Here is a 57,146-nt window from a genome sequence, read left to right as displayed (position 1 = left end):
CCGGGTTGGCCACCTCGCGGGAGGACAGGGCGACCTTCCCCAGCTCCGCGGCCGCGTCCAGACGGGCCTTCACGTCGGGGTTGACCAGGGCGCCGAGCAGCGCGTTCGCCCGGGAGTCGTCGCCCAGCAGTCCGCTGACCGCGGCCGCGATGTCGTCGACGACCTCGTCGTACGTCTTGTCGCCGGCATCGGTGGTGATGCCGTCCCGGGGGATCAGCAGATTCTGTGGGGTCGTACACATCTGGCCGCTGTACAGAGAGAGGGAGAACGCCAGGTTGGCGAGCATCCCCCGGTAGTTGTCGGTGGAGTCGAGGACGATCATGTTGACTCCGGCCTTCTCCGTGTAGACCTGGGCCTGGCGGGCGTTGGCCTCCAGCCAGTCGCCGAAGGCGGTGGATCCGGTGTAGTCGATGATCTTGATCTCGGGGCGGACCGCCAGGGTCTTCGCGATGCCCTCCCCCGGTCGTTCGGTGGCCAGAGCGACCAGGTTGGCGTCGAAGCCTGCCTCGGCGAGCACCTCGCGGGCCAGCTGCACCGTGAGCGCCAGCGGGAGCACGGCGCGCGGATGCGGCTTGACCAGGACGGGATTGCCGGTGGCCAGGGAGGCGAAGAACCCGGGATAGCCGTTCCACGTGGGGAACGTGTTGCAGCCGATCAGGAGCGAGATGCCACGGGGTGCCGCGACGAACGACTTGTGCAGCCGGAGCGGATCGCGCTTGCCCTGGGGCTTGGACCAGTCGGCGCTCCGCGGGGTGCGGATCTGCTCCTCGTACGCGTACGCCACCGCTTCCAGGCCGCGGTCCTGGGCGTGCGGGCCGCCGGCCTGGAACGCCATCATGAAGGCCTGGCCGCTGGTGTGCATCACCGCGTGGCCGAACTCATGGGTCCGGGCGCTGATGCGCGCGAGGATCTCCAGGCAGACCAGGGCCCTGGTCTCGGGGCCCGCCGCGCGCCAGGCGGCCATGCCCGTACGCATCGCGGGAAGCAGGACGTCCAGGTCGGCGTGCGGGTACTCGACGCCCAGCTCGGGCCCGTACGGAGAGATCTCTCCGCCCGTCCAGCCGTCGGTGCCCGGCTGGCCGAGGTCGAGCCGGGTGTGCAGCACGGCGTCGAAGGCGGCCTTGCCCTCGGCGGCGCCCAGGCTGCCGGCGGCACCGCCCTCGCCGTACGCCTTCGGATGCTCGGGGTGCGGGGACCAGTAGGCGCGCGTACGGATCGCGTCGAGGGCCTGGTCGAGCGTGGGGCGGTGCTTCTCGGACAGCAGGTGCGGGGAGAGCTCGGCGGCCATGACGGACCAACTCCTCATCGAGCTGGGCAGGGACGGGCGGACAGAGTTAGAGTAACCGAACGATCGGTCGGGACAAGGGGGCCCGCCAAACCTGTGGACAACTCGTAGGGGAGGATCGCGGACATGACCACGGCCAAGCGGGACACGTACACCCCGGAGACTCTGCTCACCGTCGCCGTCCGTGTCTTCAACGAGCGCGGCTACGACGGCACGTCCATGGAGCATCTCTCCAAGGCGGCGGGCATCTCCAAGTCGTCCATCTACCACCATGTCGCGGGCAAGGAGGAACTGCTCCGCCGTGCGGTGAGCCGGGCGCTGGACGGGCTCTTCGGGATTCTCGACGAGCCGGGGGCGACGCAGGGACGTGCGATCGAGCAGGTCGAGTACGTCACCCGGCGTACCGTCGACGTGCTCATAGCCGAACTGCCCTATGTCACGCTGCTGCTGCGCGTACGGGGAAACACGAAGACCGAGCGCTGGGCCATGGAGCGCCGCCGCGAGTTCGACCACCGGGTGACCGATCTGCTGAGAGCGGCGGTCGCGGACGGCGATCTCCGCTCCGACGTGGACATACGGCTGGTGACACGGCTGCTCTTCGGCATGGTCAACTCGCTGGTGGAGTGGTATCGCCCGCAACCGGACGGTGGTGCCGACGGGGAGCGGCTGGCCGACACGCTCGTCCGGGTCGCCTTCGACGGGATGCGGTCCAGCCGCTGAACCGTTGTCGCCGGGAGAGGGCCGGGGCACCGTTCCTGGAGCGCGACCGCTTTGTTGCGTTCGCCCGGGTTCCTGTCCGGCGGCACGGTTCTTGAAGGGATTCCGTGCGTGAGCGGGTTGCGCGCGTGAACGAGCCCCGTGGCGGAGCGAGTTGTGTTCCTGGTTCGGATTCCGGATTCCGTCACGTGAGCTCGGTCGGCCGGTCCGGGCCCGGGGCGAGGTCCGTCTCCTCGAACACCAGAAGTGTGCGGGTGGAGAGGACCTCCGGGATGGCCTGGATCCTGGTCAGGACCAACTCGCGCAGTGACCGGTTGTCCGGGGTGTGCACCAGCAGCAGGACGTCGAAGTCGCCGCTGACGAGCGCGATGTGAGTGGCCCCCGGCAGCGCTTGGAGCTGCTCGCGAACAGTGCGCCAGGAATTCTGGACGATCTTGAGCGTGATGTACGCGGAGGCGCCCTGCCCCGCCCGTTCATGGTTCACCCGCGCGCTGAAACCGCGGATCACGCCGTCCTCGACGAGCCGGTTGATCCGGGCGTACGCGTTGGCCCGGGACACGTGGACGCGATCGGCCACCGAGCGTATCGAGGCGCGGCCGTCCGTCTGGAGCAGTCGCAGGATGTCGCGGTCGATGGCATCGAGCGGGCGCGCGGGCGCAATCTGGCCGGAGCCCTCGCCCCCATCGGCCATTTGTTCAGCTGACATGTGCCCGCGCCTCCCTGTGCTGGACGACCTGCCCCTATCCCAGGCTGTGGAGAACCGTTTGTCCACAGGCTGAAGGCGCCTGTAGCCAAAATGCGCTCGCGACCGAACAATCGGTAGGTGAGGCACACCACATCCGTGCCTCGGACAGCGCTCGACATTTCGATGCATTTCGACACCCTCGACATCGGACGACCCTCGATGTCGCCAGACGCCGCTCGAAACCCTCGATGCCAGGAGGTGCTTGTCATGACGGTCCAAGAGCTGCCCGGCGCGGCTGCTTACCGGCCCACGCCGCCCCCGGCCTGGAAGCCGCTCACGGATCCCGCGCCGCTGCTCCCGGACCCCGAGCCGTACCGCGTGCTCGGCACGGACGCCGCGGCCGATGCCGACCCCGAGCTGCTGCTGCGTCTCTACGCGGAGCTGGTCCGCGGCCGGCGGTACAACGCACAGGCGACCGCTCTCACGAAGCAGGGCCGACTCGCCGTCTACCCGTCGAGCACGGGGCAGGAGGCCTGCGAGATAGCGGCCGCCCTGGTGCTGGAGGAGCGGGACTGGCTCTTTCCCAGCTACCGCGACACGCTGGCGGCCGTGGCGCGCGGCCTGGACCCGGTCGAGGCCCTGACCCTGCTGCGCGGTGACCGGCACACCGGTTACGACCCGCGCGAGCACCGCATCGCACCACTGTGCACGCCCCTCGCCACCCAGTTGCCGCACGCCGTGGGCCTGGCACACGCGGCGCGTCTGAAGGGCGACGACGTGGTGGCGCTGGCCATGGTCGGTGACGGCGGGACCAGTGAGGGCGATTTCCACGAGGCGCTCAATTTCGCGTCTGTCTGGCGGGCCCCGGTCGTCTTCCTCGTACAGAACAACGGTTTCGCGATCTCCGTACCGCTGGCGAAGCAGACCGCCGCGCCGTCCCTCGCGCACAAGGCCGTGGGCTATGGGATGCCGGGCCGGCTGGTGGACGGCAACGACGCGGCCGCCGTGCACCAGGTCCTCGGCGAGGCGGTCGCGCGGGCCCGGAGCGGTGGCGGTCCGACGCTCGTCGAGGCGGTGACGTACCGCATGGACGCCCATACGAACGCCGACGACGCCACTCGGTACCGCGTCGAGAGCGAAGTGGAGGCATGGCGGGCGCACGATCCGATCCAGCTCCTTGAGCGGGAGCTGACCGGGCGGGGGCTGCTCGGCGACGACGGGATCGAGGAGGCGCGCGTGGCCGCGGAGCGGATGGCGGCGGATCTGCGCGAGCGGATGAACGCCGATCCGGTGCTCGACCCGATGGATCTCTTCGCCCATGTCTACGCGGAACAGACCACGCAACTCCGTGAGCAGGCAGCGCGGTTGCGTGTGGAGCTGGACGCCGAGCAGGACCAGCACGGCCACAACGACGTGGAGGAAGGGCGATGACCACCGCAGCGGCGCCGGCCGGAGGGCGTACGGCGAAGGCAAAACCCGCCACCATGGCGCAGGCGCTCGGGCGAGCGCTGCGCGACTCGATGGCCGAGGATCCGACGGTGCACGTCCTCGGTGAGGATGTCGGCACACTCGGTGGCGTCTTCCGGATCACCGACGGCCTGGCGAAGGAATTCGGCGAGGACCGTTGCACGGACACCCCGCTGGCCGAGGCGGGCATTCTCGGCACGGCTGTCGGCATGGCGATGTACGGGCTGAGGCCCGTGGTGGAGATGCAGTTCGACGCCTTCGCCTATCCCGCGTTCGAGCAGCTCATGAGCCATGTGGCCAAGATGCGGAACCGGACGGCCGGTGCCATGCCGTTGCCGATCACGGTGCGGGTGCCGTACGGCGGCGGGATCGGCGGCGTCGAGCACCACAGCGACTCCTCGGAGGCGTACTACATGGCGACGCCCGGCCTCCAGGTCGTCACGCCCGCCACCGTCGAGGACGCGTACGGGCTGCTGAGGGCCTCGATCGCCTCCGACGACCCGGTGGTCTTCCTGGAGCCGAAACGGCTCTACTGGTCGAAGGCCGACTGGTCGCCCGAGGCTCCGGTGATGGTGGAACCGATCGGACGCGCCGTCGTTCGTCGACCCGGGCGCAGCGCGACGCTGATCACATACGGGCCGTCGCTGCCGGTCTGTATGGAGGCCGCGGAAGCGGCCGTCGAAGAGGGCTGGGATCTCGAAGTCGTCGATCTGCGTTCGCTGGTGCCGTTCGACGACGAGACCGTGGCCGCTTCCGTGCGGCGTACAGGGCGCGCGGTGGTCGTCCATGAGTCCTCCGGTTTCGGCGGTCCGGGCGGCGAGATCGCGGCCCGGATCACCGAGCGTTGCTTCCACCATCTGGAGGCGCCGGTGCTGCGGGTCACCGGGTTCGACATTCCGTATCCGCCGCCGATGCAGGAGCGGCACCATCTGCCGGGCGTGGACCGGGTGCTCGACGCGGTTGCCCGCTTGCAGTGGGAGGCGGAGAGCTGATGCCTCAGGTACTCGAATTCAAGCTGCCGGACCTCGGCGAGGGGCTGACCGAGGCGGAGATCGTGCGCTGGCTGGTGGAGGTCGGCGATGTCGTTGCCATCGACCAGCCGGTCGTCGAGGTGGAGACGGCCAAGGCGATGGTGGAGGTGCCGTGCCCGTACGGGGGCGTGGTGACCGCGCGGTTCGGCGAGGAGGGCGTGGAGCTTCCGGTCGGGGCGCCGCTGCTGACGGTGGCGGTGGGGACCGAGGGAGCCGTGGGGTCTGAGGGAGCCTCGGGGTCCGGGGGATCGGCGGGCGCGGGGACGGGCGCGGGTTCGGGCTCGGGTTCAGGCTCGGGCTCGGCCGCGGGGGCCGGGGCCGCAGTGGTGGCGTCGGCTGCGGGGCCGGGATTCGGCTCGGGTCGGTCGGAGTCGTCCGGGAATGTGCTGGTCGGGTACGGGACGAGCGCACCGTTGGCGCGCCGTCGGCGGGTTCGTCCCGAGGCGATGGGGGCGCCTGCTGCCCCACATGCGACGGCTGAGGCCGCGAGTTCCGCATCTGTGCCGGACCCGGTGCGGGGGCCGGTGGCCGTGGTCTCCCCGCTGGTACGGAAGCTGGCGCGGCAGCACGACCTCGATCTGCGGCAACTGGTGGGGTCCGGGCCCGACGGGCTGATCCTGCGGGCGGATGTCGAGTCCGCGATCAGGGCAAAGGACGAACAGAGGACGGCTCCTCTGCCGACCACGGTCCCGGTCCCGGTTCCGGTGCCGGAGCCGGGAACGGTGCCGGGGGCGGTTTCGGAACCGTCGTTGCGGCCCCCGGTGGCGCGGGGGGTGGCCGGCCCGGCCGTGGAGCGGATCCCGTTGCGTGGTGTACGCGGCGCGGTGGCCGACAAGTTGGCGCGCAGCCGGCGGGAGATCCCCGATGCCACGTGCTGGGTCGACGCCGATGCCACCGAGCTGATGGCCGCCAGATCCGCGATGAACAGCGCCGGTGGTCCGGCCGCCGGACCCAAGGTGTCGGTGCTCGCTCTGCTGGCGCGTATCTGCGTCGCCGCGCTGGCCCGCTTCCCCGAGCTCAACTCCACGGTGGACGCGCAGGCGCGGGAGGTCGTACGGCTGCCCGAGGTCCATCTCGGGTTCGCGGCCCAGACCGAGAGGGGCCTGGTCGTCCCGGTCGTCCGGGATGCGCACGCCGGGAACGTCGACTCGATCGGTTCCGAGATCGCCCGGCTCACCGAGGCGGCCCGGAACGGCAGGCTGACCCCGGCGGAGCTGACCGGCGGCACGTTCACGCTGAACAACTACGGGGTGTTCGGGGTCGACGGTTCGACCCCGATCATCAACCACCCGGAGGCGGCCATGCTGGGCGTCGGCCGGATCGTTCCCAAGCCGTGGGTGCACGGGGGCGAGCTGGCCGTACGCCAGGTCGTCCAGCTCTCGCTGACCTTCGACCATCGGGTCTGCGACGGTGGGACGGCGGGCGGTTTCCTGCGCTACGTGGCCGACTGCGTGGAGCAACCGGCCTTGCTGCTGCGCACGTTGTAGGCGAGATCGGCTGCGGGCTCTCGTTCTCCCCCTCGTCGATCCGCCGGATTGCGGACGGGGTGGATCGACGGGAGGCCGCGGCCCGCATACTCGGATGCATGACCGCGTATGACGCCATCGTTCTGGCCGGAGGAGCTGCCAAGCGGCTCGGCGGCGCCGACAAGCCGGGGATCCTGGTCGGTGGCCGTGCGCTGCTCGACCGGGTGCTGGCGTCCTGCGCCGATGCCTCGGCCACCGTGGTGGTGGGTGGGCGGCGGCCCACCGTGCGCACTGTGATCTGGACGCGCGAAGAACCGCAGGGCGGCGGCCCATTGGCTGCGCTCGACGCCGGGGTTCGGCGTACCACCGCGGAGCGGGTCCTCGTCCTCTCGGCCGATCTGCCGTTCCTGGGGAAGGGCACCGTCGGAGCTCTGCTGGCCGCCGCCGGTGAAGGACAGCGCGACGGGGCCCTGTGCACCGATCAGGACGGTCGCGATCAGCCTCTCGTCGCCGTCTACCGTGCCGAGCCGCTGCGCCGCGAGCTCGCCCTGCTCGCCGCCGAGCACGGCAGTCTGTCCGGGCTTCCCCTGCGGTTGCTGACGAATGAGCTCGGCCTCGCCCGGGTGGAGGCCGGTCCTCTCGCCTCCTTCGACTGCGACACCTGGGAGGACATTGCGTCGGCCCGTGCCCGCATCAGAGAGCATGGAACCGTGCTGGATGAATGGATCACCGCAGTCAAGAGCGAACTGGGCATCGAACTCGACGTCGACACCGACGTCCTGCTCGATCTGGCCCGTGACGCCGCTCACGGCGTCGCCCGGCCCGCCGCGCCCCTGACGACCTTCCTGGTCGGCTACGCGGCGGCGAAAGCGAGCAGCGACGGTGACGGCCCGGCGGCGGTTGCCGAGGCCGCTCGCAGGGCCGCCGCGCTCGCCCTTCGGTGGGCGGACGAGAACGAGACGCAATGACGGCCGACGGCAGCAGATTCGACCTGCCTCCCGCCGCCGACACCGCGTCGATGGGTGCAGGTCCCTCGGCGAGCGCCGGTTCCTCGGCGGGGGCCGGGGCTTCGGCGGGGGGCGGGCACTCTGTCCGCGAACGTCCGGCTTCGGCCGATCGTGGATCGGAGCCCGGCGACAGTTCTCTGGCGGCCGATCCGTACTCGGCGGTCGGGGTGTCTCCGGCGGGTGGGGCGTCTCCGGAGGGCGACCGGTTTCTGGCCGCGGGTACGTCTTCGGCGGGCGGTTCGTCCTCGGTGGTCGGCTCACCCTCTGGGGGCGGACGTTCTCTGTCGGCGGATCGGGGACCGACCCCGGAGGAACTGCGGGCTGCCGAGGAGGAACGGGCCGTTGAACAGGCGCTCGCTCTGGTCGGGCGCCGGTCGCCGGGCGAGCCCTGGTCCACAGGGCGATCTCACTCTGCGGACCGGTCCCACCTCGCCGGCCGGCCTCGGCCGGCGGACGAGCCCCACCGCGCGGACTCCCGGTCGTCGGAGCAGCCGTGTTCCCCGGATCGATCCCGCGCAGCGGGGCGGCCGCATTCCATGGACCCGCCTCGGCCCGCGGAGGAGGGTGCGGACGCAGCTGCGGTCCCGACCTCGGGCCAGAGCGCCGACGGGCCCCGCGGACGTGAGCGGCACAGCCGGGCGACGCCCTGGCGAACGGCCCGCGCCCTGGCCGCACGTTCGGGCCGCGACGTCCCCGTCCGCGCCCGGCGGATCCCCCTCGATCAGGCAGTCGGACGCGTACTGGCCGAGCCACTCGTGGCACTCACCGACCTGCCGTCCTTCGACACCTCCGCCATGGACGGCTGGGTCGTCACCGGGCCGGGGCCGTGGACCATCCGCGAGTTCGACGAGCCCGGGGGCAAAGGGGGAGCCGGAAACAGGGAGGGAGTCGGAAACAGGGAGGGAGTCGGCGACAGGGCGGAAGTCCGGGGCAAGGAGGGCGCCCGGGATGCGAGTGCCGACTCGCGCCCCGGCCAGGGTCTCGGCATCCTCGCCGGACACGGCGCCCCCGCCGTGCTCCCTGACGGGGATGCCGTACGGATCGCCACCGGCGCGCGCATCCCGGCGGACGCCAACGCCGTGATCCGCAGCGAACACGCTCACGTGGACGAGGCCAAAGGACTGCTTCACGCGAAACACCAGGTGCTTCCCGGGCAGGACATCAGGTCTCGTGGCCAGGAGTGCCGTTCCGGAGATCAACTCCTGCCCGCCGGAACCCTGGTGACGCCCGCCGTCCTCGGTCTGGCCGCCGCTGCCGGGTACGACGAGTTGCTCGCTGTCCCCCGCCCGCGTGTCGAGGTCCTCGTCCTCGGTGACGAACTGCTGACCAGCGGCCTGCCGCACGAGGGGCTGATCCGTGACGCGCTCGGCCCGATGATCGGCCCCTGGCTGTCCGCGCTGGGCGCCGAGGTGTCCGCGCCGCAGCGACTCGGCGATGACGTGAACGCCCTCCGGCGGGCTCTCACCACGTCCGGCGCCGATCTGGTCATCACCACCGGCGGCACGGCATCGGGACCCGTCGACCACGTCCACCCGGTCCTTGCCGAGATCGGAGCCGAGTTGCTGGTCGACGGAGTTGCCGTCCGCCCCGGCCATCCGATGCTGCTGGCCCGGCTCAGGACGAAGGACTCCGACGCGGGCCCGTATCTCGTCGGGCTGCCCGGCAACCCCCTGGCCGCCGTATCCGGGCTTCTCACGCTTGCCGAACCGCTGCTTCGTGGGCTGACCGGACGGGCACTGGAGACATCGCACCGGGTCGTCGTGCGCGACGAGGTGCACGGGCACCCGCACGACACCCGTCTGGTGCCCGTCGTCCACCGAGCGGGCAGGGCGGGTGTCGGCGCCGGCGGCTTCGGCAGCATGGGAAGCGGCAGCGGCGCCGAGCATGTCGTACCGCTGCATTACAACGGTCCGGCGATGCTCCGGGGGGTTGCTGCGGCGGACGGGCTGGCCGTCGTGCCACCTGGCGGGGTACGGTCCGGCACCGAGGTGGAGATCCTCGACCTACCGTGGGCCTCGGCGACGCCGTGGACGGAAGGGTGTTTCACGTGAAACTTCCCGGTCACGATGCGATGGCCAGGCGTGCCGACGAGTATGTCGCGCCCACGCGGGTGCAGCTCCCGCGCAGGGTCGTCCAGGGACCGGCGCGTCAGGTGGCCAAGCGACTGTTGATGGCCTTGATGGTGCTTGCCGTCACCGTGCTGATCGTCTGGCTCGACCGCGGCGGATATCACGACGCCGCAGACGGCAACGTCGACCTGCTGGACGCGGTGTACTACGCGACGGTCACCCTCTCCACCACCGGCTACGGCGACATCACCCCGTACGGGGACGTCGCCAGGCTCACCAATGTGGTGCTCATTACACCGCTGCGGGTGCTCTTCCTGATCATCCTGGTCGGCACCACTCTTGAGGTCCTTACGGAACGGACCCGCGAGGACTTTCGGCTGAAGCGTTGGAGAACCAACTTGCGTGACCACACCGTCGTCGTCGGCTTCGGCACGAAGGGACGTTCGGCCATCCAGACCCTGCGCGCCACCGGCCTGAAGAAGGAACAGATCGTCATCGTCGACCCGGCGACCAAGGTGATCGAGATCGCCAATGCCGAGGGGTTCGTGGGAGTGGTCGGCGATGCGACCCGCAGCGAGGTGCTGTTGCGGGCCGAGCTCCAGAAGGCGCGGCAGATCATCATCGCCACTCAGCGCGATGACACGGCGGTGCTGGTGGCTCTGACGGCGCGACAGCTCAACCGCGGGGCGAAGATCGTCGCGGCGGTGCGCGAGGAGGAGAACGCTCCATTGCTGCGGCAGTCCGGCGCGGACGCCGTGATCACCAGCGCCAGCGCGGCGGGCCGACTGCTCGGCCTCTCCGTTCTCAGCCCCAGCGCGGGCACGGTGATGGAGGACCTGATCCAGCAGGGCAGCGGTCTCGATCTCGTCGAGCGGCCGGTGATAAAGGCCGAGGTGGGCAAGAGCGTCCGGGAGACCGACGATCTCGTGGTCAGCGTGCTGCGGGGACATCGGTTGATCGGCTACGACGACCCGGCGGCCAGCCCACTGCAGTTGACGGACCGTTTGATCACCATCGTGCGTGCCTCGAACGAGCCGCCGGTGAGCAACCCGGTCACGGGGGGCCCGCTCCCGTAGCGGTGTCGCTCCGGCGCGGTTCGCCTCCGTCGCCGCGGCCCTTCGCTCCATGAAGCGGGCTCACGGCGGCCCGGCGTCCCGACGCCCCGGTCATGGCCGTTCCGGCACCACGGCCGCCCGGCCCGCCGCTGCCTCCCGGCCCGCCGCCTGGCCCGCCACGGCCGCCCGGCCCGCCGCTGCCTCCCGGCCCGCCGTCGTGACACCGTCGTCCGGCTCGCGTCACGGAGTAGCCTCGCCGCCATGTATGCGATCACGATCCCCGAACCCGGTGGCCCCGAGGCGCTCGTATGGGCCGAGGTGCCCGATCCGGTAGCCGGCGAGGGCGAGGTCCTCATCGATGTCGTGTCCAGCGCGGTCAATCGCGCCGACGTGCTGCAGCGACAGGGGTTCTACAACCCGCCGCCCGGCGCGTCCCCGTACCCGGGCATGGAGTGCGCGGGCCACGTCTCGGCGGTCGGGCCCGGTGTCACCGGCTGGTCGGTCGGCGACGAGGTGTGTGCACTGCTCGCCGGCGGCGGTTACGCGGAGAAGGTCGCCGTACCCGCCGGACAGCTGTTGCCCGTACCCGCCGGTGTCGACCTGGCCTCGGCCGCCGCACTGCCCGAGGTGACGGCCACCGTCTGGTCGAACGTGTTCATGGTGGCTCACCTTCGCCCCGGCGAGACGCTGTTGGTGCACGGCGGGTCCAGCGGCATCGGCACCATGGCGATCCAGCTCGCCAAGGCCGTGGGCGCACAGGTCGCGGTGACCGCCGGTGGCCCGACGAAGCTGGAGCGCTGCGCGGAACTCGGCGCCGACATCCTGATCGACTACCGGGAACAGGACTTCGTCGAGGAGCTGCGCAAGGCGACGGACGGGGCCGGCGCGGATGTCATCCTCGACATCGTCGGCGCGAAGTACCTGGACCGGAACGTGAAGGCGCTCGCCGTCAACGGCCGGCTGGCCATCATCGGTCTCCAGGGTGGCGTCAAGGGCGAGCTGAATCTGAGCGCCCTGCTGAACAAGCGGGCCGCCATCACCGCGACCTCGCTGCGCGGTCGCCCGCTCGTCGAGAAGGCCGCCATCGTCGCCGCCGTACGCGAGCACGTCTGGCCATTGATCGCCGACGGCGTGGTCCGGCCGATCGTGGACCGTACGCTGCCGATGGCCGACGCCGCCGAGGCCCACCGGGTGCTGGAGTCCAGCGCGCACATCGGAAAGGTGCTTCTGCAGGCCCCCGCGGGCTGACGCGCCTCCTCCCGCGCCACACGCTCCACGCCGCACCCCGCCCGTGCCTCCCGCATCATGCGGGAAAAGGCCCGGCGCACAGGTCGTCGACCATGTGCACCGGGCCCAGGGCCTCTCGTTCGGATCACGCCGGGCTCGCGTGCCCCGGTGCCGCGCCTCGCGGCGGCACCGGAGACGCGGCACTAGAGATACGGGCCGGTCCTGATGGCCCCGTGCTGGTCCCCGCTGCCGTCCTCGTCCTCGTGACCGCTCCCCGGCGGAAGGGCGCGCCGCATCTGCTCCAGCTGTGCCCGCGCCGCCATCTGCTGGGCGAACAACGCCGTCTGGATGCCGTGGAAGAGGCCCTCCAGCCAGCCCACCAACTGGGCCTGCGCGATCCGGAGTTCCGCCTCGGACGGCACCGACTCCTCGGTGAACGGCAGGGAGAGCCGCTCCAGCTCCTCCACCAGCTCCGGCGCGAGGCCGTCCTCCAGCTCCTTCACGGAACTCGCGTGGATCTCCTTGAGCCTGACCCGACTCGCTTCGTCGAGAGGAGCCGCCCTGACCTCCTCCAGGAGCTGCTTGATCATGCTGCCGATGCGCATGACCTTCGCGGGCTGTTCGACCATCTCCGTCACCGGGACCTCACGCGATTCGTCGTCAGTGCCACCGCCGCCGATCGCCATGCCGTCCTGCCCCACCACGAGGACCTGGGGGTGCTCCTGCGACCGTTCATTCCTCGGCATCTCCATGGCGTCATTGTCTCGCACACCTGCCGTACAACACGGTGGTGCCCCCGCAAACGGTTGATCCACCGTTCGCAGGGGCACCGAATCAGCCGGTCAGGCCGTTCACCGCACCGCCCGAGCGCTCATCCGGCCCGCCGCGCCAGCACCAGGCGCGACCGTGTGAACGCCGCCGCGAGCACCCCGGCCAGCAGCGGAATGCCCACGACGAGCAGACCGATGGTCGCCCAGGGCAGCACGATCGGCGTGTACGCCGACTGTGTGGGGTCGATCCGCATCGCCCTCAGGGCCTCCCGCAGGTCGACGAAGCGCAGCGCCACCGCGGGCACCAGGCCGGCCAGGGTGCCGAGCACCACACCGGTGAGCGCCACCACCAGGCACTGGAAGCCGGACAGCTTCCGCCGTACGCCCGGAGGCGCGCCCACGGCGCTGAGGGTGTCGAGATCGGCCTCCGCGTCCGCCTTGGCGAGGCCCGTCGTGATCGCGGCCGCGCCGAGCGTCACCACGCCGGCGAACAGGGTCAGGATCAGCAGTACGGTGTTGTCCTGCCGGCCGAAGCCGTATTCGGACTGCACCCAGATTCCGCCGCCGGCCTGCGCGATGGTGCCGGAAACTCGCTGCTGCTCGGCGTTCGTCGGGGTATGGGCAACGGCATACACGCTCCCGGACAGCCTGGTGTGCAGGCCGAGCCGCTCCGCCGTCCCCTCCGGAAGGATCAGGCGGATTCCGGGGGTGGACGCGTACTTCGCCGGGGCCACGTACACCTTGAGCTTGTCCAGGGTGGTCCGCGCCTTGCCCGGGTGCAGCTTCCAGTTCTTCTTGTCCTTCTCGCTGTACCGATGGACCGACTTGACGGTGACCTCGCCGTTCTCGGCGTACACCGGGTTGAGCAGGACCGGTGTGCCCGCGGCGAGTGCCTTGGCGGCCGAGGGGTCGTGGAGCTTCACGTAGGTGTCGAGCAGGGCCGCGTCCGCGACGACGATGTCGCTCCCGCCGCTGTTGAAGACTCCCGATGACATCTGGTCGCTGAGGCAGGCGGGGGAACGCATCAGCTTCTTGTGCTCGTCGGCGGAGAGCCTCGCGGCGAGTTCCTTGGCGCCTGCGCGGTTGAGCGGGCACGTGTGGGACTTTCCGCCTGGCCTGACCAGTTCCAGCGAGCCGCACTGGTTCTCCTCGTAGCCGTAGCAGTCGCTTCCTGCCCAGACCCGTCGGAAGTCCGCGTGTCCGCTGGTGACGGCCATGCTCCGCTCCACGGCCGTCCGCGCACGCGGGAGCTCTTCGGCCGACTTCTCGTCGGAGGTCGAGACGATGATGGTCCCCGGGGTGAGCGAGGGAACGTAGTTGTACTCGGCCTGGGCCGCACTGCTGGCCATGTACGTGGCGATGCCCACCGAACCCGCGACGGCCGCCATCACCGCGGCGACGGCGGGAGCGGTACGGCCGCGGTTGCGGGCCGCGTCGCGCAGCGCCATCCGGGGCGCGAGAGGCAGCCTCCTGCCGAGCCGCCCGAGAAGGCCGACGATCACCGGGATGCAGCCGAGCAGCCCGAGTTCGGCGACCATCGAGCCCCCGGCGACGAGTGCCGGGCTCCCGCTGGTGCCGCCGTAGAGGGCGGTCGCGGCGCCCAACGCCAGCACGCAGGCGCCCAGGACGGGCAGCACGCGCGAGGAGCGGCGTACGCCCCGGCGGCCGGTCAGCGACTCCAGCACGGACTGCCGGCTCGCCACGATCGCCGGGGCGGACGCCGCCAACAAGCCGGTGATCAGGCCGATCGCGGCGATGACCAGCAACTCCAGCGGCGCGATCGTCAGAGAGCCGAAGCGGTGTCCGGCCCAGTTCTCGATCAGGGGCTGGAAAGCCGCGGTGAGCCCGAGGCCGAGCACGACACCCGTCACCGCTCCGATGCCACCGAGCACCAGGCCGCCACCGAGCACCACGGCCCTGACATGGCGTTTGTCTCCGCCGCAGGTGCCGAGGAGGCCGAGCTGACGGCGGGAACGGCGTGCGCCGACGGCGAAGGCCGGCCCGGCGAGCAGCACGATCTCCAGGACCGCCATGGCGATCACGGTGACGAGTGCCGTGCTGAGCTCTCCGGAGCCCCCGTCGGCCATCTGCGGGTTCCTGGCCATCAGCGGGACCTCGGAGTCCGGCGGCGGGTCGAGGGCGACCTGCCGGGACGTGACGAGCACGCCCGACTTGTTGGCCTCCATGACGTCCGGCCAGGTCACACCCACCCCTGCGGGGCCTTTGACCAGCCAGTCCGTGGACCCGGCGTTCGGCGGAAGCACCTTCTTGTCGTGGTCGGCCCTGTCCTGCCACGGCGCGATGACCGCACCGGGGTCGGCGTAGAGCGCCTCGGCCCTCAGATCGCTGGGCAACTCGACCGCGCCGGTGATGGTGTACGTCCGGCCGGTGTTGCGCACGGTGGTGGTCGAGCCGACGTGCAGCCCGGTCGCCTCCAGGAACGGCTCGGTGGCGGCCATCTCGGCCTCGCCGTGCGGGTAGGCGCCGCGCACGAGGTCGATCTTGCCGCGCGCCATCGCGTCCGACGTCCGGAACTCGACGATGTCGGTGTTCGTGACGCCGTACCGGGTGGTGACACTCGCCGGGACGGACTGGATGCTGATCGCCCGCGAACCCTTGGGGAATGTCGTCCCGATGTCGAGCGGGTCCCCGTTCTCCAGGGGCGGTGCGTCGTCCACGCCCATGTAGATGTGGCTCACCGCCCCATCGGGGAGTTGCTCGATGGGCCCCATCATCTCGTCGCTGAACAGCGCGTCGGCGGAGCCCATTTCGCTGGTCAGCGTCTCGGCGATGGACGGATTCTCGCTGCGGTACGTCACATCGAGGGCTGTGACGCCGAGTACCGGTATCGCGATCATCGCGACCACCAGTGCGCTGCGGCCCTTGGCGCGCATCGCGTCGCGCCTGGCCATGCGGAGGGAGGCGCGCCAGCCCGTGAAGACGCTCACTCGGCGCCCTCGGCGGCCAGCAGCGAGTCGGCGTCGGCGGTGAGCGTCTGGTCGACGAGCGATCCGTCCCGGAGGAACACGACCCGGTCCGCCCAGGCCGCGTACCGCGGCTCGTGCGTCACCATGACGCCGGCCGCGCCCTGGTCACAGCGCTTGCGCAGCAGCGCGAGCACGGCCTCGCCGGTCTCCGAGTCGAGCGCCCCGGTCGGTTCGTCGGCGAGCACGAGGCGCCGCTCCCCCACCAGCGCGCGGGCGATGGCGACGCGCTGCTGCTGGCCGCCGGACATCTCGTCGGGGAACCGGTCGGCGATCTCCAGGAGCCTCATCTCCTCCAGCGCCGCCCGCGCCTCCTTGCGGGCCGCGCGCACGGAGACGCCGTCGAGCTCACGCGGCAGGGCGATGTTCTCGGCGGCGGTGAGCGCCGGGATCAGGTTGTAGTCCTGGAAGACGTAGCCGATGCTGCGGCGGCGCAGGGCGGCGACGCCCTTGCGGCCGAGACCGGAGATGTCCTGGCCCTCGATGACGACCTGGCCGCTGGTCGCGGTGTCGAGACCGCCCGCGATGGTCAGCAGGGTGGACTTGCCGGAGCCGGAAGGGCCCATCACGGCGACCAGCTCACCGGTGTGCACGGAGAGGTCGATGCCGCGCAGGGCGTGCACCTCGGCGATGCCGGTGCCGTGGGTGCGGGTGAGTGCTCGGAGTTCGAGCACCGGTGTGTCCGCGGCCGGCGGTGGGCCGGACGCGGATCGGGACGGGGCGCGCGAGGACATGGTGGTGGTTCCCCCCTTGGAACGGGTTCTGGGACCGACGCCGGGGCGCCGAGGCGGTCCGACGTCGGACAGGGCGGGTACGCGGTGGTCCGTCGTGGTGACGGAAGCCGGGATGCGTACGCGCGGTGGTGTGTGGTCAGCGCCGGCCGTGCGGGCGGGCGGCGCGGGCAGGAGTGCGGGCGGCCGGGGTGCGCCCGGTGGCGCGTACCCTGGGGTCCGGCTCCGTGGCGGCGGCCTCGGCGAGGCGGATCAGCCGGGACTCGCAGTGGTCCAGCCAGCGGGCCTCGGCCTCCGCCTGGAAGATCAGCTGTTCGAGCACGAGCAGCCAGGCGACCTCGTCGCGGTTGGCCGGGGCATCGGTGAGCGCCTGCGCCTTCAGGCGGGTGTAGTCCTGCATCGCCTTCACGGTGTGGCGGCGCTGGGACTGGATGACGGCGCGGATGTCCACACCGGGTGCGCCGACCGCCATGGCGAGCTTGATGGCCAGCTCGTCGCGCGGCGGACTGCTGCGGTCGACGGGCGTCTCGAACCAGCTCTGCAATTCGGTACGGCCGTCGTCGGTGATGGCGTAGAGGGCGTGCCCCTGGTCGTCCTCGTCGTCCTGGACGACCAGGCCGTCGCGCTCCAGCCGGCTCAGTGTCGTGTACACCTGGCCGACGTTGAGCGGCCAGGTGGAGCCGGTGCGCGACTCGAATTCGGTACGGAGCTGGGAGCCGTATCTGGGGCCCCGCTCCAGCAGGGCCAGCAGCCCATGACGGATCGACATACTGAGTATGTATACCGAGTATGTTGGTGGACGCAAGTCCCGGCCGGAGTGTGTGGGCGCTGCTGGGGAGGGGTGCGGGGCAGCTCAGTTCGAGCGGCGCATACGGAGTGCCAGGAAGCCGAGCCCCAGTCCTATCAGTGCGATTCCGGCACCCAGCGACACGTGCCGGACCTGTCGCACGACGGGGCCGTCGAGGGCCTGGGGTGCGAGCCGACCGGCTGCGGGGGATGTGTTCGCCGCCGGTGTCACGCCGGGCGCCGGTCCCGGATCGCTCGCCGCGGGGCGTGTGTCGGCACCGTCGGGGGAACTGTCCGCGTGTGCGAGGTCCCACGGCGCGAGCGGCCGTCCGGGGCGCGGTCTTCCTTCCCCGGCCTCGCGCCCGGCGAGTGGGGGCTGGGCGTCGGGGGGCGCCGCCCCTTCGGCGGCCGAGGTGCCGGGGGAGGCGGAGGCGGACGGATCGGCGGAGGCGGACGGGGAAGGGGGCGGAGACGAGGGCGGGGAGGACGCCGGGGGTGCGGGGGCGGCCGAGGCGCCGTCCGTGGATATCGCCGAGGGTTCGGCCGAAGGGGTGGCAGAGGGGGCGGCCGAAGCATCGGCTGACGGTTCGACACCGGGGGGCGTGGGGCGGGCGGAAGGTGTGTCCGGCGCAGCCGGGGGCGGCGTCACCGAGGCGCCGACCGCTCCGGGCGCTCCGCCGGGTGCGCGCTGTTGGGCATGCGCCTCGACCGTGGTGGCCCCCAGTGCGGCGCCCGCCGAGAATATGAGACCGACCACGCACCTGGTGGACCGTGAAGGGAGAAGTCCTGGAGCCATGAGGGCAGCGTCACATGTGACGATATGTCCGGCATCTCGGGCGTACGGCACCCCTGTGCTCGCGACACCCTCCTCGGGCTTCGCGTCGATCCCGGTTCGTGGATCCCGGCTCGGGCCGATCCCGGCTCGGGCCGATCCCTCAGAGCCACTGCTGTGCGTACGTGGCCCGGAAAGCCGACCTCACAAGTACCGGACCGTCACTCGCGCCCGTCCCGTGCCCCGGGCACCTCTGCCCCCGGGCACCTCTGCCCCCGAGCGCCCGCGCATCCATGCCCCGCGCGTGCGCCCGCTCAGGCCGGGTCGCCCGTCGCGACGCGCAGCTCGAAGTGGGCGCCCGTCTTGTCGACGGCCGTTCCGGAGGTCGGGAACTGGTCGATGACCTGGTCCTCCGCGTACGCGTTCCCCGGCACCTTGATCTTCTTGACGGTCCAGCCCGCCGCATCCGCGCAGGCCTTCGCGGAGAGGAAGTCCTTGTACAGGAACTTCGGCGCGTCCACCTTCTCCGGGTCGTCCGAATCCTCCAAGGGGTCCGTGCAGTCCTCGGTCTTCATCGTCCGGTTCCGCTCCGGATCCTTGTGCTCGCTCGCGGCCGGCGACTCGTTCGCGGAGGAGCCGCCCGAGGGCGGGTCCTCCTTCAGCGAGAGAACCGTGATCAGGCCGCCGATCGCGATCAGCGCGACCACGATCGCGCCGACGATCACCGGCGTGTTCCGCTTGGAGCCGCCGCCGGAGCCGCCATGCGTCTGTGTCCGGGGCTGGACCGTGTACGGCGGCGGGGTCTGCTGCTGCATCGGCGACATCGGGGCCTGGCCCTGGTACGCCGGAGCCGACTGCGGATATCCGTACGACGGAGCCGGTGCGGGGGCCGGCGTCGGCGCACCGTACGGCCCCGACTGGTACGGGCCCGGCTGGTACGGCGTCTGGACGTTCTGCGGCGCCGGGGTGGACTGGTCGACCGGCGGGAAGACCGCCGAACCGACACCCGAACCGTTGTTCGACGGTGCGCCGCCACCTGCGACGATCACCGGGGCGCCGGTCTGCCCGCCCGCGCTCAGCACGCGCGCGATCTCGTCCTGCATCGCCGCGGCGCTGGGGAAGCGCTCGTTCGGGTTCTTCCTCAGCGCGCGGGCCACGAGCGCGTCCATCGCCGGGGTGATCGACCGGTTGATGGTGGAGGGCGCGACCGGCTCCTCCTGGACATGCGCGTACGCGATGGCGAGCGGCGAGTCCGCGTCGAACGGGATGCGCCCGGTCAGCAGCTGGAACAGCATGATGCCGACCGAGTACAGGTCGGAGCGCGCGTCCACCCCGCGGCCCAGGGCCTGCTCGGGGGAGAGGTACTGCGGGGTGCCGACGACCATGCCGGTCTGCGTCATCGACGTGACGCCCGACTGCATGGCGCGGGCGATGCCGAAGTCCATGACCTTCACGACACCGCGCTTGGTCACCATCACGTTGCCGGGCTTGATGTCGCGGTGGACCAGCCCCATCTCGTGGCTGGTGTCCAGCGCGGCCAGCACGTCGGCCGTCACCTTGAGCGCCTTGTCGGCCGGCATCGCGCCGTAGCTCTGGATGTCCGCCTGGAGCACCGAGCCGAGCGGCTGCCCCTCCACGTACTCCATGACGATGTACGGCATCAGCGCGCCGCCGAGCTCGTCCTCACCGGTGTCGAAGACCGAGACGATGTTGGTGTGCTGCAGTTTGGCGACGGCCTGCGCCTCGCGCCGGAACCGCTCGCGGAAGGACTGCTCGCGTCCCAGCTCCGTGTGCAGCGTCTTGATCGCGACCTGGCGGTCCAGTGCGGAGTCGTACGCCAGGTATACGGATGCCATCCCGCCTTCGCCGAGCAGGTCGCGCAGCTGGTACCGGCCGCCGGCGACCGAACCGCCGGCATAGCGCCCCTGAGCGCCGTGTGCGCCGTCCTGGCTCATGACTTGCTTCCCCCTCGGCGCGCGACTGACGCGGTGATCCCTATTACGCGCCAAGTCTGCCCGAGGGGTACGACACGTCAAGCCGGGTGCCCGTTCCGTGACCCTACGCACAAGAAGCGTCTCGGAAGCGTTACAGGAAGCCCATGGAATTTGCGTGCGCGGCACGCCGGCCGGTTGGATGGCCCGTCCCTCCCGGAAACGGTGTGTCCGGCGGAGGCTGTAGCGTGACGTGGCAATGCAGCTAGACACCGTGAGAACCCGCGGACGCGCGGACAGATACGACGGCGAGGACTGATGGCACCCGATTCCGAAGCAAACGGCGGCGGAGTTTCGGATGGCACCGACTCCTGGGGCATCGGCGGCGTCGTCGGTGACGGGCGCTACCGGATGACCCACCGGCTCGGCCGGGGCGGCATGGCGGAGGTCTTCGCGGCCGAGGACGTCAGGCTGGGACGGACGGTCGCGGTCAAGCTCCTGCGTTCCGATCTCGCCGAGGACCCGGTCTCCAAGGCCCGGTTCACGCGCGAGGCACAGTCGGTCGCCGGCCTCAACCACCACGCGATCGTCGCCGTGTACGACTCCGGCGAGGACGTCGTGGGCGGCCAGACCGTCCCCTACATCGTGATGGAGCTCGTCGAGGGCCGCACCATCCGCGATCTGCTGCTCAATGCCGAGGCCCCGCCGCCCGAGCAGGCGCTGATCATCGTCTCGGGCGTGCTGGAAGCCCTCGCGTACTCGCACCAGCACGGCATCGTGCACCGTGACATCAAGCCCGCCAACGTGATCATCACGAACTCGGGTGCGGTCAAGGTGATGGACTTCGGCATCGCCCGTGCGCTGCACGGCGCGCAGTCGACGATGACGCAGACCGGCATGGTCATGGGTACGCCGCAGTACCTCTCCCCGGAGCAGGCGCTGGGCAAGGCCGTCGACCACCGCTCCGACCTCTACGCCACCGGCTGTCTGCTGTACGAACTCCTGGCACTGCGGCCCCCGTTCACGGGTGAGACGCCGCTCTCCGTCGTGTACCAGCATGTGCAGGACATTCCGGTTCCGCCGTCCGACGTGCTGGAGGCGGCTCCGCCGGAGCTGGACGGGCTGGTCATGCGCTCCCTCGCGAAGGACCCGGACGACCGGTTCCAGAGCGCCGAGGAGATGCGCGGGCTCGTCCAGTACAGCCTGCAGATGCTTCAGGTGCAGGGTGGCCACACGGGCACGTGGAACACCGGCCCCGTGGCGATGCACGAAGGCGGACACACCCCGCCCATGGGCGTCGGCGGGGGCACGATGGCGATGGGGCACCCGCCGCACGGGGACACCTCGCAGGGCCCGATCCTGCCGCCGATGAACCCGGACGACGGTGGCTACGAGGGCGGACATCAGGGCGGCGGCGGCCGGGGCAAGCTGTGGCTCTTCGTCCTGCTCGCGCTGATCGCGATCGGGGCCGGCGTCGCGATCGCCGTCAACGCGGCGGGAAGCGACGACAGCGGGCACGAGAAGAAGCCCACGGAGACATCCAGCTCGTCGTCGTCGCCCGAGAGCTCGCCCTCGCCGAGCGACCGGGAGAGCGAGCAGAGCCGACAGCCGGAGAACTCCACCGGCGACCAGCAGAACACGCGGCCGCGGCACTCCTACTCCCCGTCGTACACCCCGAGCCAGCCGGTCGAGCCGCCGCCGACCGAGCCGTCCACCCCGACCACGGGCGGCACGTCCGACGGAGGTACCGGTGCGACCGACGGTGGCACGGGTGCGACCGACGGCGGCACGGGTGCGACCGACGGCGCCACGGGTGCGACCGACGGCGGCACCGGGACCTCCAACGGCAGCACGGGTACGGCCGACGGCGGTGCCGGTGGCGAGGCCGCCGGAACCACCACCGGCACGTCCGCGGGGACCGGCAACGTGGCGGGCACCACCCCGTAACCGGCGCTCCGTGCCCCGTGCGGTGGCCCGCACGGGGCGTGCTCACCCCGTGAACGCCTCGCACACCGCCTGGTACTCGCGCGTCCACCAGACCGCCAGGGCCGACACCGCAGGGAACTGCGGGTCGGCCCTTCGGTCGTCCAGGCAGTACCGCCAGCGCAGTATCCAGAAGTCGTTGAGCCGTTCCCACCACACCCGGTGCACCGCCGCGGCGAGTTCCGCCGCCCCCGCCCCGGCCGCCCGCCGGTAGGCCCCCGCGTACGCCCGTACCTTCTCCAGCTCCAGCTTCCCGGCCGGCTGGACGAAGAAGATCGCCGCGGCCCGTACCGCCTCCTCCGCGCGCGGCTGGACACCGAGCCGGTCCCAGTCGAGGATCGCGACCGGGTCCGTGCCCCGGTAGAGGACGTTCAGCGGGTGGAAGTCGCCGTGCACCCAGCCGGTGGCCGGTACGTCGGGGGTGGGAGGCCTGCGGTCGGCGTGCTGTTCCAGCAGGGTGCGCCGTTCCAGGAGGCGGTGTTCGGCCAGCTCGTCGAAGGAGTCCCGGGGGCGGCGCCCGCGCGCGGCCGCCAGCAGGTCCTCGATCAGCGCGAAGGTGTCGACGGGGTCGGCGCTCCGGTGTCCGCCGGGCCGCCCGGCAGGCCCCGAGCCCGTCTCCATGACCTGTTCGAGACCGGTGTGCACGGCCCCGAGCAGCGCTCCGAGCCGCTGCGACTGGGCGGTGGTGAGCTGGGCGCCGACCCGGTGCAGCCCGTCCACCCAGGGGTGCAGGGCGTAGCACCGGCCGGCGATCTCCGTGACCGTGCCGCCCTCGGTGTCCTCCAGGGGCGGGGCGACGGGCACGCCGAGTGACTGCAGCCGCTGGGTGGCGCGGTGCTGGCGGACGATCGTGGCGCGGTCGCCGGTGGAGTCGTCGAGGTGGTGCTTGAGGAAGTACGAGCCGTTGGTGGTGGAGACGCGGTAGCCGTGGTTGAGCAAACCCTGGGTCACGGGCTTGCAGGTGAGGGGCGTACCGGCGTCCGGATAGCGGCGCAGCACCTCGTCCACCGGAGGAACGGGCGGCCGGGGCACGGAGGAGCGGGGCACGGATGAGCACAGCACCTCGCCGGCCGGTGGAGCAGACGGAAGGGTTACAGATGAGCGCGGCACTCACCAGATGTTAGATCACGCTGCGTTGCCGATCGGCTGACTTGCGTGGAAGCCCAGAGTGTGCACGGAGACGAAGTGCGGGTCGACCCCGAGGAACGCGGGGGTGAAGGGCTCCCCGTTCACCCGGGCGGGGGCGAGGCCGAAGCGGTCCCGCTGTTCGGCGGTCGGGTGCACGATCTCGGCGGGGCCGGTGAACTGCACGGACCACAGCTCGTCCTCGTCCCCCGAGGGCGCGGTGTTGAAGTTGTCCGCCCCGTACGCCACGACCGTGCCGTCGCAGGCGTCGTGGTAGCCGAGGCCGCCGTGCATCCGCAGGACGACACGGCCGTCGACCACGATGTGGCGGGCCACCGCCAGTATCGGGAGGGCCCGCATGCTCGTCGCCAGCCGGCCGTAGGGCACACGGCCGAGCAGTTCGAGCGCGTGGAGTTGCTCAGAGGGCATGCCGTCCACTCTCCGTCACCGGAGAGTCCGTGGAAAGAGGCTGCGGCCCCAGGTGGTGCGGGACCAAAGTCCCGAAGATCGCTCACCGGGGAGCGCGACCGCCCCGCCCGCGTCCGGGCCGCCGTTCAGCCTCCTCGGCAGGGGGCACTCGCCCCGGGCCGCCGGGTGCGCGGTGTCGCGCCCGCACCGGTCCGCCCGTCGTGCGCGCCGCTCAGCGCTTCTCCGCCTGTAGCCTGGCGACGTACGCGGCGGCCTGCGAGCGCCGTTCCATGCCCAGCTTGGAGAGCAGGCTGGAGACGTAATTCTTGATCGTCTTCTCGGCGAGATGCAGCCGCTCGCCGATCACCCGGTTCGTCAGCCCCTCGCCGATCAGATCGAGGATCTTGCGCTCCTGATCGGTGAGGCTCGCGAGCCTGTCGTCGCCGCGGCCCTTCTTGCCGTCGCGCAGCCGCTCCAGCACCCGGGCGGTCGCGACGGGGTCCAGCAGGGACTTCCCGGCCGCCACGTCCCGTACCGCGTTCAGCAGTTCGTTGCCGCGGATGGCCTTCAGCACATATCCCGAGGCGCCCGCCATGATCGCGTCGAAGAGCGCCTCGTCATCGGCGTACGAGGTCAGCATCAGGCATTTGATGCTGTCGTCCTGGGAACGGATCTCCCGGCAGACCTCCACCCCGCTCCCGTCCGGCAGCCGTACGTCCAGCACCGCCACATCGGGCCGGGTCGCGGGAATGCGGACCAGCGCGTCGGCCGCCGTGCCTGCCTCGCCGACGACTTCGATGTCGGGCTCCACCGAGAGCAATTCATGGACCCCGCGCCGGACGACTTCGTGGTCGTCCAGCAGAAAAACAGTGATTTTTCCTTGTTCGCGCACAAAATGCAGTCTCACACACTCGCCTCTTCCCTGCCGCCGAACGGCGGGATAACGTGCCGTTGTTCCGGCGGCCTGCGAGGCTGTTCCCAGTGCTGTGACCAGCGAGAGTTCCCGACTTTTTCGATTTACTTGGAAATCCAAGCAAAATCGCAGGTCAGATAGGGTTTCGCAGTTAAGCGGCGTACTGGGTAACGTGCTTTTGGCAGGGCGCTCGCCGGGGCACCTGTCACGCCTGTTTCCGGACCGAGCGGCACCCACCCCGTGCACGGGTACGGACACAGGCGAGCCGCACTGGCTTCCCGGCAGACCCCGGGGGCCGGACCGACGGAGGAGCACGCACGTGACCGTGGAGAGCACTGCCGCGAGCAAACCGCGACGCAGCAGTAAGCGGACCAGCGCCGTTAAGACAGCCGCTAAGACGTCCGCCAAGACGCCGGCCAGGACGTCCGCGAAGACGCCCGCCAGGAAGCCACAGAGTTCCGAGCCCGAGCTCGTACAGTTGCTGACGCCCGAGGGCGAGCGCGTGGAGCACCCGGACTACCGGATCGACCTGACCGCCGAGGAGCTGCGCGGTCTGTACCGGGACATGGTCCTGACCCGCCGCTTCGATGCCGAGGCCACCGCCCTGCAGCGCCAGGGCGAGCTGGGTCTGTGGGCCTCGCTGCTCGGCCAGGAGGCCGCCCAGATCGGCTCCGGCCGGGCCCTGCGTGACGACGACTACGTCTTCCCGACGTACCGCGAGCACGGCGTCGCCTGGTGCCGCGGGGTCGATCCGACCAATCTGCTCGGAATGTTCCGCGGTGTGAACCACGGTGGATGGGACCCCAACAGCAACAACTTCCACCTGTACACGATCGTCATCGGCTCGCAGACCCTGCACGCCACCGGCTACGCCATGGGCGTCGCCAAGGACGGCGCGGACTCGGCCGTGATCGCGTACTTCGGCGACGGTGCCTCCAGCCAGGGAGATGTCGCCGAGTCCTTCACCTTCTCCGCGGTCTACAACGCCCCAGTCGTCTTCTTCTGCCAGAACAACCAGTGGGCGATCTCCGAGCCGACCGAGAAGCAGACCCGCGTCCCGCTCTACCAGCGCGCGCAGGGCTACGGCTTCCCCGGTGTCCGGGTCGACGGCAATGATGTGCTCGCCTGCCTGGCCGTCACCAGGTCGGCGCTGGAGCGGGCCCGCCGGGGGGAAGGGCCCACGCTCGTCGAGGCCTTCACCTACCGCATGGGCGCGCACACCACCTCCGACGACCCCACGAAGTACCGGGCGGACGAGGAGCGCGCAGCCTGGGAGGCCAAGGACCCGATCCTGCGGCTGCGTACGTACCTGGAGAAGCAGGGCGCCGCCGACGAGGCGTTCTTCACCGCGCTGGAGGAGGAGAGCGAAGCCCTCGGCAAGCGGGTGCGTGAGGCGGTGCGGGCGATGCCCGATCCGGACCGGATGGCGATCTTCGACCACGTCTACGCCGACGGGAACCCGCTCGTCGACGAGGAGCGCGCCCAGTTCGCCGCGTACCAGGCATCGTTCGCGGACTCCGCCGAGGAAGGCAAGTAGCCATGGCCATGGAAAAGATGTCCATCGCGAAGGCGCTCAACGAGTCGCTGCGCAAGGCCCTCGACACCGACCCCAAGGTCCTCGTCATGGGCGAGGACGTCGGCAAGCTGGGCGGCGTCTTCCGGATCACCGACGGACTCCAGAAGGACTTCGGCGAGGACCGGGTGATCGACACCCCGCTCGCCGAGTCCGGCATCGTCGGCACCGCGATCGGCCTGGCCCTGCGCGGCTACCGGCCCGTCGTGGAGATCCAGTTCGACGGCTTCGTCTTCCCCGCGTACGACCAGATCGTCACGCAGCTCGCCAAGATGCACGCGCGGGCGCTCGGCAAGATCAAGCTGCCGGTCGTCGTGCGGATTCCGTACGGCGGCGGCATCGGCGCCGTCGAGCACCACAGCGAGTCCCCCGAAGCCCTGTTCGCGCACGTCGCGGGCCTGAAGGTGGTCTCGCCCTCGAACGCGAGCGACGCCTACTGGATGATGCAGCAGGCCGTCCAGAGCGACGACCCGGTCATCTTCTTCGAGCCGAAGCGCCGCTACTGGGACAAGGGAGAGGTCGAGACCGACTCCATTCCCGGCCCGCTGCACCGGGCCACGGTGGCGCGTACCGGCTCCGACCTCACGCTCGTCGCCTACGGCCCGATGGTGAAGGTCTGCCTGGAAGCGGCCGCGGCCGCCCAGGAGGAGGGCAAGTCGATCGAGGTGCTGGACCTGCGGTCCATGTCCCCGATCGACTTCGACACCATCCAGACCTCGGTCGAGAAGACCGGCCGGCTCGTGGTGGTCCACGAGGCGCCGGTGTTCTACGGCTCCGGGGCCGAGATCGCCGCCCGGATCACCGAGCGCTGCTTCTACCACCTGGAAGCACCGGTGCTGAGGGTCGGCGGCTACCACGCCCCGTACCCGCCGGCGCGGCTGGAGGACGAGTACCTGCCGGGTCTCGACCGTGTGCTCGACGCCGTCGACCGCGCGCTGGCGTACTGAGGACTGGGGCGTGACAACGATGACCGACACTTCCAACGCTGCTCGCTTCCGTGAGTTCAAGATGCCCGACGTGGGCGAGGGACTGACCGAGGCCGAGATCCTCAAGTGGTACGTCCAGCCCGGCGACACCGTCACCGACGGTCAGGTCGTATGCGAGGTCGAGACGGCCAAGGCGGCCGTGGAGCTGCCGATTCCGTTCGACGGGGTGGTGCATGAGCTGCGCTTCCCCGAGGGCACGACCGTGGACGTCGGCCAGGTGATCATCGCGGTGGACGTGGTACCGGGCAGCGGTGACGCCGCTCCGGCTGCCGTGCCCGCGCCGGCCGCGGAACCGGCCGCGGAACCGGAACGGGAGGCTCCCAAGGGCCGTCAGCCCGTCCTGGTGGGATACGGCGTCGCCGAGACCTCCACGAAGCGGCGCGCCCGCAAGGGCACCGGGGCGGCGGTTCCCGCCGCGGCGGCGGCCATCCAGGGAGAGCTGAACGGGCACGGATCCGTGGCCGTTCAGGAGAGCCGCCCGCTGGCGAAGCCGCCGGTGCGCAAGCTGGCCAAGGACCTGGGCATCGACCTGGCGACGGTCGTGCCGACCGGTGAGGGCGGCATCATCACCCGTGCGGACGTGCACGCGGCGGCCACGCCCGTGCCGGCCCAGGCCGAGGCCCGGGTCGAGGCGGAGGCCACCGTGTCCTCGGCCCCCGAGGCGCCGGCCCCCGTCGTCGCGGGCGTGCGGGAGACCCGTGTCCCGGTCAAGGGCGTACGGAAGGCCATCGCCCAGGCGATGGTCGACAGCGCCTTCACCGCGCCGCACGTCACGGAGTTCGTGACCGTCGATGTGACGCGCACGATGAAGCTGGTGGCGGAGCTCAAGGAGGACAAGGACATGGCGGGGGTCCGGGTCAACCCGCTCCTGATCATCGCCAAGGCGCTCCTGGTCGCGATCAGGCGCAATCCGGACGTCAACTCCGCCTGGGACGAGGCGAACCAGGAGATCGTGCGCAAGCACTACGTCAACCTGGGCATCGCCGCCGCCACCCCGCGCGGTCTGATCGTGCCGAACATCAAGGACGCGCACGACAAGACCCTGCCGGAACTCGCCGCGGCACTGGGCGAGCTGGTCTCCACGGCACGTGAGGGCAGAACGTCCCCCGCGGCCATGGCGGGTGGCACGGTGACCATCACCAACGTCGGTGTCTTCGGCGTCGACACGGGTACGCCGATCCTGAACCCGGGCGAGTCGGCGATCCTCGCGGTCGGCGCGATCAAGCTCCAGCCGTGGGTGCACAAGGGCAAGGTGAAGCCTCGTCAGGTCACCACGCTCGCCCTGTCGTTCGACCACCGCCTGGTCGACGGCGAGCTCGGCTCCAAGGTTCTGGCGGATGTCGCCGCGATCCTGGAACAGCCGAAGCGGCTGATCACTTGGGCCTGACGGCCTGACGGCCTGACGGCCTGACGGCCTGACGGCCTGACGGCCTGACGGCCTGACGGCCTGACGGCCTGACGGCCCGACCGCAATGAAGGAGGGGCCCCGCGCACCGCGGGGCCCCTCCTTCATGCCGTTGTCCGTGGCTCGGCCGGTACGGTCGGCCGTACTGCCGGACGGGACTACTTCTTGAAGCTGTAGTCCATGATCTTCTTCATGTCCGCGGTGCGGGTGGTCGCGCTCGTGGAGGAGAGCACCGTGCCGATGACCGTCTTGCCGTTGCGGGTCGCGGCGAAGACCAGGCAGTACTTGGCCGTCGGGCCGGAACCGGTCTTCACGCCGATCGCCCCGCTGTAGCTGCTGAGCATGGTGTTGGTGTTGGACCACGACATGTAGCGGTAACCGCCGGACTTCGTGGTGACCTTCTGCTTGGTCGACTTGGTCTTCACGACCGTGCGGAACGTGGAGTTCTTCATCGCGCTGCTGGCGATCTTCGTCAGGTCGCGCGGCGTCGAGTAGTTCGAGCCGTTCCCTATGCCGTCGAACGAGTCGAAGTGGGTGTTCTTCAGGCCGAGGGACTTCGCGGAGGCGTTCATCTTGCCGATGAACGACTTCACGCGGGCCGCACGGGTGGTGCCGGAGCCGTACTTGTCGGCCAGCGCGTACGCGGCGTCGCAGCCGGACGGCAGCATCAGGCCGTACAGCAGCTGACGGACCGTGACCTTGTCGCCCACGATCAGGTGGGCCGAGGAGGCGCCCTTGGAGACGATGTAGTCGCTGTACGCCTTCTGGATCGTGACCTTGGAGTCCAGGTTCAGATTCTTCTGCTCCAGGACGACCTTGGCGGTCATGATCTTGGTGGTGGAACCGGTGGAGCGACGGGTGTCCGCGGCCTTGGTGAACAGGGTCTTCGCGGTGCCGTTGTTCATCACGAAACCGCCCTTGGCGGTGATCGTGGGGGTGGGCGGCGTGGCTGCCTGCGCCGTGGAGGCGAACACGCTGCCCGCGATGACGGCACCCGCGGTGAGAGCCACGGTGGCAGTGGCGGAAACGCGGTTTATGCCCTTAATGCCGATTTTCAACTTGAACGCTCCAAATGCCCCTGGAATGCGGCCACATGAGGGTCCGCTCGGTGGTGAGACTCATGAGGCGGGCGGAAGGATGTGCTGATTCCTGGGGCAATTTCGGAGCAACGCAGGGTTCGGTTCGAGGGGCTCCTTCGGAAGCCCGGCAGGCGTCCTTGGGGGTTCGGTGCGGGTCTCCCCGGAAGTGCGGCGCGGGTCGCCCCGAAGCGCGACGCCGGTCTCCCCGGAAGCGCGACGTGGATCTTTTTCTGCGGCGGGGCCGGGTCCGTCCGGAAAACAGCCGGAAAACAGGCAGGGACCTGTCCGGATCCCGGACGGGCGCCACGATGCACGCATCTTGTATCTATGCTGTGTACATGCCTGCCGCACCCCCAGCCGTGAAGCCCCCCGTGAAGTCCGCCACGAAGCCGACGAAGCCGACCGTCAAGCAGCCCCCCGCCGCCGAGCGCGTCTATACCCACATCAAGGAAGCGGTTCTGGACCGTCGCTACGAGGGCGGCACGCTCCTCACCGAAGGTGATCTCGCGGAGGCCGTCGGTGTCTCCCGTACGCCCGTGCGGGAGGCGCTGCTGCGGCTGGAGGTCGAGGGGCTGATCAAGCTGTATCCGAAGAAGGGCGCTCTCGTGCTCGCCGTCTCCGCGCAGGAGATCGCGGACGTGGTGGAGACCCGGCTGCTGGTCGAGGAGTTCGCGGCCCGCAAGGCCGTGCCCGCCTCCGCGCAGTTGATCGGACGGCTCGAAGAACTCCTGGAGGAGCAGCGCCAGTTGGCTCAGGCCGGAGATCTGGCCGCAGTGTCCGTGAAGGACCGCTGCTTCCACGCCGAGATCGTGCGCAACGCGGGCAACGACATTCTCTCGCGCCTCTACGACCAGCTGCGCGACCGGCAGTTGCGGATGGGCGTCGCCGTGATGGAGGCGCATCCGGGAAGGATCGCCGCGAACATCACCGAGCACGGCGAGCTGCTGGAAGCCATCCGGTCCGGTGACGCCGATGGTGCCGCGCAGGTCGTGCGGCGTCATGTCAGCCGGGTCAAGGTGCTGGTCAGGGGTGAGGACCGGTGAGTTCTGCCGCCGCTCCCACCCTCTCCCTGCCCGGTGATCCACCCGGCGGCCGGCGTGCCGTGTGGGTGTGGGGCATCGGTGTCGCCGTCTACTTCGTCGCGATCATCTTCCGTACCAGCCTGGGCGTGGCCGGACTCGACGCCGCCGACCGGTTCCACGTCAACGCCTCGGCGCTCTCCACCTTCTCCATCCTTCAGCTGCTCGTCTACGCGGGCATGCAGATACCCGTCGGCCTGATGGTCGACCGGCTCGGCACCAAGAAGGTCCTCACCCTCGGGGCCGTGCTGTTCACGCTCGGGCAGCTCGGCTTCGCGCTCTCCCCCTCGTACGGCATGGCGCTGGCGTCCAGGGCGCTGCTCGGCTGCGGTGACGCGATGACGTTCATCAGCGTGCTGAGGCTCGGCGCGCGCTGGTTCCCGGCCCGGCGCGGTCCGCTGATCGGTCAGGTCGCCGCGCTCTTCGGGATGGCGGGCAACCTCGTCTCGACGCTCTTCATCGCGCGGGCCCTGCACGGATTCGGCTGGACCACCACGTTCGCCGGCAGCTCCGCCGCCGGGGTTCTCGTTCTCGTCCTGCTTCTGCTGTTCCTGAAGGATCACCCCGAGGGCCACGAGCCGCCGCCCGTCGAGCACGCGGGCGCCGCCTATGTGCGCAAGCAGATCGCCGCCTCCTGGCGGGAGCCCGGCACCCGGCTCGGCATGTGGGTGCACTTCACCACGCAGTTCCCGGCCATGGTCTTCCTGCTGCTGTGGGGTCTGCCGTTCCTGGTGGAGGCGCAGGGGCTGAGCCGGTCCGCGGCCGGTGAGCTGCTCACGCTGGTGGTGCTCTCCAACATGGCGTTCGGGCTGGTCTACGGGCAGATCATCGCCCGCCACCACGCGGCCCGCGCCCCGCTGGCCCTCGGTACGGTCACGGTGACGGCCCTGCTCTGGGCGTCGACCATCTTCTACCCGGGCGACCACGCGCCGATGTGGCTGCTGATCGTCCTGTGCGTGGTGCTCGGCGCGTGCGGTCCCGCCTCGATGATCGGCTTCGACTTCGCACGGCCCGCCAACCCGCCGGAGCGCCAGGGCACCGCGTCGGGCATCGTCAACATGGGCGGCTTCGTCGCCTCGATGACCACACTGTTCGCCGTCGGTGTGCTGCTGGACGCGACCGGGGACAACTACCGGATCGCGTTCGCCTCGGTCTTCGTGCTGGAGACGCTCGGCGTCGTACAGATCCTGCGGCTGCACTCCCGGGCCACGCACCGCGAGCGGGACCACCATGTGATCAGCCGCGTGGAAGCCGTGCACGTACCCGCGTGACGCGTCTGTCGTGCCGGATCGGCGGCGCGCCCGTCCTCGTACGACGGGCGCCGCCGACCCACGGTGGCACGGCGCCGGGGCACTACGACCTCAGGGCCTCAGGGCCTCGCAGCGTCACGGCGTCACGGCGAAGTTCTGCAGGATCGCCGCCGCCAGTTCCTGGTCGCCCTCGACCTTGACCCGGTCCGCGACCGCGCCGACGCGCACCCGCCCGCAGGCGAGGCGGAAGTACGTCTCCCAGTCCATCGCGAGCGTCACCGCGGGACCCAGCGACGGCGAGCCGTCCACCGAACCGCGTCCCTCCGCGTCGACCCTGACCGTGCGCAGGAACTCCATCGGCCCGTGCACATCGAGCACGACCGCCGAGTTGTTCGGCGCGCCCGCGTCCTTGGCGACCACCTTCGGCAGCGCGGCGAGCAGGGTGTCCCGGACGATGGAGGCGCCGGGAGAGTCCAGATTGCCGGGCTGCCCCAGCGTCGTCCGCAGATCCTGCTCATGCACCCAGACGTCGAAGGCGCGCATCCGCAGCGCGAGTTCGAGGGTCTGCTCGGCGCCCAGCGGCGCCCGGACCATGGTCTCGGGGTCGCGCGTCTCGTTGCGCAGCTGACGTGCGCGGCGAATGATCGTGTACTCCAGCTCGGAGGTCATCTCCGGCGCGGTGTGGTGACGCCGCACATCGACCTGCATCTCCATGTAGCGAGCGAAGTCGCTCTGCACATGGAAGAGGTCGCGCGGCAGCGTGTGGATCGGACGCGGATCGCCGAGCTGCTCGGACTCCATGCCGATGATGTGCGAGACGATGTCGCGCACCGACCAGTTGGGGCACGGTGTACGGGCGTTCCACTCTCCCTCGGCGAGCGGCTTCACCAGCTCGGCTATCGACTCGATGGAGTGGGTCCAGGCATCGGCGTAGGTCTGGAGGCTGGGATGGACGGTCACGGGACCCCTCGTGCGGTTCTGCGGTGCATGGGCTGGAGTGCTGGGCGCGGGCGGTGGGCTGCGTGGGAGGTTCGGTCGCTCAGGGCGTCCGGTCACCGGGGGATGGCGTCACGGGGCTCGGCACGCACATCTGCGGCGTTGTCGTCGGTCACCAACGCTCCGCGTCGACTCCCTCATCCGCCTTGCAGCTGCACGCACCCGGCCCCGCTCCTTCTTCCACCCCCAGTCGCCGGACGCTCTAAGTTACGCTGCGAGCAGGCACCCCGGCAGTGCTTTCGTGTGACGATCGTAGGCCCGTGTTGACGGCTCGAATGCCAGGACGGTGGTAGTGTGCACGCCTCCCTCATCCAGATCGCAGTAGACCCGGACGAATCCGTCAATTCCCGCAGGGGGCGTGCGGCTTCGCTGATCGCGGACCAGCGCGGTGCGGATCTGGTGATTCTTCCCGAGCTCTGGCCCGTCGGCGCCTTCGCCTACACGACCTTCGAGGACGAGGCCGAACCCTTTCAGGGGCCCACCCACGACATCATGGCGAAGGCCGCGGCCGACGCCGGGGTCTGGCTGCACGCGGGCTCCTTCGTCGAGCGCGCCGCCGACGGCACTCTCTACAACACCGCGCTCGTCTTCACGCCCGAGGGCGAGCGGGCCGCCGCGTACCGCAAGATCCATCGCTTCGGCTTCGACCAGGGCGAGGCGGTCATGATGGGTGCCGGCGAGGAATTGGTCACGGTCGCTCTGCCGGAGACCACGCTGGGCCTTGCCACCTGTTACGACCTGCGCTTCCCGGAGATGTTCCGTGGTCTGGTCGACGCGGGCGCCGAGACGCTGATCGTCGCGGCGGGCTGGCCCGAGCGCCGCCGCTCCCACTGGACACTGCTGGCCCAGGCCCGTGCCGTCGAGAACCAGTCGTACGTGCTGGCCGTCGCCACCGCGGGCACCCACGCCGGAATCCAGCAGGCCGGGCACAGCATCGTCGTCGACCCATGGGGCGAGGTGCTCGCCGAGGCGGGCGCGGACGAGGAGGTGCTGAGCGTGGAGTTCGACCCGTCGAAGGTCGCCGCCACGCGTGAGCAGTTCCCGGCGCTCAAGGACCGGCGGCTGGGGCTGGCCCCGCCCGAGACGGTCAAGTAGTCACGTTTCACGTGAAACCGGGCCCGGCGCCGTCGTCGGGCCCGCCCACCGGCAATTCCGCCCACGGCCCGCGGCCCACCGACGGTTCCGGCCTCGATCCGCGGGCCCTCGACGGTTCCGGCCTCCATGCGCGACCCCTCGGCTGCCTGACGGGCTCGGTCTCCGCGCCCGTCAGTCGTTGTCGCGTTCCTTGTCCGCGAGCACGATGACGCACACGGATACGGCGATCAGCAGCGCCGTGTCGGCGTCCTCCCGTACGACGTCGATGCCGTACGTGTCCCGGACGGTCAGCCACCGTCGCGAGATCTGGGCCAGCAGTTCCCCGTCGTAGTCGATGGCGAACTCGCGGTCCAGGATCTTGCCGCTGACATCGAGCTCGGTGCCGTCCACCAGCGTGACCCGGTAGTGGTTGCGCAGCAGCGACAGCCGTTTGCGCTTGACCTTGGCGAGCTCCTCGCCCTCGCGCTCGATGAGCATCGTGTCGCGCAGGCTGAGCAGCTTCTGCCGGATCTCGACCAGGATCCGGCCCTGCGCGTCCTTCAGCTCGAAGGTGTCGCGCACCCGCAGGGCCTTGCCGTCGACGAGGAAGACCTTGCGGCCGTCCGTGTCCTCGATCCAGTAGTCGTCACCGACGGCGAGGAGCCGTTCACGTACCAGGAATCTCATGGCTCACAGGTTCCCCCAGGACTCCCCGGAATGCGTGGACCCTCAGGAATGCGCGCGGGCCACGGTGATGTTGACTGTTCACATGGCAACACGTGCGCGCGTCAGGGCCCCCGAGCTGATCGGCAAGGGCGGCTGGCTCAATACAGGCGACCAGCAGTACACCCTCGCTGACCTGCGAGGACGCATTGTGATCCTGGATTTTTGGACCTTCTGCTGTGTGAACTGTCTGCATGTCCTCGATGAGCTGCGCGAGCTGGAGGAGAAGCACCGCGACACCGTCGTGATCATCGGTGTGCACTCGCCGAAGTTCGTGCACGAGGCCGAGCACGAGGCAGTCGTCGACGCCGTCGAGCGGTACGAGGTCCACCATCCGGTCCTCGACGACCCGGAGCTGGCGACCTGGAAGCAGTACGCCGTACGGGCCTGGCCCACGCTCGTCGTCGTCGACCCCGAGGGGTATGTCGTCGCCCAGCACGCGGGTGAGGGACATGCGCACGCCATCGAGAAGCTGGTCGAGGAGCTGGAAGCGGAGCACGAGGCGAAGGGCACACTGCGCCGCGGTGACGGCCCCTATGTCGCGCCCGAGCCGGTCGCCACGCATCTGCGCTTCCCCGGCAAGGCCCTGCTCCTGCCCGACGGCGGTTTCCTGGTCTCCGACACCACCCGGCACCGCCTGGTAGAGATCGAAAGCGACGGTGAAACGGTCCGCCGCCATGTCGGAACGGGCGACCGGGGATTCGCCGACGGCGGGCCCGACGAGGCCCGGTTCTCCGAGCCCCAGGGACTCGCCGTGCTGCCCGACGGCCGGATCGCGGTCGCCGACACCGTCAATCACGCCGTCCGCGCCTTCGACCTCACCACCGGGATCACGACGACCCTCGCCGGCACCGGCCGCCAGTGGTGGCAGGGTTCGCCGACGGCCGGCCCGGCCCGCGAGGTCGACCTCTCCTCCCCCTGGGACGTCGCCTGGTTCGCGGACCGCCTTTGGATCGCCATGGCGGGCGTGCACCAGCTGTGGACGTACGACCCCGGGACGGGGACCGTGCGCGTCGCGGCGGGCACGACCAACGAGGGCCTGGTCGACGGGCCCGCCGACGAAGCCTGGTTCGCCCAGCCGTCGGGGCTCGCCGTGTCGGCCGACGGGGAGCGGCTGTGGGTCGCCGACTCGGAGACGTCCGCCCTGCGGTACGTCGAACGCGACGGCACCGGCTTCGCCGTCCGCACGGCCGTGGGCACCGGCCTCTTCGACTTCGGACACCGCGACGGCCGAGCGGATCAGGCACTGTTCCAGCACCCGCTGGGCGTGACCGCACTGCCCGACGGGTCCGTCGCCGTCTGCGACACGTACAACCACGCGCTGCGGCGCTACGACCCCGTGAGCGGCGAGGTCACCACCCTGGCCACGGACCTGCGTGAGCCCAGCGACGCGGTGCTGGTCGACGGCGATCTCGTCGTCGTCGAGTCCGCCCGGCACCGGCTGACCCGGCTGCGGCTCCCGGAGGAGGCCGTACGCGTCGCCGGCCAGGCCCATCACACGCAGCGCGCAGCCACCGAGATCGCCCCGGGCACGCTCCGGCTCGACGTGGTCTTCCAGGCGCCCGCCGGGCAGAAGCTGGACACCCGGTACGGTCCTTCGACCCGGCTGCTGGTCTCGGCGACCCCGCCCGAGCTGCTCGCGGAGGGTTCCGGTCCCGGTACCGACCTCTTCCGCGACCTGGTCCTGGCCGACGGCGTCACCGAGGGGGTCCTGCACGTGTCCGCCATGGCGGCGTCCTGCGACGACGACCCGGCGAACGAGTACCCGGCCTGCCATGTCCACCAACAGGACTGGGGCGTCCCCGTCCGCGTGAGTGCGGAGGGAACGCCCCGGCTGCCGCTGGTGCTGGCAGGCATGGACGAGCAGGGCTGACGTCGCGCGAAGTCCCGGAAGCGTGGTGGCGCAGGGGCTTCCGTGCCGGTGCGGTGTGTGCGGCGAGAGGGATTCGGCGCACACACCGCAGGCTCGTCCGAGGCCTGGCCCAGCAGGTCAGGAGCCCGCCTGCTTCATGGAGCTCACCGCGTCGGCGACCGTGCTCCGGTACAGGCCCAGCTTCGGGGCGCGCACCTTCACATCGGGGCCGAGCTTGAAGTTCTGCGTGTCGGCGTTGGGCATGTGGTCGCCGTCGGCGAGCACGTTCATCTCGTCGATCCAGGTCAGGCCGTTCGCACCGCTCGGGTTGAGGTCGATCACCGCGATGGCGGCCGTCTTGGGCTTGACCGGGTACGCGGGTGCGCCGCCCAGGCCGCCGGGAACGGTCGGCCGGATGTCGGAGCTGTGGTCCGAGGCCTTCGCGGCGCCCAGGCTGACTCGCGGGAAGTAGCTCAGGCCGCAGGAGTTCGCGCCGACGTTGTTGACCTCGATCACCTGCTGGGTGGCCGAACCCTCGCGGGGGTACACACGCACCGACAGGTCCCCGCTCTTGCACGGGTGCTTGTAGGCGTAGCTGTCGCTGGTGTCGCCGCTCGTCGTGGTGCCGCCGCCGGACGTGCCGGACTTCGAGGTGCCCGTCTTCGTGGCTCCGGTGTTCTGCGCGGTACCGCCGGTCTTCGCGGTGTGCGTGGTCGTCGCGTCGGTGGTCGACCGGGAGGCGTCCGCCGAAGCGGCGGCCGACGCGGCTTCGTCCGCCGGACCGGCGGACTTCGTGCCGGTGTCGTTCCCGCCGCAGGCGGTGAGGGCCAGGGCGAGCACGGCGGTGGTCGCGGCGGCGAGGGCGGCGGAGCGGTTGCGGAAGGTACTCATGGAAATTCCCCCGAGTGTGACGAGTGCGATGGGAGGCGGACGCCCGGTCATCCGGCGAACGCCTCTGACCTGCTGACATCCATGAGTCTGGGACCCGCCGCTCATGTTCCGCTGTCGTCCGGCTGACGTCCCGCTGACGTCTTCGGCCGTGCTTCCGCGGGCGTCCTCACGGAGGCCGGCACGGGTGCCTTCGCGGGCGGCTTCGTGGGTGTTCTCGCGGCCTCCGCAGTCCCGCCCGCGCGGCTCGAACACCGGAATCGCTCGCCGCCCACGCCGGTCGGCACGGGGGACGCGGGGAACGCACGCGTCGGCGGCACAGGGTGGGGAACGCACGCGTCGGCGGCACAGGGTTCAGCCGTCGTCGGCGAGCCGTCGGACCGCCTCTTCGTACCGTTTGCGGTACTCCGTGTGTGCCGTGACCCGCAACAGCGCTTCGAGGGCCCGGACCGCGCCGTCGTCGTAACCCGCGTGTTCCGCCTCTCCGGCCGCCAGGTCCAGCAGCCGGATGCCCTCGTCCTCCTCGCCGAGCGCCAGCCGGGCCTCGCCGCTGACGGTCAGCAGCAGCACCCGGCGCGCGACCTCCTCGTGCTCGGGGCCGAGGTCGAGCGCCGTGCGGGCGGAGTGCAGTGCCTCCTGCGGGCGGTCGGCGGTGAGCTGCATCCGGGCGAGGTGCTGCAGGGCGAGCATCTCGGTGTGTGCGTCGGCTTCCTCGCGGGCCAGGCCGACGGCACGCTCGCAGCCTTCCAGCGCCGCGTCGAGCCCGCCCTGTTCGGCCCGCACGATGGCCAGGTTGACCAGCGCGGTCGCCTCGCCGAGCCGGTCGCCGGCCTGTCGGGCGAGGGCGGGCGAGCGCTCCAGCAGGGTGACGGCCTCGGCGGTCCTGCCCTCCTCGGCCAGCACCCAGCCCAGGAGATTGAGCACCCGTGACTCGGCGTAGGGATCGCGCCGGGTACGGGCCGAGTCCAGCGCCAGTTCCAGCAGCGGGGCCCAGCTGTCGCGCACCCGCCGCACCACCTGCGGCCACTGGAGCAGGATGATCCGCCAGGTCCGGTCGTCGAGTCCGGCGGTCCGGGCCGCGAGGGCGGCCAGGGCCAGGTCGTCGCGCTCGTCGGCCAGCCAGCGCATCGCCGCCTCCCGGTCGGTGAAGTCCCTGACGGCGGCGGGGCGGCGGAAGTCGTCCGGCAGGACGAAGCAGGGCTCACCGCCGGGTTCGGCCGTGTCGGCGGCGGCGAGCGCCGTCGCTATGTAGTGGTCGAGGACACCGATGAGGGCTTCGGACCCGGACGCGGGGTCCAGGCCGCGGGCGTAGAGGCGCACCAGGTCGTGCAGGATCCAGCGGCCCGGCGCCGTCTCGGTGACGAGGTGCGCGGTGGAGAGCCGGTCCAGTGCGGCCGCCGCGACGACCGGGTCCGTACCGGCGAGCGCGGCGGCCGTGTACGGGTCGAAGTGGCTGCCGGGGTGGTGACCGAGCCGGCTGAACTGGAGGACGGCGTCCGGCGGCAGCTGCTGCACGGTCAGCCGGAGCGCGGCGGAGACGCCGGTGTCGTCCACGTCGAGGTACGTCAGCCGGCTGCGTTCGTCGGCGAGTTCGTCGGCCAGACCGGCCAGGGTCCGCTCCGGGCGTCCGGCCAGCCGGGCCGCGGTGACGCGCAGGGCGAGCGGCAGTCCTCCGCAGAGTCCGGCGAGACGACGGGCGGCCACGGGTTCGGCGAGGACCCGTTCCTCGCCGAGCACACCGGCCAACAGGGCGGTGCCGTCCTGCGGTTCGAGTACGTCGAGCGGAACGGGACGGGCCGCGTCCGAGGCGATGAGGCCTTCCATCCGGTGCCGACTGGTCACCAGCGTGACGCAGTCCGTGCCGCCCGGAAGCAGCTGCCTGACCAGGGCCGAGTCACGGGCGTTGTCGAGGACGACGAGCAGCCGGCGCCGGTCGGTCAGGGACCGGAAGAGCGCTGCCGCGGCGGGGGCGGACTCCGGGACGCGGCGCGGCGCGACGCCGAGCGCCAGCAGGAACTCGCGCAGGACCTCGATGAGCGTCGGGTCACCGGTGGCGCTGAATCCGCGCAGATCGGCGAAGAGCCGGCCGTCCGGGAAGGCGGTGGAGTTGCGGTGCGCCCACTGGAGGGCCAGCGCGGTCTTTCCCACGCCGGCCGGTCCGGTGACCAGGCAGATGGGTGCCTCGCCCGCCGCGGCCCGGCTGAGCGCGGCCAGTTCGGCGCCTCGGCCGTGGAAGCCGCGGGGCGCGCGGGGCAGCAGGTCGGTGGGGTGCGGTTCGCCGACGAGGGGCTGCGGGGCCGGGGAGCGGGGAAGCGGCGGGCCGGGGGCGCTGTCCGTCCCGGCCTCCGTGCCACCGGTCGGGTCGGCCGACGCAGCCGGTCCGGGGTCGCCGCGCAGGATCAGCGCGTACGCGTCGGCGAGTTCGTGTCCCGGGTCGATCCCGAGCTCGTCGGCGAGCAGCCGCCTCGTGCGGTGGAACCAGTCCAGGGCCTCCGACTGACGCCCCGCCCGGTACAGCGCCGTCATCAGCGCCGCCGCCAGCGACTCCCGCATCGGATGCGCGACCGCTTCCGCCCGCAGCACCGCCGCGGCCCGGCTGTGTTCCCCCAGCGCCGTGTAGGAGTAGGCCAGTTGCTCGACCGCCGCCAGCCGGGACTCCTCCAGCGAGTGCGCGGCGGCCTGCAGCGGCGGGCCGGCGAACGCGCCGGTGAGCGCCGGGCCCTGCCACAGGGACAGGGCCTCCTTGAGCATCAGTACGGAGTCGGCGGGGCTGCGCTGCTCCCGCGCCAGCACCAGCAGTTCCTCGAACCGCTGCGAGTCCAGCAGGGTCTCCGGCACCCGCAGCACGTACGCGTCGCCGAGCGTGATCAGTTCCACCCCGTACGCCCCCGCGTCCGCGCCCACCAGGAGGGCGCGGAGCCGGGAGACGTGGCCCTGGATGACACTGCGGGCGTGCAGCGGCGGTTCGTCGTCCCACAGGGAGTCCGTCAGCCGGGCGATGGACACAGGTGTGTTGGCGGACAGCAGCAACGCGGCCAGCAGGCTGCGGCGTTTGGCGGGGCCGAGGGGCAGCGGCCCGGTGCGGGTGTCGACGGAGACGGTGCCGAGCAGCCGGAACTCCACGTACGGCTTCCCTTCCGGGCGGGTGCACCTGTGGTGGGGGCACAGGAAAAATCCCAGGATATCGGGGTGCCGCGGAGTCGGCGAGGGGCCACCACCGGGTCGGCGGGGCACGATCCGGGAGTCGTCGTGGGTCAGGGGTGGCGGCGCTCGTCCTCGGACACGCCCTCGGTGCCGGGCGGCCCGGCGAACGCGCCGACACCGATGAGGACGATGCGTCCTCCGAGTCCCGTGATTCCCGCCGCCTCGACGGCCCGGCGGCTCCGGGCCGGTGTACGGATCGCGTACCCGGCCCGGTGACGACCACGCCCGGGACCGTGGTCGGGGCGGTGGGGGGCTCAGCCCGCCAGGAACGCCGCCAGCGCGTTGGCCAGCAGATACGGGTCGTCGGCGCCGCACAGCTCACGGGCGCTGTGCATCGAGAGGATCGCGACACCGATGTCCACGGTCTGGATGCCGTGCCGGGCGGCGGTGATCGGGCCGATCGTGGTACCGCACGGCATCGAGTTGTTGGAGACGAACGTCTGCCACGCCACGTCGGCCTTCCGGCACGCCTCCGCGAACACGGCCCGGCCGCTGCCGTCGGTCGCGTACCGCATATTGACGTTGACCTTGAGGATCGGTCCGCCGTTGACCACCGGGTGGTGGGTCGGATCGTGGCGCTCGGCGTAGTTGGGGTGGATCGCGTGGCCGGTGTCGGAGGAGAGACAGACGGTCCCGGCGAAGGCGCGGGCGCGGTCCTCGTACGTACCGCCGCGGGCGAAGACGGAACGCTCCAGGACCGTGCCGAGCAGCGGTCCGTCGGCGCCCGTGTCGGACTGCGAGCCGTTCTCCTCGTGGTCGAAGGCGGCCATGACCGGGATGTACGGCAGCTCGGCGTCCGGCTGCCCGGCGACGGCGGCGAGCGCGGCGGTCGCCGCGTGCACGGAGAGCAGGTTGTCCATCCTGGGCCCGGCCAGGAGCTCGCGGTCCCGGCCCAGGTAGGCGGGCGGCTCGACGGCGTGCGGCATCAGGTCCCAGCCGGTCACGTCCTCGGCGTCGACGCCCGCCTCCTCGGCGACGAACCGGATCAGGTCGCCCTCCTCGACCTCCCCGAGCCCCCAGATCGGCTGCATGTGCTTCTGCCGGTCCAGCTTCAGGCCGTCGGGGTTGGCCGACCGGTCCAGATGCACGGCCAGCTGCGGTACACGCAGGAGCGGCCGGGCGATGTTCACCAGCCGGTGCGTGCCGTCGCGCAGCGAGATCCGGCCGGCGAGGCCGAGGTCCCGGTCGAGCCAGGTGTTGAGGAGCGTCCCGCCGTAGATCTCCACGGCGACCTGGCGCCAGCCGTACGCGCCGGTGTCGGGCAGCGGCTTGACCCGCAGGTTCGGCGAGTCGGTGTGCGCCCCGACGATCCGGTACGGGGTGTGGGCCGACGCGCCCTCGGGCACGTACCAGGCCACGATCGCACCGCCGCGCAGGACGTACTTCCCCCCGGTGGTGCCGTCCCAGGCCGCGGTTTCCTCGACCTGGCGGAACCCGGCCTTCTCCAGCCGCTCGGCCGCAGTGGCCACGGCGTGGTACGGGGAGGGGGAGGCCATCAGGAAGGCCATCAGATCGTCGGTGTGGCCGCGGTCGAAGCGGAGGGAGGAACTCATGTTCTTCACTGTAACGAGGCCGGACCGGCCGGATTCACCGTCGCCCCGGGGGCGGTGCCGCGGCGCGTCCGGGGAGACCGGGGCGGATGCGGGGAGACCGGGCCTACAGCTGGTCGATGGCGGTCAGGTCGATGTCGATGTCGTACGGGGCGGAGAGCTTCAGGCGGTCGTGGTGGACGCCGGTGGAGACGTATGTCTTGTTGATCGGGTCGAGTGTGTACGTCCAGACCACGGGCCGGTCGTTCTCGTCGGCCATTTCGACGAGCCAGAAGTGCTCGATGCCTGCGCCCGCGTACTTGGGCGGCTTGGTGTCGCGGTCGCGGTCCTCGGAGTCGGGGGATACGACTTCGACGGCGAGCAGGACGTCGGCGGCGTCGTAGCGCGTCTGCCGCTGGTTCACCGCACCTTCTTGCCGCACCACGACCAGATCGGGTTCCGGGGCGTTCCGCTTGCCGAGCACGATGGCCATCTCCCGACGTACGCGCAGATCGGCGGGTACGTGCGCGCGCAGGCCCTGTTCCAGCAGATACATCGCCAGCGTGTGGAAATTGCGCTGCGGACTCGCGAAAACCAGGCTCCCGTCGATCAGCTCTGTGTGCGGCGGGAGGTCGTCAAGCGTGAAGAAGTCGTCCACGGTGTAGCCGTCCTCAGGCGGGACCGGCCACTTGGATGTCTCGCGCCGCAGCTGCGACGCCTTGGGCAGTGCCTCGGCGGTCATGGTTCCTCCCATGGACGGGATGCTGGGCCCTGCAGCCAGCGTGCCCAGCTGATACGACAGCACCGCCACCCGAAAGCGTGTCCGGGTGACGGTGCGTGTTGACGATCGTGAGCGGCGCCGGAGGCTAGAACGCGGCCTCGTCCAGCTCCATCAGCGAGTTGTCGACGGATTCCGCGAGCGCGCGCTCGGTGGAGACGCCCGGCAGGACGTTCGCGGCGAAGAACTTCGCGGCGGCGATCTTGCCCTGGTAGAAGGCGACGTCCTTCGCCGTGGCGGTCGGCAGCTTCTCGGCCGCGACGGCCGCGCCCTTGAGCAGCAGGTAGCCGACGACGACATCGCCGGAGGCCATCAGCAGGCGGGTGGTGTTGAGACCCACCTTGTAGATGTTCTTGATGTCCTCGCCGGTCGCGGTCAGGTCGGTGATCATCGTGCCGACGATCGCCTCCAGGTCCACGGCGGCCTTGGCGAGCGAGTCCAGCGCGCCGGACAGCTCCTCGTTGCCCTGGGCGCCGGCGAGGAACTTCTTGATCTCCTCGGAGAGGGCGTTCAGCGAGGCGCCCTGGTCGCGGACGATCTTCCGGAAGAAGAAGTCCTGGCCCTGGATCGCCGTCGTTCCCTCGTACAGCGTGTCGATCTTGGCGTCACGGATGTACTGCTCGATCGGGTACTCCTGGAGGTACCCGGAGCCGCCGAACGTCTGGAGCGACTGCGCCAGCTGCTCGTACGACTTCTCGGAGCCGTAGCCCTTCACGATCGGGAGCAGCAGGTCGTTGAGGCCGTGCAGCGCCTTGGCGTCCTCGCCCGCGGCCTCCTTCTCCTGGATCGCGTCCTGGACGGTGGCGGTGTACAGCACGAGGGAGCGCATGCCCTCCGCGTACGCCTTCTGCGTCATGAGCGCGCGGCGCACGTCGGGGTGGTGCGTGATGGTGACCTTGGGGGCGGCCTTGTCCATGAACTGCGCGAGGTCGGTGCCCTGGACGCGCTCCTTGGCGTACTCCAGCGCGTTCAGGTAGCCGGTGGACAGCGTCGCGATGGCCTTCGTGCCGACCATCATGCGGGCGAACTCGATGATGCGGAACATCTGGCGGATGCCGTCGTGCTTGTCACCGATCAGCCAGCCCTTGGCCGGGTGCCGGTCGCCGAAGGTCATCTCGCAGGTGTTGGACGCCTTGAGGCCCATCTTGTGCTCGACGTTCGTCGCGTACACGCCGTTGCGCTCGCCCAGCTCGCCGGTGGTCCAGTCGAAGTGGAACTTCGGGACCATGAAGAGTGAGAGGCCCTTCGTGCCGGGACCGGCGCCCTCGGGGCGGGCCAGCACGTAGTGGATGATGTTCTCGGACATGTCGTGCTCGCCCGAGGTGATGAAGCGCTTCACGCCCTCGATGTGCCAGGAGCCGTCCTCCTGCTCGACGGCCTTCGTGCGGCCCGCGCCGACGTCCGAACCGGCGTCCGGCTCGGTCAGCACCATCGTCGAGCCCCACTGCTTCTCGACGGCGATCTCGGCGATCTTCTTCTGCGCCTCGTTGCCCTCCTCGAAGAGGATGCCGGCGAACGCCGGGCCCGAGGAGTACATCCACACGGCCGGGTTCGAGCCGAGCAGCAGCTCCGCGTAGGACCAGATCAGGGAGCGCGGCGAGGTGGTGCCGCCGATCTCCTCGGGCAGGCCCAGACGCCAGTACTCGGAGTCCATGAAGGCCTGGTACGACTTCTTGAAGGTCTCCGGGACCGGCGCGGTGCTGGTCTCCGGGTCGAAGACCGGCGGGTTGCGGTCGGCGTCGGCGAAGGACTCGGCCAGCTCGTTCTCCGCGAGACGGGCGACCTCGTCGAGGATGCTCTTCGCCGTCTCGACGTCCATCTCGGCGAACGGGCCGGTGCCGTACGTCTTGTCGCGCCCGAGGACCTCGAAGAGGTTGAACTCGATGTCGCGGAGATTCGACTTGTAGTGCCCCATGGAAGGCTCCGTAATCAATAGCAGTGGCGCGCAGCGCCCCGGGAGGGGGTGTGGGCCGGGCGGGCGACGAGCTGGCGTGGGTATATCAGCTGACCTCTACGATGATGCTACCCGTCAGTAATAAGACGCAACCCCTCAAGGGCCCGATGTGGCCGATTACTCTTTGCGGTATGTACGGCTACGACCAGAACCCGGGTGCACAGCAGCAGATGGGTGGCGGCTACGGCGAGCAGCCGCTGTATCCCGAGCCCTCGCCGCCCTCCCTGGGGGACGCGGTACGTGCCTTCACCACCGGCTCGCTGTCCGCCGAGGACTTCCAGCAGATCTTCGCGACGTCGAAGGTCTACTGCCCGCGTGGCGACAACCCCGGCTTCCTCGCGCTGCACAACACCCAGCAGCCTGTGATCCCGATGTTCACCACGCTCAAGGAGCTCCGGCTGTACGCGGGCAAGGAGTCCAAGTACTTCGTGATCACCGGGGCCGAGGTGATCGACCTGCTGCCGACCGGCTACGGCTTCGTCCTCGACATGGAGGGTGAGCACCGCATGGTCTTCGACGCCAAGGCCGTGGAGCAGATGGTCGACTTCGCAATGCGCCGTATGTACGGCTGAGATCCGCTTTTCGTTCCCGAAGGGGCCCGTACCGCCAGGTACGGGCCCCTTCTCGTCGTCCGGCGGGCGCGCGGGAATGAATGACGCCTTGCAGGATGTTCACCATTCAACTAAATTGGGCTCAGGACAAACCCGGAGGTGGCTCCCATGCCCGCAGTGACCGTCGAAAACCCGCTGACCCTGCCCAAGGTCGCCGCCTCGGGCGACGCCACGGCCCGTCCCGTGCTCGCCGTCACCACGGCGCCGAGCGGATTCGAGGGGGAGGGCTTCCCGGTTCGCCGTGCGTTCGCCGGGATCAACTACAAGTACCTCGACCCCTTCATCATGATGGACCAGATGGGCGAGGTGGAGTACGCGGCCGGAGAGCCGAAGGGCACCCCCTGGCACCCGCACCGCGGCTTCGAGACCGTCACCTACCTGATCGACGGAACCTTCGTCCACCAGGACTCCAACGGTGGCGGCGGCACCATCCGCAACGGCGACACCCAGTGGATGACCGCCGGGTCCGGCCTCCTCCACATCGAGGCCCCGCCGGAGTCCCTGGTGATGTCGGGCGGCCTCTTCCACGGCCTCCAGCTCTGGGTGAACCTGCCCAAGGCCGACAAGATGATGGCCCCCCGCTACCAGGACATCCGCGGCGGCCAGGTCCAGCTCCTCGCCTCCCCGGACGGCGGCGCGCTGCTCCGCGTCATCGCCGGTGAGCTCGACGGACACGAGGGTCCCGGCATCACCCACACCCCGATCACGATGATCCACGCCACCGTCCGTCCCGGCGCCGAGGTGACCCTGCCGTGGCGCGAGGACTTCAACGGACTCGCGTACGTGCTCGCCGGGCGCGGCACCGTCGGTGCGGAGCGCCGCCCCGTCCACATGGGGCAGACCGCGGTCTTCGGCGCCGGCTCCTCGCTGACCGTCCGCGCGGACGAGAAGCAGGACGGCAACACCCCGGACCTGGAGGTCGTGCTGCTCGGCGGCCGTCCGATCCGCGAGCCCATGGCGCACTACGGGCCGTTCGTGATGAACAGCCAGGCCGAACTGAAGCAGGCCTTCGAGGACTTCCAGGCCGGCCGCCTCGGCACGGTGCCCGCCGTCCACGGGATGTGACCCCCGCGGCCGACGTGTGACAGTTCGTCACCCGTACGGCCACGCAAGCGGGACATCGCCCCCGCGCCGTGATCGGGTGGGAGGGTGCAGACCCCCAAGCCCCTCCTGCCCGACGGCGCGCGGCGTACCGCCGCCTGGTGCGGTGTCGTCCTCCTCGTCACCGGGGTCGCCGCGGTCGCCGTCTGGCTGTGCGTCATCTTCAAGACGGCGGTCACCCCCGTGCTGCTCGCGCTGCTCGGCACGGCGCTGCTCGGGCCGGTCCACCGCCGGCTGACCGGCCGCGGACTGAACCGCTCACTGGCCGCGGGGTTCACCTGCGCCCTGCTCGTCGCGGTGGTCGGCGGCGCCGGATACATCGTCGTCACCGCGCTCGTCGACTCCGGCGACCAGATCGTCCGCTCGCTGAAGGACACCGGGCAGTGGGTCGTCGACCACTTCGGGATCAGCAAGAGCACCAATGTGGACGACCTCGTCGCCAACGCCCACAAACTCTTCCAGAAGTTCGGCGCGAGCGCGGCGGGCGGACTCCTTTCCGGGATCAGCCTGATCGGCTCGCTGATCGCCACGAGCGTCCTCGCACTCCTGCTGACCTTCTTCTTCCTGCGCGACTCCGACCGGGCCGCGGGCCTCGCCCACTCGATCGCCCCGCGCGGCACCGGAGACCTGGTCGAGGCCATGGGACGGCGGGCCTTCGAAGCCGTCCAGGGCTTCATGCGCGGCACCACCTTCATCGCGCTGATCGACGCGACCTGCATCACCGTCGGCCTGCTGATCCTGAGCGTCCCCGGCGCGGTGGGACTCGGCGCGCTGGTCTTCGTCGGTGCCTACATCCCCTATCTCGGGGCCTTCATCTCCGGCACGGTCGCGGTGCTGGTCGCGCTCGCCGACCGGGGGTTCGTGATCGCGCTCTGGGCCCTGGGGGTGGTGCTCGCCGTTCAGGTGCTGGAGGGCCACGTCCTGCAGCCGATGATCCAGAGCCGTACGGTCCAGATGCACCCCGCCACCATCATGATCGCGATCACCGCGGGCGCCGGTGTGGCGGGACTGCTGGGCATGCTGCTCGCGGTGCCGGTCTGCGCGGCCGCCTTCGGCATCGTCGGCGAACTGCGGGGGGAGCGGGGAGCGGAGGGCGAGGGCGGCGAGCCCGGTGGCCCGGCTCCCTCCCCGGCCCCGCCCGACGTCTGACCGGGGGGCGTGCCCGTCCGTGCGGAAGCCCGAACGTGACGGCCCGGCTCAGAGCCTGTCGGGTGACCTCGGATCGGATGGCGGACGCGGTCCGGTGCGTGCGATTCCGAGGCGGAGGAGGGAGTCAAGGCGGGAAGCGTGCGTGCCAGGGCGTGGCCGCCCGGTCGGAGGTCACCCGACAGGCTCTCAGCCCACCTCGTCCGGCCCCGGCTCGTACAGCTCGAACCAGATCGACTTCCCCACCCCCTGCGGATCCACCCCCCACGCATCGGCGAGCATCTCCATCAGCACCAGCCCCCGCCCGCTGGAAGCCATCTCCCCGGGCCGCCGACGGTGCGGCAGCTCGTCGCTGGCGTCCGCCACCTCCACACGCAGCCGCCGCTCCCCGGGCTCCCCCGTCGCCTCGGCGACCATCAGCGCGTCCCCGTCCGTGTGGACGAGCACATTGGTGGCCATCTCGGAGATCATCAGCACCGCCGCGTCGACCTGCTCCGGATCGGCCCAGTCGTGGAGCAGTTCCCGCAGATGCTGCCGGGCCGCCGCGATGCGCTGCGGCTCCGCCTGCGCGATGGTCAGCGCGGTGCGCCGCGCGGTCTCCCTCGGCGTCCCCCCGTCGCGTCGCAGGAGCAGCACCGCTATGTCGTCCTCCCGGCGGTCCGCCAGCGGCCCTGTCGTGTAGTGCGACGTCGGCCCGTGCACGGCCTGCACGAGGGCGTCGGCGAGCTTCTCCAGGTCGTCCGTGTGCTGTTCCAGGATCGGCCGCAGCCGGATCCAGCCGGTCGCCAGATCGTGGCCGCCGGTCTCGATCAGCCCGTCGGTGCAGAGCATGATCGTTTCTCCGGCCTCCAGGGTGAGCCGGGTCGTCGGGTAGTCGGCGTCCGCCTCGATGCCGAGCGGCAGCCCGCCCTCGGTCTGGCGGATCATCGCGGTCCCGTCGGCGGTCATCACCACCGGATCGGGATGGCCGGCCCGCGCGATGTCGAGAACGCCGGTCTCCGGGTCGGCCTCCGCGTACAGACAGGTCGCGAAGCGCAGCCCCGTCCCCGCCCCGTCCTCGTACGCGTCGGTGAGGCCGGAGAGGAACCGGGACGCGCGGGAGAGCACCGCGTCCGGGCGATGCCCCTCGGAGGCGTACGCGCGCAGCGCGATCCGCAACTGACCCATCAGGCCCGCGGCACGCACGTCGTGGCCCTGGACGTCACCGATGACGAGCGCGATGCGGCCGTTGGGGAGGGGGATCAGGTCGTACCAGTCGCCGCCGACCTGGAGCCCGCCACCGGTCGGCACATAGCGGGCGGCGACCGTCATCCCCGGGATCTCGGGGCCGAGCGACGGCATCATCGAGCGCTGCAGCCCCAGCGACAGCTCGCGCTCCGTCTCGGCGACCCCGGCACGGGTCAGGGCCTGGGCGAGCATCCGGGCCACGGTCGTCAGTACGGCACGTTCGTCCGGCGAGAACGACACCGGGTGCCGGAAGCCGGCCATCCAGGCGCCCATGGTCCGCCCCGCCACGATCAGCGGGAGAAAGGCCCAGGAGCGGCGTCCGAAACGGCTGGCGAGCGGCCAGGTGGACGGGTAGCGGCGGCGGTACTCCTCGGGAGAGGGCAGGTAGATCGCGCGTCCCGTCCGTACGACCTCGGCGGCCGGATAGTCCGTCTCCAGCGGCATGTCGTCGAACGGGCCTTCGTCGCCCACGCTGTGCCCGTGGTGCCCGATGATCGTCAGCCGCTCGCCCGAGATGCCGAAGACCGCCAGGCCGTCCGGCGAGAACCCGGGCATGGACAGCGAGGCGGCGACCCGCAGCACCTCCGCGGTCGACCGGGCCTCGGCCAGCGCCCGGCCCGCGTCCAGCAGGAACGCCTCACGGGAGCGGCGCCAGTCCCCGGTGATGGGGGTGTGCGCCCCGGTGGTGCCCGGCTGCGGCTCGGCGACCTCCTGGAGCGTGCCGACCAGCACATAGGACGTGCTGGTCGGCGTCTCGGGCGGGAACGGCTTGGAACGGCTGCGCACGGTACGCAGCACCCGGCCGTGCTCGTCCACGATCCGCAGCCGGGCCTCGGCGAGGGTGCCCTCGGCGACCGCGAGATTCACCACTCCGTAGATCTCGTTCCAGTCGACCGGATGGAAACGGGAACGCACCGCGGACTCGCGGAAGACACCGGCTGCGGCGGGCAGCTCAAGCAGCCGGGCCGCCTCGGCATCGAGCGTGACGGTCCCGGCTGCGTTGTCCCAGCGCCACAGGCCGGTCGCGGTCGCGGCCAGGACGTCCTCGGTGCGCATTGCCCCACTTTAAGAAGATCTGCTCGGCAAACGCCACCGAGGACGGACGGCCGGGGCCCGCCGGGCACGGTCCCGGCCCGCCTGCCGCGCCCCCCGATGATCTTGAAATGTCAATGTCAATGAATCGGTGCGGGTGCGAGCGGTAGCCTGGGGAGGCTGAATCCACCCCGAATCGCGAAGACTGGATGAACGAGAATGCATCGGTACAGGTCACACACCTGCGGCGAGCTCCGCGCCTCTGACGTCGGCACCGACGTCCGGCTGAGCGGCTGGCTGCACAATCGCCGAGACCTGGGCGGCATCCTCTTCATCGATCTGCGCGACCACTACGGTCTGGTGCAGCTCGTCGCCCGTCCCGGCACCCCCGGCAACGAGGCCCTGGCGAAGCTCACCAAGGAGACCGTCGTACGGATCGACGGCAAGGTCTCCGCGCGCGGCGCCGACAACGTGAACCCGGAGCTGCCGACCGGCGAGATCGAGATCGAGGTCACCGAGGTCGAGGTGCTGGGCGAGGCCGCCCCGCTGCCCTTCACGATCAACGCCGAGGACGGGGTCAACGAGGAGCGGCGCCTGGAGTACCGCTTCCTCGACCTGCGCCGCGAGCGCATGCACCGCAACATCATGCTGCGCTCGGCCGTCATCGCCTCCATCCGCGCCAAGATGGTGGCCCTCGGCTTCAACGAGATGGCGACCCCGATCCTCACGGCGACCTCTCCCGAGGGTGCCCGTGACTTCGTCGTCCCGTCCCGCCTGAACCCGGGCAAGTTCTACGCCCTGCCCCAGGCCCCGCAGCAGTTCAAGCAGCTGCTGATGATCTCCGGCTTCGACCGCTACTTCCAGATCGCGCCCTGCTTCCGCGACGAGGACGCCCGCGCCGACCGCTCGCCCGGCGAGTTCTACCAGCTCGACGTCGAGATGTCGTTCGTCGAGCAGGAGGACGTCTTCCGGCCGATCGAGAAGCTGATGACCGAGCTCTTCGAGGAGTTCGGCAACGGCCGCCATGTCACCTCGCCGTTCCCGCGCATCCCGTTCCGCGAGGCGATGCTGAAGTACGGCAACGACAAGCCGGACCTGCGCGCCCAGCTGGAACTGGTCGACATCTCCGACATCTTCGCCGACTCGGAGTTCAAGGCGTTCGCCGGCAAGCACGTCCGTGCTCTCCCGGTCCCGGACACCGCGGGCCAGTCCCGGAAGTTCTTCGACGGCCTCGGCGACTACGCCGTCCAGCACGGCGCCAAGGGCCTGGCCTGGGTCCGTGTCGGCGAGGACGGCGGCCTGACCGGCCCGATCGCCAAGTTCCTCACCGAGACCGACATCAAGACCCTCACCGAGCGTCTGTCCCTCGTTCCCGGCCACGCGGTCTTCTTCGGCGCGGGCGAGTTCGACGAGGTCTCCAAGATCATGTCCGCCGTCCGCGTCGAGGCCGCCAAGCGCGCCGGCCACTTCGAGGAGGGCGTCTTCCGGTTCTGCTGGGTCGTCGACTTCCCGATGTTCGAGAAGGACGAGGACACCGGCAGGATCGACTTCTCGCACAACCCCTTCTCGATGCCCCAGGGCGGCATGAAGGACCTGGAGGAGAAGGACCCGCTGGACATCCTCGCCTGGCAGTACGACATCGTCTGCAACGGCATCGAGCTGTCCTCCGGCGCCATCCGTAACCACGAGCCCGACGTGATGCTCAAGGCCTTCGAGATCGCCGGTTACGACCGCGAGACCGTCGAGCACGAGTTCGCGGGCATGCTCCGCGCCTTCCGCCTCGGCGCCCCGCCGCACGGCGGCATCGCCCCGGGCGTCGACCGCATCGTGATGCTGCTGGCCGACGAGCCGAACATCCGCGAGACGATCGCCTTCCCGCTCAACGGCAACGCCCAGGACCTGATGATGGGCGCCCCGACGGAGCTGGACGAGTCCCGCCTGCGCGAGCTGAACATCCAGCTCCGCAAGCCGGCGGCATCGGCGAAGGACAAGACGGAGAAGTAGCAGCCGCCCGTACTTCCTGGTTCCACGTGAAACAGCCCCCGGCCGGGTTCGGCCGGGGGCTGTCTCGCGCCTGGTGTCCGGCGCCCGACCGGAGGGCGGCCTCCCCTTCGCGGACGAGGCCACGCCCACCCCTCTGCGTGAAGCGTTCCGGGCCCTCCTGGACCCGCTCGTCGACTACGCGCAGCCGGATGAACCAGGGGTGTTCGTCGAGACGTTCTGGGCCGCGCTGCACGGACTGGTCACCCTCACCCGCGCCGGACGCCTGCCCGCCGACCGGGTCCCCGACCGTCTCACACTCCTGGTCGACCACTTCGTCCCCCGCTAGGTGTGGTGTCTGGGGACCTTGGCTGCACGAAGTCCTCGAAGGTGAGCTGCTGCGGGATGGCCGCGAGTGGTTCGGGCGGCTGGTCGAAGACGATCGTCGCACCCGGCGGTCCGGCTGATGGGCGGTCGGCCGCCGAGCGCGGCGTGCGGACGCCCGGTCGAGCAGTCCGTGCTCGCCGTGCGCTCGCCAGCGGGCGTACCACTTGGCCAGGCAGCGGCGGGAGATCCCGGCTTCCGCAGCGATGTGCGCGATCGGACGTCCGGCGTCGATGCGCAGGCACGAGCGCCGACGTCCTTCGGGGGTCAGCGGTGCGTTCCCGTGCCCCCTGCTGGTGGCGCTCCTGGACTCGGCGACCGCGTTCACCGGGAGCCCTGGGCCCCAGGGCTCCCGCGTGAGCGGCTGTGCGTGGCGTCAGCGTGCGAACTTTTCGACAGCCGCCGGGGTGACGGGGGTGAAGAAGTTGACGAGGTTGCCGTCGGGGTCGCGGAACAGCAGCGACCGGTTGCCCCAGGGCATCGTGGTGGGCTCGTTGACGAAGTCGGTGACGAAGCCGGTCAGGTTCTGGTGAACGCGGTCCACGTCGTCGACGAGGAACTCGGTGATCACGCTGTGGTTGTCCGCCGGGCGGGCAGAGCCCGGGGCGAACAGCGGGACGGTGCGGGCGCCGGCGATCGCGAGGGTGGCGCCCGGGGTCTTGAGTTCGGCGAAGTCCTCGGTGGCCCACGTCGCCCGCACTCCTGTGGCTCGCTCGTAGAACTCGACGAGGCGCGCTACGTCGCTGGTGATGATGCGGATCGAGACGAAGTCCATGGGGATCTCCTTGGCTGTGTGGTGTCGTGCACGTCGCAGGTTAGGAGAAATACTGGACAGAATCGGTCCTGTATTCGCGTTAGGTTGTGCACATGTCTCGACCCACTGGCCGCGTGCTGACGCTCCTGGAGCTGCTGCAGTCGGGCGGCACCCGGACCGTGGCCGAACTCGCCGACCGGCTCGGCGTCGAAGGGCGCACCGTGCGGCGGTATGTGGATCAGCTGATCGACCTCGACGTGCCCGTGGAATCGGTGCGCGGCCGCTACGGCGGGTATCGGCTCGCCCCCGGGTACCGCTTGCCTCCGCTCATGCTCAGCGACGACGAGGCGCTGGCCGTGCTGCTCGGCTTGGTCGCCGGCCGCCGGGCAGGGCTGACGACGACGGAGCACACCGCAAGCGAGACGGCATCGGCCAAGATCCGGCGGGTGCTGCCCAAGCACATCGCCCGCCGGCTCGACACACTTCTGGAATCCCTCGCCTTCACGGAACAGCCCGGAGAGTTCGACACCCCGGACGCCGGGGTCCTGCTCACCATCGCCGACGCGGTGCGCCACCGCCGACCGGTCTCGATCCGCTACACCGACCGCGACGGCCGGCGCAGCGAACGCACGCTGCACGCGTACGGGATCGTCGCCCATTCGGGCCGGTGGTACGTCACGGGCACGGATCCCGAGATCGGCGAGGACCGAACCTTCCGGCTCGATCGCATCGCAGACGCGCGGACCCTGCCCGGCTCATTCGAAGCGCCCATGGGTCCCGGTCCGGCACAGCGCGTGTTGTCAGGGTTCGCCACGGCCGAGTACCGGCATGAGGTGACCTTGCGGATCCACGGGACAGTCGAGCAGATCCGCGCCCACCTTCCCGCCGGCGTCGCGAGCCTGAAGGAGGACGAGCCCGCGGCAGGCGAGGACCGGGCGACCGAGCGCTGGCTGCGCGTCGAGCTGCGGGCGGAGCGGCTCGACTGGTTGCCTCCGGTACTCGCCTCACTCGACCGGCCGTTCGTCATCGAGCGCCCCGATGAACTGCGCGACCTCGTCATCGAGCTCGCCGATCGCCTCGCGTCCCACGCCCGCCAAGCCTGACGGCGAGGAACCAATGTCATGAGACGGCACCGCCAGGTCGCGCATCGAGAGCGGCGTCGTCCTTCCGGGGGCAGGGTGGCACCGCGGCGGGCATCGAGCAGGGCCGTTCGCGATCGGCCTGGGGCGCAGAACCCCGATGGCTGTGCGGCGCCGCATGGTTGAACGTCACGAAGCCAAGAGTTCGCACCATACGAACTTTCCTGAATCGCCGGTGCTGCTGAGTGGATACCAGCCCCAGCCGTCCGTGCAGTTGCGGATCAGGTCGAGGCCGCGCCCGTTCTCCGCTTCTGCGGTCGGGTGCAGGGGTGGCATCGGTGGGGTCGGGTCCGCGTCCCAGACGCCGATGCGCAGTACGCGGCCCGCCCAGCGCAGGCGTAACGCGGCCGGGCCCTTGGTGTGGCGTACCGCGTTGCCCACCAGTTCACCGGCGACGAGTTCGGCGGTCTCGGAGAGGGGCAGCAGGTCGTGCAGCGTGAGGATCAGGCGCAGGGTGCGGCGGGAGACCGTGACCGCGCGGGGATCGTGGGGGATGTAGAGCGTGTACTCCCAGGGGGCGTCTGTGCTCGCAGGCGAGTTCGGCATACGGGAACTCCGTTTGGTGCGTGAGTGGTTGTGGGGCGCGGCGGTCCGTGGGCGGTGGCATGTCGCACCCGCCATGGCAGGGCGGGGCGGTGCGCTTCCGGGGTCCCGGCGTTTCGCAGCGTGTGCGGCGCGTCACTGAAGGTAGGGGTAAAGCTTTCCCCCGGTCAAGCGTGACTGTGATACTCATACGGTCAACTCGCCGGAATGGGAGGCAACATGCCCGGTAGGAGCGTCATCACGGCACGCCAGGAACGGTTGGGGACCGAGCTGCGCAAGCTTCGGGAGCGGGCAGGTCTGACCGGTCGTGATGCCGCGAGGGCCATGGGCATGGCCGAGAGCAAGATGTCCAGCATGGAAGCGGGCCGGGTCGGTGTCAGTGCTGAACGCGTGCGCCACCTGGCCAGCCAGTACGCGTGTGACGACGCCGCGCTGATCGATGCCCTGGCCGGCATGGCTGTCGAGCGCGTACGCGGATGGTGGGAGGAATACCGGGAGCGGGTGCCCTCCGGGTATTTGGACCTGGCCGAACTTGAGCACCATGCCGCTTGGGTGAAGAACTTCGAGACCGTGCATGTGCCGGGGTTGCTACAGACGGAGCAGCAGATCCGGGCCATCTTCGCCGCGACGGTGCCGGCGCTGTCCGAGGAGGAGCTGGCGGTGCGGGTGCGGTTCCGGCTGAGGCGGCAGGAAGTTCTTGCCGAGGGGCGGATGGACCGCTATGAAGCGGTGATTCACGAAGCCGCTCTGCGGATCAGGGTCGCCGACGCCGAGGTCGCGCGAGGCCAGCTTCTGCACATCCTGGATCAAGCCGAACTGCCGCATGTGACGGTGCGGGTCATTCCTTTCGACCTGGACGGGTTCGCGGGAATGGGGGATCCCCTGGTGTATGCGGGTGGGCCGGTGCCCTCGCTCGATACCGTCCTCATGGACACCCCGCACGGTGGTGCATTTCTGGACGCACAGGCACAGCTCTGCCGGTACCGCGAGGTCGTGCGCAAGCTGGAGACCGTCTCGCTGGGCGTCATAGAGTCGAGGGACCTCATCCATCGCCTTGTGCGGAGCATGTGAAAGGTCCCGGCATGACAAAGGGCATCGTGTGGCAGAAGTCCTCGTTCTCGGGCGGGGGCGATTCCTCCAACTGCGTCGAGCTCGCCGCACACAACGGCCTGATACGGCTGCGCGAGAGCGATGAGCCCGGTACCGAGCTGGCGGTCACCCCGGATCAGCTGGCCCGGCTCCTGGGTCGTGTGAAGGACGGCCGGCTCGGCGGAGCCTGACGTCCGGCCTCACAGCAACACACAGCCCATGCCCATCTGTTTCCCAACTTCCCTTTCTAGCCTCGGCGTTCATGACAGAGACTGAGGGGCCAGCGCACAAGAAGGACATGTCCCGCCGTCGGGTGGTGTTCGCCGGAGGTGCGGTGATCGTGGCCGCCGGGATCGGGGCCGGCGCCGTCGCCAGTGCCTCCGCCGACGAGGACACGGCCGGGGCGAAGAAGCCCGGAGGCGGACAGAAGTCCGGAGGCGGACAGAAGTCCGGAGGCGGACAGGGCGAGGAGTGTTACCGGCTCACCTCGGAGACCACCGAGGGGCCGTACTACATCGACGCCGACAAGATCCGGAAGGACATCACCGAGGACAAGGAGGGCATCCCCCTCACCCTCCGGCTCAAGGTCATCGACTCCGACACCTGCAAGCCGGTCGCGCACGCGGCCGTCGACATCTGGCACTGCGACGCGCTCGGCGTCTACTCGGGTTACGAGGCGATGAGCTCCGGCGGGCCGGGGGGACCCGGCGGTCCCGGCGACGGGGGCACCCCGCCGACCGACGCCCCCACCGGCCCGCCGCCGTCCGGCGGCCCCGGCGGCGGGCACAGTGAGCCCACCGATGACGAGCGCTACCTGAGGGGCACCCAGCTGACCGACGAGCACGGGTACGTGGAGTTCAAGACGATCTTCCCGGGCTGGTACCAGGGGCGCTGCGTGCACATCCACACCAAGGTGCACGTCGGCGGGAAGATGACCGACGCCGGGTACGAGGGCGGGCACACCTGCCACACGGGTCAGTTCTTCTTCGCAGAGTCGGCGGTCCTCGACTCGGCGAAGATCGAGCCGTACTCGACCAGCACCACCACCCGTACCACCCTCACCGAGGACACCATCTACGACCGGAGCGGGGTCACCGGTGGGCTGATGAAGCTCTCGTACCGCAAGCGCCACATGGCGCGCGGCGTGATCGGCTCGATCACGACGGGCGTGGACCCGGACGGGACGCACGACGGCACGGACCTCTGACCGGGCCTCAGCCGCCTGCTCTCCCCCACTGAGGCGAAGGGCCCGGAACCCGCGTGGACGACCAGCGGTTCCGGGCCCTTCGCGCGGGCGTGCCCTGTCGGCGGTACAGCCGTATGGCCCTCGTGCGGATTCGCGCTCGCGGGTGGCGGCG

47 protein-coding genes and 1 pseudogene (1 of these 48 running past the window's edge) are annotated in these 57,146 nt (G+C 70.6%); 25 read left to right on the top strand and 23 right to left on the bottom strand.

Annotated features, from left to right (window positions below; translation table 11 throughout):
* Window positions 1-1,288: the 5' portion of a phenylacetic acid degradation protein PaaN gene (gene paaN, locus ACIOHC_RS06080; protein ID WP_401841633.1), read on the bottom strand. 413 nt of this gene lie to the left of the window's left edge; only the first 1,288 of its 1,701 coding nucleotides appear in the window; the start codon lies at window positions 1,286-1,288; its stop codon lies off the left edge, out of view.
* A 123-nt stretch (window positions 1,289-1,411) separates the two neighbouring features.
* On the opposite strand from paaN, the gene ACIOHC_RS06075 reads away from it, so the two are divergent.
* Window positions 1,412-2,005: a TetR/AcrR family transcriptional regulator gene (locus ACIOHC_RS06075; RefSeq protein WP_351071955.1), complete on the top strand. Its 594-nt coding sequence runs from the start codon at window positions 1,412-1,414 to the stop codon at window positions 2,003-2,005.
* 181 nt (window positions 2,006-2,186) lie between these two features.
* On the opposite strand, the gene ACIOHC_RS06070 is transcribed toward ACIOHC_RS06075, so the two are convergent.
* On the bottom strand, window positions 2,187-2,693 hold the full coding sequence (locus ACIOHC_RS06070) for an Lrp/AsnC family transcriptional regulator (RefSeq protein ID WP_389636208.1): 507 nt from the start codon (window positions 2,691-2,693) through the stop codon (window positions 2,187-2,189).
* A gap of 261 nt (window positions 2,694-2,954) precedes the next feature.
* Between ACIOHC_RS06070 and pdhA (ACIOHC_RS06065) the strand changes: the two genes are divergently transcribed.
* The 7 genes from pdhA (ACIOHC_RS06065) (at window position 2,955) to ACIOHC_RS06035 (ending at window position 12,030) form a co-directional block, all read left to right on the top strand.
* Entirely contained in the window at window positions 2,955-4,118 is a 1,164-nt protein-coding gene (pdhA, locus tag ACIOHC_RS06065) for a pyruvate dehydrogenase (acetyl-transferring) E1 component subunit alpha (RefSeq protein WP_365689450.1), read from the top strand.
* Window positions 4,115-5,146 carry an alpha-ketoacid dehydrogenase subunit beta gene (locus ACIOHC_RS06060; RefSeq protein WP_365689451.1) on the top strand — a complete coding sequence of 344 codons (1,032 nt, stop codon included), beginning with the start codon at window positions 4,115-4,117 and terminating at the stop codon, window positions 5,144-5,146. The genes pdhA (ACIOHC_RS06065) and ACIOHC_RS06060 overlap by 4 nt, the downstream gene beginning before the upstream one ends.
* Complete coding sequence (locus tag ACIOHC_RS06055) at window positions 5,146-6,672, top strand: dihydrolipoamide acetyltransferase family protein (protein ID WP_401841629.1); 1,527 nt, start codon at window positions 5,146-5,148, stop codon at window positions 6,670-6,672. The genes ACIOHC_RS06060 and ACIOHC_RS06055 overlap by 1 nt, the downstream gene beginning before the upstream one ends.
* Window positions 6,673-6,770: 98 nt before the next feature.
* Complete coding sequence (locus ACIOHC_RS06050; protein WP_351071942.1) at window positions 6,771-7,619, top strand: NTP transferase domain-containing protein; 849 nt, start codon at window positions 6,771-6,773, stop codon at window positions 7,617-7,619.
* A 575-nt stretch (window positions 7,620-8,194) separates the two neighbouring features.
* Complete coding sequence (locus ACIOHC_RS06045) at window positions 8,195-9,709, top strand: molybdopterin molybdotransferase MoeA (protein WP_351071940.1); 1,515 nt, start codon at window positions 8,195-8,197, stop codon at window positions 9,707-9,709.
* On the top strand, window positions 9,667-10,803 hold the full coding sequence (locus ACIOHC_RS06040; RefSeq protein WP_351071938.1) for a potassium channel family protein: 1,137 nt from the start codon (window positions 9,667-9,669) through the stop codon (window positions 10,801-10,803). The genes ACIOHC_RS06045 and ACIOHC_RS06040 overlap by 43 nt, the downstream gene beginning before the upstream one ends.
* Window positions 10,804-11,043: 240 nt before the next feature.
* The gene (locus ACIOHC_RS06035; protein WP_351071935.1) at window positions 11,044-12,030 is read left to right on the top strand and encodes an NAD(P)H-quinone oxidoreductase; all 987 of its coding nucleotides are present in this window, start codon (window positions 11,044-11,046) and stop codon (window positions 12,028-12,030) included.
* Between the two features lie 182 nt (window positions 12,031-12,212).
* On the opposite strand, the gene ACIOHC_RS06030 is transcribed toward ACIOHC_RS06035, so the two are convergent.
* The 6 genes from ACIOHC_RS06030 to ACIOHC_RS06005 form a co-directional block, all read right to left on the bottom strand.
* Complete coding sequence (locus ACIOHC_RS06030) at window positions 12,213-12,761, bottom strand: bacterial proteasome activator family protein (protein WP_351071932.1); 549 nt, start codon at window positions 12,759-12,761, stop codon at window positions 12,213-12,215.
* A gap of 119 nt (window positions 12,762-12,880) precedes the next feature.
* The gene (locus ACIOHC_RS06025) at window positions 12,881-15,727 is read right to left on the bottom strand and encodes an FtsX-like permease family protein (RefSeq protein WP_351071930.1); all 2,847 of its coding nucleotides are present in this window, start codon (window positions 15,725-15,727) and stop codon (window positions 12,881-12,883) included.
* Window positions 15,724-16,497, bottom strand: a complete 774-nt coding sequence (locus ACIOHC_RS06020) for an ABC transporter ATP-binding protein (RefSeq protein ID WP_351071927.1) — start codon at window positions 16,495-16,497, stop codon at window positions 15,724-15,726. The genes ACIOHC_RS06025 and ACIOHC_RS06020 overlap by 4 nt, the downstream gene beginning before the upstream one ends.
* 136 nt (window positions 16,498-16,633) lie before the next feature.
* Window positions 16,634-17,263 carry a PadR family transcriptional regulator gene (locus tag ACIOHC_RS06015; protein ID WP_351071924.1) on the bottom strand — a complete coding sequence of 210 codons (630 nt, stop codon included), beginning with the start codon at window positions 17,261-17,263 and terminating at the stop codon, window positions 16,634-16,636.
* Between the two features lie 84 nt (window positions 17,264-17,347).
* Window positions 17,348-18,076, bottom strand: coding sequence for a hypothetical protein (locus tag ACIOHC_RS06010; RefSeq protein ID WP_401841625.1), 729 nt, complete (start codon window positions 18,074-18,076; stop codon window positions 17,348-17,350).
* Window positions 18,077-18,366: 290 nt separating this feature from the next.
* Window positions 18,367-20,007, bottom strand: a complete 1,641-nt coding sequence (locus ACIOHC_RS06005; RefSeq protein WP_351071921.1) for a protein kinase domain-containing protein — start codon at window positions 20,005-20,007, stop codon at window positions 18,367-18,369.
* Between the two features lie 294 nt (window positions 20,008-20,301).
* On the opposite strand from ACIOHC_RS06005, the gene ACIOHC_RS06000 reads away from it, so the two are divergent.
* On the top strand, window positions 20,302-21,930 hold the full coding sequence (locus tag ACIOHC_RS06000; RefSeq protein WP_351071918.1) for a protein kinase domain-containing protein: 1,629 nt from the start codon (window positions 20,302-20,304) through the stop codon (window positions 21,928-21,930).
* A gap of 42 nt (window positions 21,931-21,972) precedes the next feature.
* Here ACIOHC_RS06000 and ACIOHC_RS05995 read toward each other — a convergent pair whose 3' ends face one another.
* From ACIOHC_RS05995 to ACIOHC_RS05985, 3 genes are all read right to left on the bottom strand, one after another.
* Window positions 21,973-22,965, bottom strand: a complete 993-nt coding sequence (locus ACIOHC_RS05995) for a phosphotransferase (RefSeq protein WP_351072334.1) — start codon at window positions 22,963-22,965, stop codon at window positions 21,973-21,975.
* A 126-nt stretch (window positions 22,966-23,091) separates the two neighbouring features.
* Entirely contained in the window at window positions 23,092-23,520 is a 429-nt protein-coding gene (locus tag ACIOHC_RS05990) for a pyridoxamine 5'-phosphate oxidase family protein (RefSeq protein WP_365689460.1), read from the bottom strand.
* 211 nt (window positions 23,521-23,731) lie between these two features.
* Window positions 23,732-24,391: a response regulator transcription factor gene (locus tag ACIOHC_RS05985; protein ID WP_351072332.1), complete on the bottom strand. Its 660-nt coding sequence runs from the start codon at window positions 24,389-24,391 to the stop codon at window positions 23,732-23,734.
* Between the two features lie 340 nt (window positions 24,392-24,731).
* Here ACIOHC_RS05985 and pdhA (ACIOHC_RS05980) point away from each other — a divergent pair, with 340 nt between their 5' ends.
* Genes pdhA (ACIOHC_RS05980) through ACIOHC_RS05970 form a run of 3 tightly spaced genes read left to right on the top strand, consistent with a single transcriptional unit; the run spans window position 24,732 to window position 28,358 of the window.
* Window positions 24,732-25,949 carry a pyruvate dehydrogenase (acetyl-transferring) E1 component subunit alpha gene (gene pdhA, locus ACIOHC_RS05980; protein ID WP_351071913.1) on the top strand — a complete coding sequence of 406 codons (1,218 nt, stop codon included), beginning with the start codon at window positions 24,732-24,734 and terminating at the stop codon, window positions 25,947-25,949.
* 2 nt (window positions 25,950-25,951) lie between these two features.
* Window positions 25,952-26,932 (top strand): alpha-ketoacid dehydrogenase subunit beta, encoded by a 981-nt coding sequence (locus tag ACIOHC_RS05975; RefSeq protein WP_351071911.1) that lies wholly within the window; start codon window positions 25,952-25,954, stop codon window positions 26,930-26,932.
* Between the two features lie 10 nt (window positions 26,933-26,942).
* Entirely contained in the window at window positions 26,943-28,358 is a 1,416-nt protein-coding gene (locus ACIOHC_RS05970) for a dihydrolipoamide acetyltransferase family protein (protein ID WP_351071908.1), read from the top strand.
* 176 nt (window positions 28,359-28,534) lie between these two features.
* Here the strand turns inward: ACIOHC_RS05970 and ACIOHC_RS05965 are convergent, their stop codons facing one another.
* Window positions 28,535-29,434 carry a serine hydrolase gene (locus ACIOHC_RS05965; protein WP_351071906.1) on the bottom strand — a complete coding sequence of 300 codons (900 nt, stop codon included), beginning with the start codon at window positions 29,432-29,434 and terminating at the stop codon, window positions 28,535-28,537.
* A gap of 359 nt (window positions 29,435-29,793) precedes the next feature.
* Between ACIOHC_RS05965 and ACIOHC_RS05960 the strand changes: the two genes are divergently transcribed.
* Window positions 29,794-30,498 carry a GntR family transcriptional regulator gene (locus tag ACIOHC_RS05960; protein WP_351071904.1) on the top strand — a complete coding sequence of 235 codons (705 nt, stop codon included), beginning with the start codon at window positions 29,794-29,796 and terminating at the stop codon, window positions 30,496-30,498.
* Window positions 30,495-31,805, top strand: coding sequence for an MFS transporter (locus tag ACIOHC_RS05955; RefSeq protein WP_351071902.1), 1,311 nt, complete (start codon window positions 30,495-30,497; stop codon window positions 31,803-31,805). The genes ACIOHC_RS05960 and ACIOHC_RS05955 overlap by 4 nt, the downstream gene beginning before the upstream one ends.
* 114 nt (window positions 31,806-31,919) lie before the next feature.
* On the opposite strand, the gene ACIOHC_RS05950 is transcribed toward ACIOHC_RS05955, so the two are convergent.
* Complete coding sequence (locus ACIOHC_RS05950; protein ID WP_351071900.1) at window positions 31,920-32,744, bottom strand: maleylpyruvate isomerase family mycothiol-dependent enzyme; 825 nt, start codon at window positions 32,742-32,744, stop codon at window positions 31,920-31,922.
* Between the two features lie 330 nt (window positions 32,745-33,074).
* Between ACIOHC_RS05950 and ACIOHC_RS05945 the strand changes: the two genes are divergently transcribed.
* Entirely contained in the window at window positions 33,075-33,875 is an 801-nt protein-coding gene (locus ACIOHC_RS05945) for a carbon-nitrogen family hydrolase (protein ID WP_351071898.1), read from the top strand.
* A 171-nt stretch (window positions 33,876-34,046) separates the two neighbouring features.
* Here ACIOHC_RS05945 and ACIOHC_RS05940 read toward each other — a convergent pair whose 3' ends face one another.
* A complete protein-coding gene (locus ACIOHC_RS05940; RefSeq protein ID WP_351071895.1) occupies window positions 34,047-34,541 on the bottom strand; it encodes an LURP-one-related family protein in 495 nt (164 codons plus the stop codon).
* A gap of 82 nt (window positions 34,542-34,623) precedes the next feature.
* Here ACIOHC_RS05940 and ACIOHC_RS05935 point away from each other — a divergent pair, with 82 nt between their 5' ends.
* Complete coding sequence (locus tag ACIOHC_RS05935) at window positions 34,624-36,450, top strand: NHL domain-containing thioredoxin family protein (protein ID WP_351071894.1); 1,827 nt, start codon at window positions 34,624-34,626, stop codon at window positions 36,448-36,450.
* A gap of 117 nt (window positions 36,451-36,567) precedes the next feature.
* Here the strand turns inward: ACIOHC_RS05935 and ACIOHC_RS05930 are convergent, their stop codons facing one another.
* The 5 genes from ACIOHC_RS05930 to ACIOHC_RS05910 form a co-directional block, all read right to left on the bottom strand.
* Entirely contained in the window at window positions 36,568-37,320 is a 753-nt protein-coding gene (locus ACIOHC_RS05930; protein ID WP_401841620.1) for a DUF4232 domain-containing protein, read from the bottom strand.
* Between the two features lie 351 nt (window positions 37,321-37,671).
* Window positions 37,672-40,440, bottom strand: coding sequence for an AfsR/SARP family transcriptional regulator (locus tag ACIOHC_RS05925; protein ID WP_401841618.1), 2,769 nt, complete (start codon window positions 40,438-40,440; stop codon window positions 37,672-37,674).
* A 335-nt stretch (window positions 40,441-40,775) separates the two neighbouring features.
* Entirely contained in the window at window positions 40,776-42,074 is a 1,299-nt protein-coding gene (locus ACIOHC_RS05920; RefSeq protein WP_351071887.1) for a M18 family aminopeptidase, read from the bottom strand.
* Window positions 42,075-42,177: 103 nt separating this feature from the next.
* Window positions 42,178-42,804 (bottom strand): Uma2 family endonuclease, encoded by a 627-nt coding sequence (locus tag ACIOHC_RS05915; protein WP_401841616.1) that lies wholly within the window; start codon window positions 42,802-42,804, stop codon window positions 42,178-42,180.
* Between the two features lie 112 nt (window positions 42,805-42,916).
* Window positions 42,917-44,743: an acyl-CoA dehydrogenase gene (locus ACIOHC_RS05910; protein ID WP_351071884.1), complete on the bottom strand. Its 1,827-nt coding sequence runs from the start codon at window positions 44,741-44,743 to the stop codon at window positions 42,917-42,919.
* A 170-nt stretch (window positions 44,744-44,913) separates the two neighbouring features.
* Between ACIOHC_RS05910 and ACIOHC_RS05905 the strand changes: the two genes are divergently transcribed.
* The 3 genes from ACIOHC_RS05905 (at window position 44,914) to ACIOHC_RS05895 (ending at window position 47,643) form a co-directional block, all read left to right on the top strand.
* Entirely contained in the window at window positions 44,914-45,354 is a 441-nt protein-coding gene (locus tag ACIOHC_RS05905; protein ID WP_072487501.1) for an SseB family protein, read from the top strand.
* 147 nt (window positions 45,355-45,501) lie between these two features.
* Complete coding sequence (locus tag ACIOHC_RS05900; RefSeq protein WP_351071882.1) at window positions 45,502-46,458, top strand: pirin family protein; 957 nt, start codon at window positions 45,502-45,504, stop codon at window positions 46,456-46,458.
* Window positions 46,459-46,542: 84 nt separating this feature from the next.
* Complete coding sequence (locus tag ACIOHC_RS05895) at window positions 46,543-47,643, top strand: AI-2E family transporter (protein ID WP_351071879.1); 1,101 nt, start codon at window positions 46,543-46,545, stop codon at window positions 47,641-47,643.
* 186 nt (window positions 47,644-47,829) lie between these two features.
* Here the strand turns inward: ACIOHC_RS05895 and ACIOHC_RS05890 are convergent, their stop codons facing one another.
* Entirely contained in the window at window positions 47,830-49,923 is a 2,094-nt protein-coding gene (locus ACIOHC_RS05890; protein WP_365689468.1) for a SpoIIE family protein phosphatase, read from the bottom strand.
* Between the two features lie 195 nt (window positions 49,924-50,118).
* Here ACIOHC_RS05890 and aspS point away from each other — a divergent pair, with 195 nt between their 5' ends.
* The gene (gene aspS, locus ACIOHC_RS05885; protein WP_351071875.1) at window positions 50,119-51,903 is read left to right on the top strand and encodes an aspartate--tRNA ligase; all 1,785 of its coding nucleotides are present in this window, start codon (window positions 50,119-50,121) and stop codon (window positions 51,901-51,903) included.
* 73 nt (window positions 51,904-51,976) lie between these two features.
* Complete coding sequence (locus tag ACIOHC_RS05880) at window positions 51,977-52,228, top strand: TetR-like C-terminal domain-containing protein (protein ID WP_351071872.1); 252 nt, start codon at window positions 51,977-51,979, stop codon at window positions 52,226-52,228.
* 117 nt (window positions 52,229-52,345) lie between these two features.
* On the opposite strand, the pseudogene ACIOHC_RS05875 reads toward ACIOHC_RS05880, so the two are convergent.
* Together ACIOHC_RS05875 and ACIOHC_RS05870 are read right to left on the bottom strand one after the other, a co-directional pair.
* Window positions 52,346-52,591, bottom strand: a pseudogene (locus tag ACIOHC_RS05875) (helix-turn-helix domain-containing protein); the annotation flags it as partial.
* 48 nt (window positions 52,592-52,639) lie between these two features.
* Window positions 52,640-53,038, bottom strand: a complete 399-nt coding sequence (locus ACIOHC_RS05870; protein ID WP_351071869.1) for a VOC family protein — start codon at window positions 53,036-53,038, stop codon at window positions 52,640-52,642.
* Window positions 53,039-53,130: 92 nt separating this feature from the next.
* On the opposite strand from ACIOHC_RS05870, the gene ACIOHC_RS05865 reads away from it, so the two are divergent.
* Window positions 53,131-54,120, top strand: a complete 990-nt coding sequence (locus tag ACIOHC_RS05865) for a YafY family protein (RefSeq protein ID WP_351071868.1) — start codon at window positions 53,131-53,133, stop codon at window positions 54,118-54,120.
* Between the two features lie 165 nt (window positions 54,121-54,285).
* Here ACIOHC_RS05865 and ACIOHC_RS05860 read toward each other — a convergent pair whose 3' ends face one another.
* Window positions 54,286-54,702 carry an ATP-binding protein gene (locus tag ACIOHC_RS05860; RefSeq protein WP_365689469.1) on the bottom strand — a complete coding sequence of 139 codons (417 nt, stop codon included), beginning with the start codon at window positions 54,700-54,702 and terminating at the stop codon, window positions 54,286-54,288.
* Between the two features lie 204 nt (window positions 54,703-54,906).
* Between ACIOHC_RS05860 and ACIOHC_RS05855 the strand changes: the two genes are divergently transcribed.
* The 3 genes from ACIOHC_RS05855 (at window position 54,907) to ACIOHC_RS05845 (ending at window position 56,995) form a co-directional block, all read left to right on the top strand.
* Entirely contained in the window at window positions 54,907-55,770 is an 864-nt protein-coding gene (locus ACIOHC_RS05855; RefSeq protein ID WP_351071864.1) for a helix-turn-helix transcriptional regulator, read from the top strand.
* A gap of 11 nt (window positions 55,771-55,781) precedes the next feature.
* Complete coding sequence (locus ACIOHC_RS05850; RefSeq protein WP_351071862.1) at window positions 55,782-55,979, top strand: DUF397 domain-containing protein; 198 nt, start codon at window positions 55,782-55,784, stop codon at window positions 55,977-55,979.
* Between the two features lie 71 nt (window positions 55,980-56,050).
* On the top strand, window positions 56,051-56,995 hold the full coding sequence (locus ACIOHC_RS05845; protein ID WP_401841613.1) for an intradiol ring-cleavage dioxygenase: 945 nt from the start codon (window positions 56,051-56,053) through the stop codon (window positions 56,993-56,995).
* Window positions 56,996-57,146 lie beyond the last annotated feature (151 nt).

Origin of the sequence: Streptomyces sp. NPDC088252, from assembly GCF_044740965.1 — a bacterium.
Classification (GTDB): Bacteria; Actinomycetota; Actinomycetes; order Streptomycetales; family Streptomycetaceae; genus Streptomyces.
Note: the sequence above shows the minus strand (reverse complement) of the source record. Positions and strands in the feature narration are given on the sequence as shown.

Coding starts and splice junctions, on each gene's coding strand:
- ACIOHC_RS06075 (WP_351071955.1), top strand. CDS start 1,412: ATGACCACGGCCAAGCGGGACACGTACACCCCGGAGACTCTGCTCACC.
- ACIOHC_RS06070 (WP_389636208.1), bottom strand. CDS start 2,693: ATGGCCGATGGGGGCGAGGGCTCCGGCCAGATTGCGCCCGCGCGCCCG.
- pdhA (WP_365689450.1), top strand. CDS start 2,955: ATGACGGTCCAAGAGCTGCCCGGCGCGGCTGCTTACCGGCCCACGCCG.
- ACIOHC_RS06060 (WP_365689451.1), top strand. CDS start 4,115: ATGACCACCGCAGCGGCGCCGGCCGGAGGGCGTACGGCGAAGGCAAAA.
- ACIOHC_RS06055 (WP_401841629.1), top strand. CDS start 5,146: ATGCCTCAGGTACTCGAATTCAAGCTGCCGGACCTCGGCGAGGGGCTG.
- ACIOHC_RS06050 (WP_351071942.1), top strand. CDS start 6,771: ATGACCGCGTATGACGCCATCGTTCTGGCCGGAGGAGCTGCCAAGCGG.
- ACIOHC_RS06045 (WP_351071940.1), top strand. CDS start 8,195: ATGGACCCGCCTCGGCCCGCGGAGGAGGGTGCGGACGCAGCTGCGGTC.
- ACIOHC_RS06035 (WP_351071935.1), top strand. CDS start 11,044: ATGTATGCGATCACGATCCCCGAACCCGGTGGCCCCGAGGCGCTCGTA.
- ACIOHC_RS06030 (WP_351071932.1), bottom strand. CDS start 12,761: ATGGAGATGCCGAGGAATGAACGGTCGCAGGAGCACCCCCAGGTCCTC.
- ACIOHC_RS06020 (WP_351071927.1), bottom strand. CDS start 16,497: ATGTCCTCGCGCGCCCCGTCCCGATCCGCGTCCGGCCCACCGCCGGCC.
- ACIOHC_RS06015 (WP_351071924.1), bottom strand. CDS start 17,263: ATGTCGATCCGTCATGGGCTGCTGGCCCTGCTGGAGCGGGGCCCCAGA.
- ACIOHC_RS06010 (WP_401841625.1), bottom strand. CDS start 18,076: ATGGCTCCAGGACTTCTCCCTTCACGGTCCACCAGGTGCGTGGTCGGT.
- ACIOHC_RS06005 (WP_351071921.1), bottom strand. CDS start 20,007: ATGAGCCAGGACGGCGCACACGGCGCTCAGGGGCGCTATGCCGGCGGT.
- ACIOHC_RS06000 (WP_351071918.1), top strand. CDS start 20,302: ATGGCACCCGATTCCGAAGCAAACGGCGGCGGAGTTTCGGATGGCACC.
- ACIOHC_RS05990 (WP_365689460.1), bottom strand. CDS start 23,520: ATGCCCTCTGAGCAACTCCACGCGCTCGAACTGCTCGGCCGTGTGCCC.
- ACIOHC_RS05975 (WP_351071911.1), top strand. CDS start 25,952: ATGGCCATGGAAAAGATGTCCATCGCGAAGGCGCTCAACGAGTCGCTG.
- ACIOHC_RS05960 (WP_351071904.1), top strand. CDS start 29,794: ATGCCTGCCGCACCCCCAGCCGTGAAGCCCCCCGTGAAGTCCGCCACG.
- ACIOHC_RS05940 (WP_351071895.1), bottom strand. CDS start 34,541: ATGAGATTCCTGGTACGTGAACGGCTCCTCGCCGTCGGTGACGACTAC.
- ACIOHC_RS05935 (WP_351071894.1), top strand. CDS start 34,624: ATGGCAACACGTGCGCGCGTCAGGGCCCCCGAGCTGATCGGCAAGGGC.
- ACIOHC_RS05930 (WP_401841620.1), bottom strand. CDS start 37,320: ATGAGTACCTTCCGCAACCGCTCCGCCGCCCTCGCCGCCGCGACCACC.
- ACIOHC_RS05920 (WP_351071887.1), bottom strand. CDS start 42,074: ATGAGTTCCTCCCTCCGCTTCGACCGCGGCCACACCGACGATCTGATG.
- ACIOHC_RS05915 (WP_401841616.1), bottom strand. CDS start 42,804: ATGGGAGGAACCATGACCGCCGAGGCACTGCCCAAGGCGTCGCAGCTG.
- ACIOHC_RS05910 (WP_351071884.1), bottom strand. CDS start 44,743: ATGGGGCACTACAAGTCGAATCTCCGCGACATCGAGTTCAACCTCTTC.
- ACIOHC_RS05905 (WP_072487501.1), top strand. CDS start 44,914: ATGTACGGCTACGACCAGAACCCGGGTGCACAGCAGCAGATGGGTGGC.
- ACIOHC_RS05900 (WP_351071882.1), top strand. CDS start 45,502: ATGCCCGCAGTGACCGTCGAAAACCCGCTGACCCTGCCCAAGGTCGCC.
- ACIOHC_RS05890 (WP_365689468.1), bottom strand. CDS start 49,923: ATGCGCACCGAGGACGTCCTGGCCGCGACCGCGACCGGCCTGTGGCGC.
- aspS (WP_351071875.1), top strand. CDS start 50,119: ATGCATCGGTACAGGTCACACACCTGCGGCGAGCTCCGCGCCTCTGAC.
- ACIOHC_RS05870 (WP_351071869.1), bottom strand. CDS start 53,038: ATGGACTTCGTCTCGATCCGCATCATCACCAGCGACGTAGCGCGCCTC.
- ACIOHC_RS05865 (WP_351071868.1), top strand. CDS start 53,131: ATGTCTCGACCCACTGGCCGCGTGCTGACGCTCCTGGAGCTGCTGCAG.
- ACIOHC_RS05860 (WP_365689469.1), bottom strand. CDS start 54,702: ATGCCGAACTCGCCTGCGAGCACAGACGCCCCCTGGGAGTACACGCTC.
- ACIOHC_RS05855 (WP_351071864.1), top strand. CDS start 54,907: ATGGGAGGCAACATGCCCGGTAGGAGCGTCATCACGGCACGCCAGGAA.
- ACIOHC_RS05850 (WP_351071862.1), top strand. CDS start 55,782: ATGACAAAGGGCATCGTGTGGCAGAAGTCCTCGTTCTCGGGCGGGGGC.
- ACIOHC_RS05845 (WP_401841613.1), top strand. CDS start 56,051: ATGACAGAGACTGAGGGGCCAGCGCACAAGAAGGACATGTCCCGCCGT.